Origin of the sequence: Rathayibacter sp. SW19 (genome assembly GCF_030866825.1) — a bacterium.
Lineage (GTDB): Bacteria > Actinomycetota > Actinomycetes > Actinomycetales > Microbacteriaceae > Rathayibacter_A > Rathayibacter_A soli.
In genome coordinates this window covers 1,378,269-1,435,939 of the sequence record NZ_CP133020.1, presented here as the reverse complement: position 1 = coordinate 1,435,939, position 57,671 = coordinate 1,378,269, and the positions used below count along the sequence as shown (strand labels likewise).

Here is a 57,671-nt window from a genome sequence, read left to right as displayed (position 1 = left end):
CCAGCTCAACTACGTCAACCGCAAGCCGATCGGTGTTGCGGGCCTGATCACACCGTGGAACACGCCGTTCATGCTGGAGAGCTGGAAGCTCGCCCCTGCGCTGGCCTCCGGCTGCACGGTTGTGCTGAAGCCGGCCGAGTTCACGCCGCTGTCGGCCAGCCTGTGGGCGGAGATCTTCCGCGACGCGGGGTTGCCCGACGGTGTGTTCAATCTGGTCAACGGGCTCGGCGAGGAGGCGGGCGATGCGCTGGTCAAGCATCCGGATGTGCCGCTGATCTCGTTCACCGGAGAAAGCACGACCGGCCAGCTGATCTTCGGCAACGCTGCACCGTTCTTGAAGGGGCTGTCGATGGAGCTGGGCGGCAAGTCGCCTGCCGTCGTCTTCGCGGATGCCGACCTGGATGCCGCCATCGACTCGACCCTGTTCGGCGTGTTCTCGCTGAACGGCGAGCGCTGCACTGCGGGCAGCCGCATCCTGGTCGAGCACTCGATCTACGACGAGTTCTGCTCACGATATGCCGCGAGGGCTGCCAACATCGTGGTCGGCGACCCGCACGATCCGGCGACCGAGGTCGGCACGCTTGTGCATCCGGAGCACTACGCAAAGGTGATGAGCTACGTCGAAATCGGCAAGGGCGAGGGGCGGCTGCTCGCCGGCGGTGGGCGACCAGCCTCGCTGCCGGCCGGACACGAGAACGGCAGCTACGTCGCACCCACCGTGTTCGCGGATGTCGCACCGGATGCCCGCATATTTCAGGAGGAGATCTTCGGCCCCGTCGTCACCATCTCCCCGTTTGACACGGATGCCGAAGCGCTCTCGCTTGCAAACGGGGTGCGCTACGGCCTCGCCGCCTACATCTGGACCAGCGACCTCAAGCGCGCCCACACCTTTGCCCAGTCGGTCGAAGCGGGCATGGTATGGCTCAATTCGCACAATGTGCGGGACTTGCGCACCCCGTTCGGCGGGGTGAAGGCATCCGGTCTCGGCCACGAGGGAGGCTACCGCTCGATCGACTTCTACACCGACCAGCAATCCGTGCACATCACCCTCGGCGACGTGCACACGGCGCGCTTCGGCGCAACGCCTCTTGTCGAGTAGCGAGTCCCGCCGCTGGTCGAGTAGCGAGTCCCACCGCTGGTCGAGTAGCGAGCGAGGTACGAGGCCGCGTATCGAGACCGAGTGAGCAGATCTCGATACGCTCGTTCCTCGCTACTCGATCACCGGACCGGTAGTTACTCGATCATCACAACATTAAGGACACCTCAATGACGAACCCACTTGCCACACCCAGCCTTCCCTCCCCGTCCGCTCCGCCACCGGATGTCATCCGTTGCGCCTATGCGGAATTCATCGTGAGCGACCTGGCCGCGTCGCGCGCGTTTTACGTCGATGTGCTCGGACTGGTCGTCACCTACGAGGACGAGAACGCCATCTACCTGCGCGCGTTCGAGGAGTACTTGCACCACTCGCTGATCCTGCGTGTCGGACCGGTTCCGGCGCTGTCTGTGCTTGCTTACCGGGTGCACTCGGCAGCGGAAGTCGATGCCGCGGAGGCCTACTACCGCAAGCTCGGCGTGCGGGTCGAGCGCCGGCCGGCCGGCGCGACCCGCGGCATCGGTGAGGCGGTTCGCATCGAGGACCCGCTCGGCTTTCCGATCGAGTTCTTCTACGACGCCGAGCACGTTGAACGCTTCACCCAGCGCTACGACCTGCAGGGCGCCGGTGCCATCGCCCGGCTCGACCACTTCAACGTGACCACACCCGACGTGCCATTCGCCCAGCGCTACTACGAGGGCGTCGGCTTCAAGGTCTCTGAGGATATCGAAGACTCCGCCGGCACCGTCTACGCCGCCTGGATGTACCGCAAGGCGACCGTGCACGACGTCGCGTTGACCGGCGGCGACGGCCCGCGCCTGCACCACGTCGCCTTCGCGACGCACGAGCGCACCCAGATCTTGCATATCTGCGATCATCTCGGCGCCATCCGCCGCTCGGACATGATCGAGCGCGGCCCTGGCCGCCACGGAGTCTCGAACGCGTTCTACCTTTACCTGCGCGATCCAGACGGTCACCGCATCGAGATCTACACGCATGACTACTACACCGGCGACCCGGACAACCCGGTCATCCGCTGGGATGTGCACGACAACCAGCGCCGCGACTTCTGGGGCAACCCCGTTGTGCCCAGCTGGTACGCGGAAGCGTCGACGGTGCTCAACTTGGACGGGCAACCGCAGCCGGTCGTCGAGCGCACGCACGCCCGTGAGTCAGAGGTCACAGTCGGCGCCGACGGCTTCTCCTACACCCGCTCCGGCGACACTGCACAGGGGTTCAAGCTCGGCGACCAGGTGTAGCCACACCGCGCACGGTCACTGTCGCGTGGTCACGAGAGCAGTCGAACGCCGAGGGATTTCGCCGCGTTCTTGTCGAAGGTCACGACATCGGCGCAGCCGGCGTGCCTGCAGGAGGCGACGATCACGGCATCCGCAAAGTCAGCTCCAGTTGATCCTGCCAAAATGAGGGCATTGCGCACGATGGTCTCGTTTTCGACGACGAACTCGTCGGTGGCGACAACCGCGCCGAGCGCGCTGACGACGTCTTCCCGAGAGAATCCGTACGTCGTCCGAAGCACCCAGTATGACTCCACGAGCACAACGCCAGTCAAATACCCTGGCTCTTCAACTGTCAGAGCTTCGATCACGCGCGTTGCTGCCGCGGCCTGCAACGGGTCATCCTGAGTGATGTAGCGTACGAGAACGTTCGTATCGAGCCCGATCATTGGCCGTCCGGCTGTGCTGCGCCCCTGGCGATTCCGGCTTCCATATCCTCGAGCGATTTGGGTGCGCCGTCATACTTCAGGATGCCCTTCAGCTCGGTCACGCTTCGACGCTTGCGCGTAACGACGAATCCGCCGGCACCGTCCGAGATGAACTGCAGACGAGACCCCGGCACCAACTTCAACTCAGAGCGCACGTTGCGCGGCACCGTGATCTGACCCTTGCTCGTCATCTTCGCGATTGACATCGTATCCTCCTTACGCAATCGTAAGGAATCTATCGAAAGTTCGCAAGGGCTGCGTGCCGCATCCGTAACGCGCGGGCGTCGCGGTGGACGGAATGGATACCATACGAGGGGCTGCCGGCGACGACGACCTCGCTCGATTTCCCACCGCAGACAGAATCGGATGCCGCATATGGCACGTCAGCTCATCACATCGGCCCTCCCGTACATCAACGGCATCAAGCACCTCGGCAACCTGGTGGGGTCGATGCTGCCAGCAGATGTCTACGCTCGCTATCTGCGTCAGCGCGGTCACGAGGTGCTCTACATCTGCGCAACCGATGAACACGGCACGCCGGCAGAGCTCGCCGCGGCCGAAGCCGGGCTGCCGGTCGATGTCTTCTGCGCCCAGATGCATGAGGCGCAGAAGGCCGTCTACACCGGGTTCGGGCTCTCGTTCGACTACTTCGGGCGCAGCTCATCCGCGCAGAACGCCGAGATCACGCAGCACTTCGCCCGCCGACTGTTCGAGAACGGATTCATTCAGGAGCGGGTGATCCGCCAGGTCTACTCGCCCGTCGACGGGCGCTTCCTCCCCGACCGCTACATCATCGGTACCTGCCCGTACTGCGGTTACGACCGGGCACGCGGCGACCAGTGCGAGAACTGCACCCGCGTGCTCGACCCGGTCGATCTGATCGAGCCGCGCTCGGCGATCAGCAGCAGCCGCGAACTGGAGGTTCGGGAAACCTCGCACCTCTTCCTTCTCCAGTCGAAACTGGCCGGCGAGGTCGAAGCGTGGATTGATTCTGCCAGCCGCGACTGGCCGATCTTGTCATCGTCGATCGCACGCAAATGGCTGGCAGAAGGGCTGCACGACCGCGCCATCACCCGCGACCTGGACTGGGGCGTGGCTGTGCCGGCGGGCACCTGGCCCGAACTCGCGGCTGCCGGCAAGGTGTTCTACGTCTGGTTCGACGCGCCGATCGAGTACATCGGAGCCACCAAGGAATGGGCGGATGCCGCGCCCGGCGACGCGCGTGACTGGCGCTCGTGGTGGTACGACGTTGACGACTCCGTGCACTACACGGAATTCATGGCAAAGGACAACGTTCCCTTCCACACGGTGATGTTTCCGGCGACCCAGCTCGGCACCCGGGAGCCGTGGAAGAAGGTCGACTTCGTCAAGTCGTTCAACTGGCTCACCTTTTATGGCGGCAAGTTCTCCACGTCCCAACAGCGCGGCATCTTCGCCGACACCGCACTGGAGTTGCTGCCTGCCGACTACTGGCGCTATTTTCTGATGGCAAACGCGCCGGAATCCGCAGACGCGTCGTTCACCTGGGAGCTGTTCGCGGCATCCGTCAACAAGGATTTAGCCGACACGCTCGGCAACTTCGTCAACCGGGTGCTGACGTTTTCGGCCAAACGATTTGGTGACACCGTGCCCGCCGGCGCCGCTGCCGGCGACGCCGAGAACGCACTCGGCGAGCAGGTCGCTGGCCTTCTCGCGGAGTATGAAGCGCACCTGGATGCGCTCGAGTTTCGCAAAGCGGCAGGCGCGCTGCGCAACCTGTGGAGCGCCGGCAACGTCTACCTCGATCAGAAGGCACCATGGCTTCAGATCAAGACGGATGCCGCCGAAGCCGCCCAGACGATGCGGATCGCGATGAATCTGATCGACCTCTACTCCGTCGTTTCGGAGCCGTTCATTCCGGCGTCCGCCGCCGCAATGCGCGCCGTCTTCACTCGTGATTCGGATGCCCTCGGCCGCGAAAGTTCCGCCGGTGCGGGTCTTCCCGCGCGCGCCGGCATCCGCACCTGGGTCACGCCGACGCAAGCGCGCCAACTCAACACGGTGCCGGCGGGCACCCCGTTCACGGTTCCACCGGTTCTGTTCGCGAAAATCACCGACGCCGAACTCGCGTCGTACATTGCGCGGTTCGGCGGTCCACTGTAATGCGGCCCGAACGCCGAAGGGCGCGCCCGAGTATAGAGACCCGGGAGCTCTCGACCGCACGCGCTCTTCGAGCAGAATGAACCGCACCCACGAGACATGGATGCCGCTTCTCGTTGTTTCAAATGCGCCTTACATAAGGCGGATTTGAAACAACGAAAATGAGCACATCGAATCCGCGGACGATGCCGCCGGGCCCCGACCGGCACCCGGAGGCTGCACCGAAGACCGACGGAGCAATCACGAGCAACACTGCGAGGACACCGAGCACCAGGCCGACGACGTCCATCCGAGCGACCCCGGCCCTTTGGTTTGCAGGCAGGAGCCGACGCGCGCAGCTTTTCGTCGATACCAGGGGCCGCCGCGTTGACAACGAACACATCGATTAGGTCCATGAATTGCCCAAGCAAGAGCAGCATGAGCATCGACGCGGCGTGCACCGCAAGGTCGACAGCGGGCCCCAGTTCTCTCGCGCGCCAGCTGTCACCATGGCCCGGGCACCGACCGCGTTCCTACCCGAGGAACTCCAGAACGGCGGTCTTGAACGCCCGCGCGCTCAGCGTTGTTACGTGGTTGCGCTTGGGCACGGAGACGTAGGCAGCGCCGAGGGCGCGAGCCAACGCATCCGCCCCGGCTGACAGTGGATCGGTCTCGCCGACCGCGATCAATGTCGGCATCGGTAGCGGGCCGGTCGCAGGCACTTCTGATGCCATGCCCAGTGCGCACGCGGCAAGCGCCTCGCGGTCGGCCCCGACACCGGATGCCGCCGCCCGCAGAATCGCGGTCGCCGTCGCGTCCTCGGCGTCCAACCCTTCGATCAGCACGCGGTGAATCGTCTCGACGCCCCAGGACCGCAATTGCTCCTCCGCGCCGATGCCGCCGAGCACGAGCCTGCGCACCCGCTCGGGCGCGCCCGCGGCCAGCGCACGCGCGACCTGGCTGCCCATCGAATAGCCCATCACGTCGACGCGCTCGAGGCCTTCCGCGTCGAGCACCGCGATCAGGTCGTCCGCCAGCACGCTCGGGCGATACGCCGCGACATCGTGCGGTTTGCTGCTTGCACCGTGTCCGCGCAGGTCGACCGTGACGGCTCCGCGACCTGCCTCGGCGAGCGCCCGCAGCCAGCCGGTGGCTTCCCAGGTGTCTGCGGAATCCGATCCGAAGCCGTGCACGAGCAGCACCGGATCCTCGCCCGGGTCACGACGAAACGCGATCGTCTCGCCGGACGGTCGAACGACGTAGAGCATCAGTCGTCCGGCAGGCTGAGCCGCACCCGACGTTTCGGGGCCGCCTCTTCGGGGATGGTTCCGACGATCCCCGCCTCTTCGTCCGGAATCTCGAAGGTGACCAGCGGTTCCCCGACCAGCAGGTCGTCGTCTTCGCCTGCGTGCAATTCGATGACGGTACCCGTCTGCGGCGACGGCAGCTCGATCGACGATTTGCTCGTCTCGACCTCGACCAGGGGCTCGCCGCGCTCCACGAAATCACCGATCGACACCAGCCACTCGAGCACCTTCGCACCGATCAGCCCCTCGCCGAGATCCGGCAGGTCGAATGTCACACTAGCCACGGCGATACTCCAACGTTTCTTGCACAGCGCCGAGGATGCGATCGATGCTTGGCAGGTAACGCTCCTCGAGCGACTGGCTCGGATATGGCACATCGTACCCGGCCACCCGCCCGACCGGGGCTTTCAGTGCGCCAAAACTGTCGCGCATCAGCAGTGCGACCACTTCGGCGCCGAGCCCAGCGGTGAGTGGCGCCTCGTGAACGACGACCGCACGCCCGGTCCTCGAAACGGATGCCGCCAGCCCCGCCGCGTCGATCGGTTTCAGCCAGCGCAGATCGAGCACCTCGATCTCGACACCGTCTTCCGCGCCGAGCTCGGCAGCCTGCAGGCAGCGAGCAACCATCGCACCCCAAGCGATCAGGGTCACATGTTTGCCGGGTCGAACGATGCGCGAGGTTCCGACGGGAAGGTCGGGCGCAGCATCCGCCGTGTCGACGACACCCTTGTGCCAGTAACGCGCCTTCGGCTCCATGAAGATCACCGGGTCTGGGTCGGCGATGGCCTGCCTCAGCAGCCGATACGCCTCGGCGGGCGTTGACGGCGCAACGACCTTCAGACCGGGAACGTGAGCGTAGAGCGCTTCCATGCTCTCGCCGTGATGCTCGGGCGCGTTGATGCCGCCGAAGCTCGGGAGACGCAGCGTGATCGGCATGTCGAACGCCCCGCGGCTGCGGTTGCGCATGCGGGCGACCTGGTTGACGATCTGATCGAGCGCCGGGTAAGAAAATCCGTCGAATTGGATCTCCGCGACCGGGCGCCACCCGTTCATCGCCAGGCCGACCGCCATGCCCATGATCGCCGACTCCGCCAGCGGCGTGTCGAAAACCCGGTTCGAGCCGAATTGTGCCTGCAAGCCGTCCGTCGCGCGGAAGACGCCGCCGAGTTTGCCGACATCCTCACCGAACACAAGCGTCGTCGGATCCTCATCCAGTGCCCGGGCGAGCGCCATCACGATCGCGCGCTGCATCGTCACGGTGTGCTTCGTGGGCGAGGCGGGGGTGACATCTGCGACAGCGACGTCCTTCAGATCAGCGCTTGTGACATCAGTAGTCATCGTCGGCCTCCGCGATCGCTGCGTTTCGTTGGGCCTTGAACACGGCGGGCGGGTCTGCGAAGACGAAATCGAACATTTCGGCTGTCGGCCGACTCTTCAACGCGATCGTGCCCTGTCGCACGCGTTCGACTTCTGCGCGTACGCACGCTGCGACCTCGTCGAACACGACGTCAGCCACACCGGATGCCCGCAACCGCGCCTCCGCCGCCACCAGCGGATCACGACTCTGCCAGTCGTGTTCTTCCGCAAGGGAGCGGTAGCGGCCGGGGTCGTCTGAAGTGGAATGCGGGCCGATCCGGTAGGTCATCGCCTCGACGACTGTGGCGCCGCCGCCGGAGCGGGCGCGAGCCAGCGCGTCCGTCACCTCGTCGTAGACCGCAAGCACATCGTTGCCATTGACGCGAACGCCAGGCATGCCGTAGCCGGCGGCGCGCGCCGCGACGGAACCGCCCGCGACCTGCCCGCTGGTCGGCAGGGAGATGGCCCAGCCGTTGTTCTGGCAGAAGAAGACGACCGGCAGGTTCCAGACGCCGGCGAAGTTCATCGCCTCGTGAATGTCGCCCTGCGAGCTCGCGCCATCGCCGAAGTACGCGATCGACGCACCGCTGCGGCCGGCGAGCTTCTCCCCCAACGCCCAGCCCATGGCGTGCGGCGCGGGCGCGCCCACAACGGCGTTGATCGGTGCAAGCCGGGCGGCGGCAAAGTCATACATGCCTCCGTGCCAACTGCCCTGGTGCGAGGCCAGATAGCCGACGAGGTCGGCACCGAGAGCAACGGCGACGCCGAGTTCGCGGTAGGTCGGAAAGGCGAAGTCCCGCGCACGATCCAGGGCGCTGGCACTGCCGACCTGCGCAGCTTCCTGACCGCGCGCCGGCGCGTAGCCGGGAATAATGCCCTGCCGCTGCATCGCGACGGACTCGAGGTCGAGTTCGCGGGCAAGAAGCATCCGCTCATACAGGGTCTCGAGCAGCGCGAGGCGGTCGCCGGAGACGGCTGGGGCCACGGCCGCTTCAGGGGTCCGGGATAGTGTCGCGTGCATCCGCGCCTCCTTGCTCGGTCAGCGAGTATCATCGCCAGATTGGCATGCTTCCGTCGACCGAGCAATTCGTCTACTCAGGCTTGATCAGAGTGAGCAGAACCAGCAGTCATCAACCTCCCCCGGTTAGCAATCTGACCAATTAGTACGCCGAGGAATCTCAGCACAACATCCACGAGAACGGATGAAATCGGGCTGGTTCAGCCGAGCCAGGCGCAGTTCATCCGACCTTCGAGCTCGTGGTAAGTTCGGCACCGGCCCGCGCCAGTTCGTCCAACGCGGCCGCGCTCGTGTCATTCGCGACGCCGGCGATCAGATCCGTCAAGACCCGCACGCGAGTGCCGTGGGCGATCGCATCCAGTGCCGACGCGCGCACACAATAGTCGGTGGCGATGCCGACAACATCCAGGTCGGTGATGCCGCGCCGAGCGATCACCGCATGCAATTCCTCGCCGTCATCCGTCGTGCCTTCGTAGGCGGAGTAAGCTGCGATGCCCTGCCCCTTGCGCACGTGCACGTCGATTCGCTTGTCGTCGAGCGCTGGGTGGTAGCGCGCTCCCGCAGTTCCTGCGACGCAGTGCGGCGGCCAGGTCGTCGCGAAGTCGGGGGCGGCATCCGTCGCAAAATGTCCGTCATTGTCGTCGTTCGGATTGTGCCAGTCGCGCGAGGCGACGACTGTGGCGTACAACTCCGGATGCCCCGTCAACAGCGCCGTCACACCGCTCGCGACCGCCGCGCCGCCGGTTACGGCGAGGGCTCCGCCCTCCGTGAAGTCATTCTGCACGTCGACGATCAGAAGCGCTCGAGACATACCTTCAATGCTACGCGCGGGCCGCTCGGGCCTTATGGTTGTGTCCGCCCCGCGAAGCTGCGCGGCGAAGTTGCGCGGAATTCAGGTTAGAACGCCCGACACGCCGATACCGGCCTCGCCGACCCCCAGTCCAACCTGAATTCCGCGCAGAGACAGGCCACAGCCACGGAACTGCGACCGACGGATGCCGCGACCGCACGACACCGCGCCCGACCGACACCACAGGCTGCCGGACACCACAGGCTGCCGGACACCGCAACCGCCGCTACCGCCGACGGCCCCTCCCCCCGATCAGTTGTTCGACAGGTTGTTGCCGCAGCGGAAGAACCCCGTCACCAGGGCATCGATCGCGGTCTTCGCGTTGTCCTGCACGTTGCCGAGCGCATACACGGCGAAGGTCAGGGCGGTGCCATCCTGCGCGTGCACAACGCCGGCGAGCGTGTACCCGTTGTTGATCCAGCCGGTCTTGGCGTTGACGGCGCCGCGGGCAACGGAACTGTCGCCGGTGAAACGGCCATACCCGGGGCCGAGCGTGCCGGATTGGCCTGACACCGGCAACGAGTCGTAGACGACGCCGAGGCCGTCTTGGCGGTTCAGCACCTTGACCATGAGGCGGGTCAGGTATGAGGGCGGCACCCGGTTGTCGCCGCTGAGACCCGACCCGTCCACGACCGTGATACCGGTCGTGTCGATTCCATACGATGCAAGGCCCTTCAGAACGCCCGCGTTCTCCGCCGCGAACGTGTTGCCGGAGCCGGTCTTGATGGCCACCAGCCGCGCCAGCATCTCCATGATCGTGTTGTCCGACACCGACAGGGCCTGGCTGAGCAGTGCCGTCACCGGTTGCGAGAGCACCTGGCCGAGTTGAGCTGCACCCGCCGGCGCCGTGCCGGTGCTGACATTGACATTGCCGCCGAGATCGCTGGCGAAGGCGGCCCCGGCGCGGCCGACTGGGTCAGTGCTGCGTGGTGATTCGATCGCGTACGGGTCGTCGCGGTCGCCGTCGACCTGCAGCGCCGTGATGTACGACGTGCTGCCTTCAACGACGCGTTCCTCGTGCTCATCCCAACTCGGTTGCCAGACCGGTCCGCCGAACAGCGACGCATCCAGAACAACGGATGTGATCGGCTGGCCATTGTTCGACGGATCCGCCGCCCACGCCGCCTTCACCTGCGCGGCGAGTGCATCCAGATGCGGTGCGCCGGTGTAGAACGCGCTATCGCCGGTCGCGGTACGCGAGAGCGTGACGTCGCCGCCGCCGACCAGCACGACTTGCCCGGGCACGGACCCCTTGACCACCGTGGTCGGCACTTGATAGTTCGGGCCGAGCACGCTGAGCGCGGCCGCAGCAGTGAGGATCTTCATGACGCTCGCCGTAGCGGCCGGGGTCGACCCGTTACGGTCGAAGAGCACCTCGCCTGTCGTCGGGTTGAGTACTTGGGCTTCCAGCGTGCCGAGTCGGGCATCCTGCGCGAGCGACGCGACCGAGCAGGTGCGCACCTTGCTCGCAGCCAACACCGGCGTGGGCACGGGGCGGGTCGGCGTGGGTGTTGCGGTCGGTGTCGCCGACGAGCTCGGGCCTGCCGCGGCCACCGGCGTTGCCGCTGCGCCGGTCAGCGCCCCGAGTGCCACCGTTCCGCCGCCGATCAGCACGCATCCGGCGGTCACGCCTGCAATGATCCACGCTCGCGGATGCTTGCGAATCGCCGCCAGCAGACCGCCGAACGTCGCGCGCCGGGCCGGGTCCAACCGCCTTCGACGTGTTGCGGATGCGACAGGCGCTGCAATCAACTCGGTGGGAGCGTCGGCCGCGAGAGCTTCCACGGCCGGGTTGACTGCATCCGCACTCACTGCATCCGGACTCACGGCATCCGCACTGACTGCATCCGGACTGACGGCATCCGATCCCGTTTCGCCGTCGCCAGGGCGCGGTGGGACCGGGTCGGTTTCGTGCATCCGAGCAGTGTAACCGCTGATTCTGGGAGAAATGAACCCCATACGGGGCTATTCGCCGGGGTAGACCAGCCCGATCTGGCTGCGGATCTCATCGAGCGTGCGCATGATCGACACCGACTCATCCGGCCGCATCAGTGGGCTGGCGGTCAAGCCTTGAGCGATCAGTCGCTCGGCCTCCACCGCCTGGAATTGCTTGCCGCCGACGACATCCGATTCATAGGTTTCGAGCACATCACCCGAGTTGGCGATCACACGGAAATCGGTCGGCGCGTACCACACCGCGTCGATCTCGATCCGAGCATCAGCACCCTCGATTACGGCTCGATTGGCGCCGCGCGTGTCGCTGGCGGAGAACGTGGTGGCGAGTCCTCCGCCCGCATACCGGAACACGGTTGCGACCGCACTGTCCGCGCCGGTGTCGCGGAAGCGCGCATCCGCTCGAACCGATTCCGGCTCGCCGAACAGGTGCGCTGCGAACGAGATCGGGTAGACGCCGAGGTCGAGCAGGGCGCCGCCGCCGAGCTCGAGTGCGTTGATGCGGTGGGCGGGGTCGTCCGGCAACTTCTGCGCGTGCTCTGCAGAGAAGGAGAGCAGACGGCCGAGCGTGCCTGCTGCGATGATCTCGTCAATGCGCGCGATGTGCGGCAGAAACCGGGTCCACATCGCTTCGAGCAGCAACAGGTGCTTCTCGGCGGCCAGGTCGGCGAGTTGTTGCGCCTGAAGCGCATTGATCGTGAGCGGCTTCTCCACGAGCACGTGCTTGCCCGCATTCAGAGCCAAACTCGCGTTCGCAACGTGAAGCGGATGCGGTGTGGCCACGTAAACGATGTCGACATCCGGATCCGCGACGAGCGCCTCGTAGCTCGCGTGCGCGGTCGGGATGCCGAATTCGGCGGCGAATGCATTGGCAGATTGCGGGGAACGCGATCCGACGGCCTGCAGACGGAATCCGTTGGCCGTGAGATCGCGCGCGAATGTGTGTGCGATCCCGCCCGTGGCGAGGATTCCCCACCGCAGACTGTTGGTCATGTGATCTCCTGTTGAGCCGCCTATCAGAATCGAACTGATGACCTATTCATTACGAGTGAATCGCTCTACCGACTGAGCTAAGGCGGCCTGGCTTACAGCCGCGGACGAGTCTACATGAGGCCCGGCCCCGCGCGGAAATTGGTTGGGGCCTTGCGGGCCGACCGAAAGCGCTACGGCCATCCCCGCGCTGGCCGAGTACCCCGCGAGCTTTCGGTCCCTGAACGCAGCCGAAGGGCGAGCAGGCGTATCGAGCGTGGGGGTCGCTTCGCGCCTTGGTGGTAGGCGGAAATGCGGACACTTCTCTAGGAGGCCCGTTAGCCGCACTGGGAGGGTCTCGATACGCTCGCTGGCGCTCGCTACTCGACCAACGAGGGTGAAGGCGCTCGCTACGCGACCGGCGAGGAATGCCGAGCATCTCGGTCTCGATACGCTCGCTGGCGCTCGCTACTCGACCGACGAGGGTGAAGGCGCTCGCTACTCGACCGGCGGTGGCGAAACCTCGTCAGTGCGATTTGTTCCGAAGGCTCAGCGCCTGCAGCTCGCTGAACGAGTCGCGCAGCCGCGAGACGAGCGCATCCGTGCCGCCGGCATCCGCCCAGCACCACCACGCGTGACGGATGCCCGCGAATGCGACCAGCGTGATCAGCCGCGCTTGAGATTCCAGCTTCTCCTCGTCAAGCCGTTCGCCTGCGCTCAGCGCAGCGTCGTCGTGTTCCAGTCGGCGGCGCACGATCGCCGTCAGATCGGCCTCGAGCTGCTTCATTCCGGCCATGCGCAGGGTGAACAGCTGCGGGTTGTCCTTCAGCAGTGCGCGGCGCAGCTTGTGGATGTCGCGCTCCTCCGCCCCGAGACTGTTCTCGACACCGTCAATGAGCAGGTCCCGGATGCCGTCGAGGATCGTCTGATCAGTACCGTCCGTCACGAACACGTCGACAGCCGCAGTGTCAGGCAGCATCGGCATGTCGCCGATCACAGCGGCTTCCTTCGATGGGAAGTAATTGAAGAACGTGCGCGGTGACACGAGTGCCTGCTCGCTGATGTCGTCGACGGTCACCCGGTCGAAGCCGTGCTCTTTCGACAGCGTGAGCGCAGCGCGCTGAATCGCACGCCGTGTCGCAATCCGTTTGCGTTCGCGCAGCCCGGGCCCTGTCTGGGCGTTGGTGCCCGCAACGTCCGCCGTCATCGTCATGAGTCGATTATTGCAGTGTCGCAACTTTCATGGGCGGGAATCTGCGCAATCATCCGCGCATTCCGCGAACGGCGTATCAAGGCGGGCATCCGCGCACATATGAACGCGCGCTTCGAAACGGGAGTTCAGCACATCGGGTCGGTCTTCGGCACCGTCCCCTTCACGAAGAAGTCGTCGACCGCGTTGTTCACGCACGAATTCGACTTGTTGTACGCCGTGTGGCCCTGACCGCGGTAGGTGATCAGGTGCCCGTTCCGCAGTTCCTTGGAGAGGTTCTGCGCCCAGACATACGGCGTCGCCGGGTCGTTGGTGGTTCCGACGACAAGGATCGGCGCCGATCCGTCGGCATGGATCGGGCCGCGTTTCACGGTGGTGGTGTACGGCCAGTTGGCGCATCCGATGTCCCCGTATGCCATGTACGGTCCGATCACCGGTGCCGCGGCGGCCAGCTGGGCTGCCTGCGCCTGCATCACGGCCGGGTCGTCGTTGTAGGTGTAGTCCAGGCAGTTGATGGCCATGAACGCCTCGGTGGAGTTGTCCTGATACTGACCGGTGGTGGTGTTGCGGCCGTTGTAGCCGTCGGCCAGCTGGAACGCATACGACGCGTCACCCTGCATCACGCTGGTGAACATGTCGCTCAGGTAGCTCCACGCCGTCGCGTCGTAGAGGGGGTAGATGATTGCGGTGACCAGCGTGTTCGCACCGAGCTCACGGCCATCCGAATTGCGGATCGGGCTGGCCTGCACCGACGCGATCAGATTGGCGATCGTCGTCATGCCGGATGCGACCGTGCCGGTGAACGGGCACTTCTTGTTGTTGGCCAGACAGTCTTTGAGGTAGGCGCGCAGGGCACTCTCGAAGCCTTCGGACTGCACTTTGGTGACCTCGAAATTGCTCGCGGCCGGGTCGAGGGCGCCGTCGAGCACGAGTCGCCCGGTCTTGCCGGGGAACAAGTCTGCATAGGTCGCGCCGAGGTAGGTGCCGTACGAGTAGCCGAGGTAGTTGAGCTTCTTGTCACCGAGAACGGCGCGCAGCAGGTCGAGGTCTTTGGCCGCGCTGATGGTGTCTACCTTCGACAGCAGTGCGCCCGTGTTCGCCTTGCACGCCTCACCAAATGCGACCGACGATTGCGTCTGCGCAGCAATCCACGGTGCGGAGCCGGGGGTGCCCGGCGTGATGTCGTACAGGTAGGCATCCATCTGCTTCGCGTCGTAGCATTTCACGGCGGTCGAATGCCCAACGCCGCGAGGGTCGAAGCCGACGACGTCGAAGTTGGCTTGCAGCGTGGCATCCGTCGCGTAGTTGATCGAATCTTTGACGAAGTCGTAACCGGAACCACCAGGGCCTCCGGGATTCACCAGGAGCGAGCCGAGCTTCTTGCCCTTTGCGGGCTGGCGGATGAGCGCCAACTTGATGGTTCCTTCGGTGGGGTGCGCCCAGTCCAGCGGCGCGGTCGCGCTCGTGCACTGCATGGTCTTGTTGCATGGCGTCCAGGTGATGGTCTGGCCGTAGTACTGCTTGAGATCGGCCGGAACCTGCTCGGCAGCCGGTGTCGAGGTCATGCTCGAACCGGAATTGTTGTGCGGCAGGAACGACAGCGGCGAGCACGCGCCGAGCACGGCGACCAGTGACACGGCGAGCGCCGCAGCCGCGAGGCGCGCAATGGGGCGGTGCGTGTGCTGGGGGCGGTGCGTGTGCTGGGGGCAGTGCGTGTGCTGGCGGCCGTGCGTGTGCTGAGGGCGCGCGGTCCAGCGACGTCGCAGGCTGCGGTGTGGGCGGATCGGCACCTATGTCCCCTTTCGGACAACGGAAATCAGCATGGCCTCCAGCGCAAGCAGCGGGGCGACGTTTCCGTCGATGCGTGTACGCGCCTGTGCGATCGCATCCATGACGGAAAGAGTATCCGCGGGTGCAGTGATTTCGCTCAACGCGCTCAGCTCGGCGAAACGCTCACTGTTGACCAGCGCGCTACGGCTGCCGAGCTGCAGCATCATGACATCGCGATACACGGACAGCAGATCGACCAGGATGCGGTCGATCCCGTCGCGCAGACTGCGCGTCGCTCGCCGCTTCTGGTCCTCTTCGAGCTGCCGCAATTGCGCGCGCAAGGCAAGAGGCAGTGTGCCACCCGGGGCGACGCCGAGCGAGCGGAGCGTGCTTTCGCGCTCGGCGGCATCCGTTTCTTCGGTGAGGGCTTTGGCGTCGGCCCCGGCGATCTGCAGCATGCGGGCGGCGGCCTGCACCGCATCCGAAACGCTGCGGATGCCAAGGGCCAGCGTCAGCGTCTCGTCGCGGCGTTCGCGCGCGTCTGGGCTGGTCGCGAGGCGGCGGGCCATGCCGATGTGGCTTTGCGCGTGCCGCGCAGCGCGTTCTGCAAGTGCGGGGTCGACGCCGTCGCGGGAGACGAGCAGGGCCGCGACATCCGCAATGTCGGGCACCCGCAGCCGCACGGTGCGCACCCGGGAACGGATGGTCGGCAGCAGGTCGGCCTCACTCGGCGCGCAGAGGATCCACACGGTACGTTCGGGCGGTTCCTCCAGCTCTTTGAGCAGCACGTTCGAGGTCTGCTCGGTCATGCGGTCAGCGTCTTCGACGACGATTACGCGATAGCGACTCACGGACGGCGAATAGTGCGACAACTTCACCATCTCGCGCACGTCGTCACGCTTGATGATGACGCCGGTCGTGCCGAGCACATTCAGATCCGGATGCGTGCGCGCCCCCACCTGCGCATGCGCCACTGAGTCGCCCCGCGGCGTTCCATCACTGAGCAGGGCCGTCGCGAAGGCGAACGCGAGATTCGACCGGCCCGACCCCGGCGGACCGGTGATCAGCCACGAGTGCGTCATGGCGGTGGGGGCGGGGGTGCTGGGGGCGCTGGGCGCGGGGGTGGCGCCGGGCGCGCGGGTGGCAGTGGGTGTTGCAGGGGTGGCGACCGTGGGAACAGCGGCGGCGGCCTTGAACACCGCGATGGCGTCGGCTTGCCCCGTCAGCTCGTCCCAAACCGCCATGGTTCAAGGCTACCGGCTGCCGCAGACACTGCCGCGCGGCGGCGGCCCGTCAGCAACGGTCGGACCCGGCGGCCCGTCAGCCCGCGGCGGCGGCCCGTCAGCCGCGCAGAATTCAGGCTGGACCGGGGGTCAAACACGCGACACACCCCAAATCCGGCCATCCAACCTGAATCTTGCGCAGCATCAGGCACCAGCTCGGCGCACCGCCGCGCAGCTGCGCAGCAACACCGCCGCGACGTCGCGGCCGCATCACTGTGCTCAACAGCAGCCGCGTCACCGCGCCAGCCTGTTCGGCCGGATCAGAATTCAGGCTGGACCGGGGGTCAAACACGCGACACACCCCAAATCCGGCCATCCAACCTGAATCCTGCGCAGAATCAGGCACCGGCAGCACAGCCCAACGCAGCTGCGCGCTCACGCGGCTGCCCGGCTGCGCCCTGCTGCCGCGCAGAATTCAGGCTGGACCGGGGGTCAAACACGCGACACACCCCAAATCCGGCCATCCAACCTGAATCCTGCGCAGGATCAGGCACCGGCAGCACGGCGCAGCAGCAGCACGACGCTGCAGCGACAGCCGCACAGCACGCGGCAGCAGCGGAGCGCGGCGTCCGACGGCTGCAGCGGAGCGCAGCGCCCTACGGCAGCAGCGGTTCGACGCGAGCGCGGATGGTGGCGGCGAGCGCGTTGACAGGTTGGCCGGCATCCAGAACCAGGAAGCGCTCAGGTTCTGCGGCTGCGAGGTCGAGGTAGGCGGCACGCACTCGCGCGTGGAAATCGGCCTTTTCGGCCTCGAGCCGGTCGTAGCGGGTCCGCGACGAGTCCAGCCGGCTTCGGGCGACGGTCTCGTCCAGATCGAGCAGGATCGTCAGTTGCGGTAGGAGACCGCCGGCCGCCCAGAGCGACAGATTGCGAATCTCGACGGGGTCCAGCGCCCGCCCGACCCCTTGATATGCGATCGAGGAGTCCAAATACCGATCTTGAATCACGATCTGGCCGCGTGCGAGCGCCGGCCGCACCAGAGTCTCAACATGATGGGCCCGATCCGCCGCGTACAGCAATGCCTCGGCGCGCGGCGCAATGTCGCCGCGATGGTGCAGCACCAATTCGCGCACCTCGAGGCCGACCTCCGTGCCGCCGGGTTCGCGCGTGCGCAGCACGCCATACCCCTGCGGCACGAGCCAACTCTCCAGCAGCGTCGCCTGCGTCGACTTACCGGAACCGTCGCCACCCTCGAGCGTGATAAACAATCCGGATGCCGCGTCCGCGCCGCTCCGATCACGCACCGACGGTTGCCCGATGGGATCGCTCACTGCGCCGCGGGCGCCTTCGTCGACACCCCGGTCTTGGCTGCAGGCTTTTTCGCGGCAGCAGCCCGGGCTGCACTCGAGCGCGCGGTGATTGTGCGCGTCGTCGCCCCGTTGGCGGCGGCCGGCGCCTTCGCCGCGGGCTTCTTCGCGGCCGGTTTCTTCGCGGCCGGTTTCTTCGCAGCGGGTTTCTTACCGGCGGCAGGCTTCTTCGCCGCCGGTTTCTTCGCCGGGCCCTTTGCGCGTTTGTCCGCAAGCAGTTGCACCGCCCGGTCGAAGTCGACCTCTTCAACCGTCTCGCCGCGCGGAATCGTCGCGTTGGTCACACCGTCCGTGACATACGGCCCGAAACGGCCGTCTTTCACTCGGATCGGTTTGCCGCTCTCCGGGTCGGCCTCGAATTCCTTGAGCGCACTGGATGCGCGCCGGGCACCATACTTCGGCTGGGCGAACAGGTCGAGCGCACCCTGCAGGTCGATGTCGAAGATCTGATCCTCACTGGTGAGCGACCGGGTGTCTGCACCCTTCTTCAGATACGGGCCGTAGCGACCGTTCTGCGCTTGGATCTCTTCGCCGGACTCGGGATCCGCCCCGACGGTGCGCGGCAGGTCGAGCAGTTTGAGGGCCGTGTCCAAGTCGATGGCATCCAGCTCCATGCTTTTGAACAGGGATGCCGTACGCGGCTTGACCGCCGGCGCCTTCTTCGCAGCAGTCTTCTTTTTCTTCGCATTCTCCGGAACCTCGACGATCTCGCCGGTCTCGGCATCGACCATCTCGCTCGCGACGGCGGCACCAGACACACCAGCGCCCGCAACCGCAGAACCAGCACCAACAGCGGCAGCCCCGGCACCAACTGCAGCAGCGCCGCCGGCAGCGCCCACCTCGTCCGGCGCTTCCGGATCGAGCTCGGTCACATACGGCCCGAACCGACCGTCCTTCGCGACGATATTCTTGCCGTTCGCCGGGTTCACGCCGATGATGCGATCAGTGGCGACCGGCGCGTTGATGAGCTCGTGGGCCTTGGCCGGTGTGAGCTCATCCGGCGCGAGTTCGAGCGGTACATTCACGCGGCGAGGTTGGGCATCCGGTGCTGCGTCGGGATCGACAACCTCGAGATATGGCCCGTACTTGCCGATCCGCAGGGTAATTTCATCGTCGATGCGCACCGAGTTGATCTCGCGCGCGTCGATCTCGCCGAGGTTGTCGACGACTCCGCGCAAGCCCTGGTGGGCGTCACTGCCGAAGTAGAAGCCTTGTAGCCAGTCGGCGCCGCGTGCGGAACCGTCCGCAATGCGGTCGAGGTCGTCCTCGAGCTCCGCCGTGAAGTCGTAGTCGATCAGGTCGCCGAAATACTCCTCGAGCAAGCGCACAACGGCGAATGCCACCCAGTTCGGCACGAGCGCCTGGCCGCGCGGCGTCACATAGCCGCGGTCGACGATCGTGGAGAGGATCGCCGCATACGTCGACGGCCGGCCGACGCCCAACTCTTCAAGGGCCTTGACCAGGCTGGCTTCGGTGTAGCGCGGCGGCGGGGTGGTCTCATGCCCCTTGGCTTCGACACTGGTGACGGCCAGCGCCTGGCCGACGGCCAACGGGGGCAGCTTTGCGTCGCCGGCGGCGGCATCCGCATTGCGTTCTTCGTCCTTGCCCTCTTCATATGCCTGCAGGAAACCGCGGAATGTGATCACGGTTCCGCTCGCCGCGAATTCGGCGACGCTGCCATCGAGCACGCCGCCGACCACGGTCGCCTCGATGGCGACGGATGCCGTCTGGCCCTTTGCGTCGGCCATCTGCGAGGCGACGGTGCGCTTCCAGATCAGGTCGTACAGTTTGAAGTCGTTGCCACGCAACGCGCCCGAAACCTCGCTCGGCGTGCGGAACACCTCGCCGGAGGGCCGAATCGCCTCGTGTGCCTCCTGCGCATTCTTGCTCTTGCCGCTGTAAACGCGCGGCTTCTCCGGCACGGTGTCGGGCCCGTACAGTTTCGCGGCCTGCGAGCGGGCGGCATTCGTCGCCTGCTTCGACAGCGACGGCGAGTCGGTGCGCATGTAGGTGATGTAGCCGTTTTCATACAGCGACTGCGCGACACTCATCGTCTGCCGCGCGGAGAACCGCAGTTTGCGAGCGGCTTCCTGCTGCAGAGTCGATGTCGTGAACGGTGCCGCCGGACGCCGCGAATAGGGCTTGGAATCGACTTTGCTCACGGCGACGTGAGTGCTGTCTTCGCGCAATGCATCGGCGAGCGCCTGCGCCGCGGCCTCGTCCAGCACTGTCGCGGAGCTCTTGAGCTGCCCGCGGTCATCGAAGTCACGACCGGATGCGACACGCTCGCCATTCAGTCTCGCCAGCCGGGATTCGAACGGCGCGGCATTCTCGTCGGGCGAAAACCCGGCAAGCAGGTCCCAGTATCCGGCGGCGACGAACGCCAGGCGCTCACGCTCCCGGTCGACGACCAGTCGGGTGGCCGGCGATTGCACGCGGCCGGCCGAGAGTCCGGGCCCGACCTTGCGCCAGAGAACGGGTGAAACTTCGTAGCCGTAGAGACGGTCGAGCACGCGGCGCGTCTCCTGAGCATCGACCAGGTCGTCGTCGATGTCGCGCGTGTTTTCCCGCGCCGCTTGAATAGCTTCGCGGGTGATCTCGTGGAAGACCATGCGCTTGACGGGAACCTTCGGGTTGAGCACCTCGAGCAGGTGCCAGGCGATGGCTTCGCCTTCGCGGTCCTCATCAGTTGCGAGTAGGAGTTCGTCCGCGTTCTTGAGTGCGCGCCGCAGGTCTGCGACGGTCTTCTTCTTCTGCTCCGAAATGACGTAGTACGGTTTGAAGCCGTTCTCGATGTCGACGCCGAACTTGCCGAGCCCGCCCTTCTTCTGTTCGGGCGAAAGTGCCTTGGGCTCGATCAGGTCACGGATGTGCCCGACCGAAGCCATCACGGTGTACCCGTCTCCGAGGTATTGAGTGATCGATTTCACCTTCGTCGGTGACTCCACGATCACCAACTTCTGCGTGCCTGGCACCGGACTCCTCTTTATTACTGTCGATCCATATTTTCGGGTGGCCAGTCGAGGAGACTATGCCCCGCCCGCATCCGGGCCCCCAGGCGTCGTCCCCCATGACTGAGTCGATTGGGCGACGCCGCCCGTCAGGCACACGATACACACTCACACCGGTTGTCTGCCTAATTCACGCCCGCTCGATGCCCTTGAAGTATTGCCTCCGACGAGGACAATGAGGTACATGGGTACTTCATCTTTCGGCACTTACACGGCCAAGTTGACCGACGGCCCGCTCGAGGGCAAGACGGTGACCACCGAGTTTCTCGACAGCGGTGACCCGCGCCCTCGCATCGAGATTCCGGCGGACTCTAGCGGCAAACGATACCTCTATTCTCGCGCAGCCGGCGTCGAATTCGCGTCGGACGACGCTGGCGACCGTCGCCCCAGCGCCGTCGACTACCGCTATCTCGAGGCTGTCTTCGACTGACGGATGCTGTCGGGCACGTCGGGCACGCTCGTCGCGTGAGTCCGTCGGGCGCGCCTGCTGCGGGAGTCGGTCGGGCGCGCCTGCTGCGTGAGTCCGTCCAGCACGCCGGGAACGCGGAGCTTGCGTGATTCGCGGGCGTCAACTGCCCGGTGGTCCCGCTCGTGCCTCGACGGCGATCTCAAATCCGAGGTACCCAGTTCTTGCGGCTACGGTCGCGATCAATCCATCGAGTTCACAACGGGCTAACTGCGTGCCGTTCAACGCTGCAGCCCGAGTAGCGTTCTCGCAAGGGAAGCCAGCCACGAGACCGGATGCCGTGTCTGCAGCTGCGAGGGCTGCGGCATCCGCGGCACCTGAAACCTGTTGCTTGATCGCAAGCGCGACGCCGACCGGCACCAGCATGCCGATGAGCGCAATCACGGCTGCGATGACGGATATCGCGAGGATCGTGCCGGAACCGCGCTCGCAATCGAGCGCGACTGACCGGCCGGCGCTGCGCCCGCAATCGAGCGCGAGTGACCGGCCGGCGCTGCGCTCGCGTGGGGGCCCGGGCGCAGCGCCGGGTATGTGGGGCCGGCCCAGGGCATCCGCTGGTTGCATGATTAGAGGCCTCCCGCAAGTGCGCAGCTCCGAGCACTGACTGTGATGCCGATCAGCCCGGCAGGCCCGAACGATGCCGGAGCGCTGAGTTGCACGCAGACGAAGTCGCCGTCGCGGTCAGTGCCGAAGACGACGTCGCCAACGGACTGTCGCACGCGAGCTGCGGCCTGATCCGCGCCGTCCCCGCGAGCGAGTGTACGGGCGCCGTCTGCAGCGGCATCCGTCATGCGCACCTGCTGTCCGATCACGGTCACCGCGGCGAGGCAGCAGGCAAGGATCAGCAGAACGGCCGGCATGAGGGCGGCGAATTCGGCGGTCACGCTCCCCCGTTCACAGCGATACCGACAGTGCACGGCGCACCAGATCCGTAAGGATGCCGCGCACTTCATCCCCGCGCAGAATCACGACGAGCAGTCCTGCGAAGCCGACCGCAGCCATTGTTGCGACGGCGTATTCGGCGGTTGCGGCACCGTCCTCACGCCGGAGAGCGGTGGCCGCCCGCTGCAATGCCCCCGCCGGCGAGATTCGTTTCTTCATGAGATTTCCCTTTCGTGTTGCGGCTCCGCGGACTGCGGATTCGCTGTCGGGCGACGCGAGCAAATCCAGCTTGCCCACCGGACGCGCGTCGCGGATGCCAGGTCCGGCGATCCGTGCACAACATTTAGATCGAGGCCACTGTGGAGGAGATGATCGCCAGCAGCAGCGGGGCAACACCGAGCAGCATGAATGCGGGCAGAACGCACACACCAAGCGGCAACATCAGGCGCACCGCGAGGGTCGCGGCGGCCTCTTGCCCTGTCGTGCGCGCCTCACGCCTGGCACGATCCGCTTCGCCGTGCAGTAGCTCTGCGGCCGGAACTCCCGCCCGACTGGAAAGGTCAACGACCCCATCGATCAAGCTCGCATGCGCATCGACAATGCCATATCTGTTGACCGCTTCGCCGACGAGTCTGCGCGCACGATCGACCGATCCGCCGCCCGCCATTGCCATCGCGGTGAGATCGATGCAGAGACCGGGCGTGACATCCGTCGGTGTCGCTCGCCGGATCATCCGCCGATTCCACAACACACCGACAACCATCAGCAGCACGCCAACGGTCAGGCAAACCAGCCCGGGGGCGCTGCCGAACAGTGTCTGCCAGGTATTGAAGCCGAGCCCCAGGCCGAACAGAACCCCGACGACCGGCAGCGCCATTACCAGCCGCGCCGTTGCCGCCGGCCCGGCCAGCGCAACCTGCAAGTCGCGTTGCGTCTGCCCGAGCGCCTGAAACGCGCATGCGAGTTGCCGCAGACACTGCGCGAGCGGTGCCCCCGACTCGGTCGCCACGAACCACGCCGCCGCCAACCCGCACCAAGCTGATCGCAGCCCTGGCTCTTCGCCACCCGCACTGCGAGCGACGGCTGCCGAGATGCTGTCGCCTTCGCCTGCGGCGCGAATCGCGGCCGCAATAACGGGTGCGCCGGGTGGCCGCGGGCGCGAGATGGCATCCGCCCGCTCGTCATCCGTGATCTCCGGCAGGAGGTACCGCCATGCGGCGGCGGGTGGAACGCCGGCCGCGAGCAGCACAGCCAGCCGAGCGGTTACATCGCCGACATCCTCAATCGGCGGCGCGTGCTTGCGGCGACTCATACGATGCCCCCTCAGCCTCTTCGTTGATAATGAGCTGACCACGTTGATCGAGACGGAACCGTCCGATCTGGGTCACGCGGCGAATCCCATCAGTGCGCTCAAGGTGCACGACCAGACCGATTGCGCTGACGGTTTGGCGAGCGATCGCATCCTGGGTCATGCCGGCGAGGGCACCCAACGCCTCGATGCGGGCGGGAACATCCGCCAGGGAATTAGCGTGCAGCGTGCCCGCACCGCCGTCGTGGCCGGTGTTCAGCGCGGCAAGCAGTTCGCGCACTTCTGCACCGCGGCACTCGCCGAGCACAAGCCGGTCAGGACGCATCCGCAGCGCTTCGCGAACGAGCCGGTCCAGGCCGATCGCGCCGGCGCCCTCGAGATTCGGCTGTCGGGACTCAAGGGCAACAACGTGCGGATGATTGATCCGCAACTCCGCGACATCTTCGATCGTCACGATCCTCTCCACGGCGGATGCTTCGCCCAGCAGCGCAGACAACAGCGTCGTCTTTCCACTGCCCGCTGCACCCGTGATCAGGATGTTCTCGCGCCCGCGAATAGCGCGAAGCAGCCTTGCGCGCGTCCGTGGCGCTACGGTGCCGGCGTCGGCAAGCTCAGAAAGCGTGAATCGGGTCTGCCTCGGAATGCGCACGGACAGCAGCGTTCCCGTGGTCGAAATCGGCGGAAGCACGGCGTGCACGCGGATGCCGTCGTGTAGACGCACGTCGACGCACGGGGTCGCTTCGTCGATATGTCTGCCTCCGAGCGAAATCAGCCGCACGGCGAGTTCTCGCAGCGATCGTTCGTCTGCCCACCACGATCGTTGGCGGGACAGTGTTCTGCCGTCGTCCGTCCAAAGTCCGGCTACTCCGTTGACGAACAGATCGGTGACCTGTTCATTCGCCAGATACGGCGCAAGCGGGCCGAACTCCAGCCAGCGCGCGAGCTGATCGTCGGCCGGCACGTCATCAGGCGCGTTCGCTGCATTGGCTGGATCGGCCGGATCGGCTGGATCGACCCCGTTGGTGGCATCGACAGTTACTTCTGCGGGCACGGGCGTGGCTGTGGGTGTATTCACGGACGCGTCCCCGGCTGAGGCTGTGTCTGTGAACGTGTCCCCGGCTGCAGCCATGTCTGTTTCGGCGACCGCGGCAGTAGCTGTAGCTGCGGCCGTGCCCGCGGCGACCTTGGCTTCTGTCAGACCGGTTCTTCCGTGGCTGAACGAGGTGACCCCAATCGAGCCGGTTGCCGCGGAGACGCCTGCGGCCGGCCCAGCGTTAACCCGTTGCGAAGCGGTCGAGCCTACCAGCAGCAGCTCTCCGCGGTCTGCCGACGCCGGCGCCGTCACCCGTGACCGCAGCGGCACCGCGACCGACGTTGAGGGCTGATCACGGTCGATCCGACGCTCACGCGCAACACCAGAGCTTTGCCTCGGCTCCAAGTCGCTCTGCCACGCTCGTTCAGGCACGAACGGCGGCGGGTCGCGTGGCGACCCGTTGACCGGCGCTCGAGCGTCGAGTTGAGCGTTGGATTTGGTCATATTGTGAGGTTAGATCGCTGGCGATGTCCGGCGAAGGCGAGCTGCCGCATCCGTGGACAATGCGCCGCCGCGACCAGACGTTGGGGCCAAGACGACGCCCACCGGGTGCCGCATGCGGCTCCAGCGGCCCGACATCTGCCCCTCTCGTTGCCGAGTGCGCCCAAGTGGTCGTCAAGTACTCATCCACAGCGCCCGAAACGGCCACATGAGCGCACTCGCCGCCAACACAAGGCGCACGCGAGGCCAACGCAAGGCGCACCCGACGCCAACGTGAGGCGCACGGCGCGGCAACGCGGGGGCGCTCGCCGCCAATGCGGGGGCACGCGACGCCAGCGCGGGGCACGGTCAGCGCCAGCCCGCGACGCACGCGGCGCCCGCCCGGGAGGCGCTCGGCGCGACCCAGGGCGGCGCCGCGGCATATAGCCTTTTAACGAAAGGGGGGCGGCACCTATTGGGGGGAACAGGTGCCGCCTCAGCGACGTTGGATTGGGGGGAATCACTTACGCCGCACGCCAGAATATTCATTCGGCCACAGGTCAGTGTACGCCATTTGGGGGGTTTGGCAAGCACTCTTTCCAAAACATTCACGGCAACTTTGAGCCAGCCGTGTGTGCGATTCGCGGCTTCCTTCACTCACGCTATTGTCGATAAATGTCGTGCCCAATCCGGCCCGATTCGACCGAATCCGAGCACTGACTCAACGCGAGCGCTGACCCCAATCCAAGCCCGAGCCACACGACTACCACCCACGCGAACACTGACCCACACGAACACTGACCCACACGAACACTGACCCACGCGAACACTGACCCACGCGAACACTGACCTAATCCGAGCACTGACCCAATCCGGGCATGTGCGCGCCGCAAAGGAGCGAACACGAATGGCCGACACGATCGACAACGCCACGATCGACAACCTGCTGCACGAGGCGCGGCGCTTCCCGCCCACGCCGGAGTTCGCAGCACAGGCCGTCGCCGGCGCTGACCTCTACGAAAGAGCAAAAAGCGACCGCCTCGGCTTCTGGGCAGATCAAGCCCGAGACCTGCTGCACTGGCACAAGCCGTTTACCCGCACCCTCGACTGGACCAACCCGCCGTTCGCCAAGTGGTTCGACGACGGCGAGTTGAACGTCGCATACAACTGCCTCGACCGACATGTTCTCGCCGGCAACGGCGACCGCGTCGCGATCTACTGGGAGGGCGAGCCCGGCGACAGTCGCGCCATCACCTACGCCGAACTCACGGCGGACGTCAAACGCGCGGCTAATTTGTTGACGAGTCTCGGCATCCGCGAAGGAGATCGGGTGGCGATCTATCTGCCGATGATCCCGGAGGCGGTCGTCGCGATGCTGGCCGTCGCGCGGCTCGGCGCGGTGCACTCGGTTGTGTTCGGCGGTTTCAGCTCCGAAAGCCTGCGCTCGCGTATCGACGACGCAAGCGCCAAGGTTGTCATCACGGCGGATGGCGGCTACCGCAAGGGCAAGGCATCCGCTCTGAAACCCGCGGTGGATGCCGCGCTCGCGGCTGGCGAGACCAGCGTCACGAACGTGCTGGTCGTCAAGCGCACCGGACAGGAGATCGGCTGGGTGCAAGGCCGCGACCTGTGGTGGAGCGACGAACTCGCGCAGGTCGACGCGGACCACGTTGCCAAGCCGTTCCCGGCGGAGCACCCGTTGTACATCTTGTACACCAGCGGCACGACCGGCAAGCCGAAGGGCATTCTGCATACCTCCGGCGGTTATTTGACGCAGTGCGCGTTCACGCACAAGGCGGTCTTCGACCTGCACCCCGAGACGGATGTCTACTGGTGCACTGCCGACGTCGGCTGGGTCACCGGACACAGCTACGTCGTCTATGGCCCGCTAGCGAACGGCGCAACCCAGGTGATTTACGAGGGCACCCCCGAGACGCCGCACGCCGGGCGCTGGTGGGAGCTGATTCAGAAGTACAAGGTGTCGATTTTCTACACCGCGCCGACCGCCATCCGTTCGTTCATGAAGCAGGGTCGGCAGATTCCGCAGCAGTTCGACCTGAGTTCGCTGCGGGTGCTCGGTTCGGTCGGCGAGCCGATCAACCCGGAGGCCTGGGTCTGGTACCGCGAGGTCATCGGCGGTGACATCACGCCGGTCGTCGACACCTGGTGGCAGACCGAGACCGGCGCGATCATGGTCTCGCCGCTGCCTGGCGTCACGACGGCGAAACCCGGCAGCGCGCAGACGCCGATCCCGGGCGTCTCGATCGATGTAGTCGATGAGACCGGCGCGTCCGTCGGGCCCGACGAGGGCGGCCTCCTCGTCGCCACCGAGCCGTGGCCCTCGATGCTGCGCGGAATCTGGGGCGACCCCGAGCGCTTCAAAGAGACCTACTGGTCGCGCTTTGACGGCGTCTACTTCGCCGGCGACGGCGCCCGCCGCGACAAGGACGGCGACATCTGGCTGATGGGCCGCGTGGACGACGTGATGAACGTCTCCGGTCACCGCCTGTCGACGGCGGAGATCGAGTCCGCGCTGGTCGCACATCCGCTCACCGCTGAGGCCGCCGTCGTCGGCGCGGCAGACGAGACCACCGGCCAAGCCGTCGTCGCGTTCGTCATCATCAAGGAAAGCCAGCGGGATGCCGCCAGCTCATCGGATGTCTCCGCCATCCTCCGCGCACACGTCGCCGAGCAAATCGGCGCGATTGCTCGCCCACGCCAGATCTTCGTGGTGGACGAGTTGCCCAAGACCCGCAGCGGTAAGATCATGCGCCGCCTGCTCAAAGACGTGGCCGAGGGCCGCGAGGTCGGCGACACGACGACTCTCGCCGACACCACGGTGATGCAGGTGATCACCGACACGGTCCAGTAGGGCGCGCCGCGCGCACTGCCGCCGCCTGTGTGACGCGGCCTCCGCACGTCAGACGTAGCCGCCGCATGCCCTGTGCGCCACCTCACGTGCCGTGCGCCACTTCAACTGGCGCACCGCACTGCAACCGGCGCAGGTCGCGCAGGTCGCGCAGGTAGCGCGGCCGGCGCGGCACGCGGCTTCCGCCCTACTCGAAGGCGAGAACGAGCTCGACCTCGACGGGCGAGTCCAGCGGGAGAACGGCGACGCCGACGGCCGCGCGGGCGTGGCGCCCAGCCTCGCCGAAGATCTCGCCGAGCACCTCGGATGCCCCGTTGATCACCGTCGACTGGCCCGTGAACCCGGCATCGGATGCCACGAAACCGTTCACCTTCACCACTTGCGTCACGCGGTCCAGCGATCCGAGCACGCTGCGAGCGGCCGCCAGTGCGTTGAGGGCGCAGGTGCGGGCGTAGTCGCGTGCATCGTCCGGCGGCACCAAGCCGTGGCCGTCTCCGACCTTGCCGGTCTCGGGCAGCGCGCCGGAGGTGAATGGCAGCTGACCCGACGTGTACACGAGTGAGCCGTTGATCACGGCGGGGACATACGCGGCGACGGGGGCGGCGACATCCGGAAGGACGATGCCCAACTCGACGAGGCGGGCCTCGAAACCACCGCTCGCGGAACCATTGCTGTCAGCCATCACGCTGCTCCATTCTCTTCAGTGGCCTCCGAACCGGCGACCGGACGTTTCAAATACGCGACGAGGCCGCCCTCCGGCCCGGTGACCACTTGCACGAGTTCCCAGCCCTCCGACCCCCAATTGTTGAGGATGGCGGCCGTGTTGTGCACGATCAGCGGTGTGGTGAGATATTCCCAGCGGCGCATGATGCTCCCTTTTCAAACAACGTTGTGAGGGCGTCATTCCAGAGCAAACGCGGTGTTCGGCACGGGCCAAATCAGCGCCCTACCCGGGCCTGACGGCGCGCGGACGCCCGTTGCCATGCGGATTAACAGCCTTCGTCCTTTACCCTAGTTCCTATGTCTGCCCAAAAACCCACGGCTACCCGTGCGCTCGGCGCGTTTGCCGCCTTTGTCGGCATCAGTGTCGTCGCCGGTCTTCTGGTGACGGCGGCGGTGACCCCGGCAATCGCCGTCACAGGGATGGCCGCGAACGACAGCATCGGTGTTTTCGAGGGGCTCCCCGAGTACCTCAAGATCGACAGTCTGGCCCAGAACTCTACGATCTATGCGAACCAGGGCGGTAAGCCAGTTCCGATTGCAACGTTCTACGCACAGAACCGTGTCGAAGTCGGCTGGAAAGACATCTCGCAGACGATGAAGGATGCCTCTGTTTCAACGGAGGACCCGCGCTACTACGAGCACGGCGGCATCGATCTGATGGGCACGCTTCGCGGTGCGCTCAGCACGTATGTTCTGCACAAGGATGTGCAGGGCGGCTCGTCCATTACCCAGCAGTACGTGAAGAACGTGCTCGTGCAGAAGTGCGAAGTCCTGAACATCGTCGTTGAAGACTCCAATGCAGACGTGCAGAAGAAGAAGCAGGCCGCGCAAGACAAGCAGTACCAGACGTGCTACAAGGATGCCACCGAGACCACGCCTGACCGCAAGCTCAAAGAGATGAAGATGGCGATCGGCTTGGAGAAGAAGTACTCCAAGAATGCGATCCTGCAGAGCTATCTGAACATTGCTGGCTTCGGCGGCAAGGTCTACGGCGTTGAGGCTGCGGCGCACTACTACTTCAACACTTCGGCGAAGGATCTCAACCTGCAGCAGGCCGCGACCCTGGTCGCCATCCTGAACAACCCGGCGAACCTGCGCATCGACCAGGACAAAGCAACGAACCCCGGCAACAACGCCGAGAACGGGTTCAAGGCGACCCTCGACCGCCGCAACTATGTGCTCGACCGCATGTACGTCAACCACAAGATCACTCAGAAGCAGCGTGATGAGGCAAAGGCGACGAAGATCGAGCCGACGATCACACCGGTCGAAACCGGATGCATGACCGCCAACTCTGTGAATGCCGGCGCATTCTGCGATCTGGTGCAGCGCACGATTCTCAATGACCCGGCGTTCGGCAAAACCGTTGATGAGCGGGTGAGCCTGTTCAACCGTGGCGGGTTGAAAATCTACTCGACGTTGAACCTTGATCTGCAGGGCGTCGCCCAGCAGTCGCTGAACAACGTCGTCCCGGCCACGCTGGACGGCACCGATATCGGCGGAACGAACGTGTCGGTCGAAGTCGGCACCGGCCGCATCGTCACGATGGTGCAGAACCGGCCATACAACAACACGGATTCGCCGACGCCCGGCACGACGGCGGTCAACTACAACGAAGACGAAACCTACGGCAGCTCGCAAGGCTTCCAGACCGGTTCGACCTGGAAGGCCTTCGACCTGGTCGAATGGTTGAAAGAGGGGCACTCGCTCAACGAGATCATCGACGGCACCCGCCACTCGTATCCGCAGTCCGCGTTCCACAGCGGGCCGGCCTGCAACGACATCGGCGGGCCCAACTGGAACGTCACGAACGACGACGGTGCCGCAGGTCGCATGTCGGTGATGGCCGGAACGGCCGAATCGGTGAACACGGTCTTCGCGATGATGTCCACCAAGCTCGATCTCTGCGGCATCAAGCAGTCGGCGCAACAGCTTCTGGTGACGGGTGCTGACGAGAAGGCCAACCCGTTCCTCGCGAACCCGTCGTCGGTTCTGGGCACCAACTACATCGCGCCGATTGCGATGGCCACCGCTTATGCTGGTTTGGCCAATAGCGGTAAAGCGTGCAGCGCGATTGCGATCGACAAGATCACCGACCCGACCGGCAAGGAGATCGCTGTTCCGAAGAGCGTGTGCTCAACGAACCCGGTCGACCCGAAGGTCGCCGCCGGCGTCGTCTACGCGCTGCAGGGCGTGATATCGGGCGGTACCGCGTCGAGTGCGAACCCGCGCGATGGCGTGCCGATCTTCGCCAAGACCGGCACGACCGACAACTCGTATGACAACTGGCTGGTCACCTCGACCTCCAAGGTCGCCACCGCCACGTGGGTCGGCAATGTCGCGGCGACACTGCGCTCGAACGGCACGTGGACCAAGACCCCGATCCGAAGCATCCGGCTAGGCGGGCAATACGGCGGAAATGCGAAACTCATCGTCGCTAAGCCGATCCTGCAGGCGCTGAACGCCGCATACGGTGGCGACGCGTTCCCGAAACCGGATTCCTCCGTCCTGAACGCGAAGCAGATCACCGTTCCCGATCTGACCGGCAAGTCGCCGGCTCAGGCGCAAAGCACACTCGAGGGTCTGGGCTTCACCTATCAAGACGGCGGACCCGTCGATTCGGCACTGCCCGCCGGAACAGTCGCGAGCACTGACCCAGCGGCCGGTTCGGCAAGCGGCCTCGGCAGCACGGTGACCGTTTACACGAGCAACGGCAGCCTCGTCGCGCTCCCCGACGTCACCGGCAAGAAGGCGGCGGATGCGATCGCCACCCTCACCGGCGCCGGCTTCGGCTACTCCTACACCGGCGGTGATCCGAACGCGATCATCGCAAGCACAGATCCTGCGCCCGGCACACCGACCAAACCGGGCACGAAGGTGACGCTGACCGCAAAGGCCGGCAACACCGGCGGCAACGGTGGCGGAGGCAACGGTGGTGGAGGCGGCGGCAACGGCGGGTAACCGGTCGGCCACAAACGAGGGCGATCGAAGTCACCCGTCGCCGCTAAACTTCAACTCGTTGAGTGGCCAAGGGCTCGAGCATCCGAGCTGACGAAGACCGCCTGCAACGACCGACTGGAGAATCCCTCGATGCGCAGTAGCTCACGAAGCGACACGCGCCGCTCCGGCCTGCGCAGATCCGGCACGCGCCGCAGCGGCCTGCGCAGAGCCGGCACCGGCGCAGCGGGCGGGGCGCTGGCGACGCTGGGGGCGGCATCCGTTCTCGCTTTCGCCTGGGGGTCGCTCATCGAACGCAACTGGTACGCGCTGCGCGAGGTGAGCGTGCCGGTGCTCGAGCCGGGCGCCGCGCCGATTCGGGTGCTGCACATCAGCGACCTGCACATGGCACCGTGGCAGCGAGGCAAGCAGGAGTGGATCCGCGCGTTGGCTGGCCTGAAACCAGACCTGATCATCGATACCGGCGACAATCTCGGGCACGAACGCGGGCTCGAGGGCGTGCAGTATGCGCTGGAGCCGTTCCGCGGCATCCCCGGCGCGTTCGTCAACGGGTCGAATGACTATTACGGGCCGACGCCGAAGAATCCGATGAAGTATTTCTCCGGGCCGTCGCTGAACCATCGCAAGCCTGCGTCTCTGGATCTGGCGAGCCTCACCGATTTCTTCACCAGCCTCGGCTGGCTCGACCTGAACAATGCCGCCGGCGAGCTGACCGTCAATGGCACCCGGCTGGAGCTCTTCGGCGTCGACGACCCGCACCGCCGGTTCGACCGCCTCGACCTGCTGCCGGCCATCCTCGACGATCTGCGCGAAGAAGACGAAACGGATGCCGCGTGGCCAGACAACGAGGCCGCCCCCGCCGCCCCGGCGCTGTCGATCGGGGTCACGCACGCGCCATACCAGCGCGTGCTGAACACGTTTGTCACCTACGGCGCCCAGGTGATCTTCGCGGGGCACACGCACGGCGGCCAAGTGTGCATCCCCGGCTACGGCGCGCTCGTGACGAACTGTGACATTCCGCGGGCACAGGTGAAGGGATTGAGCAGGTGGCCGCACGCGCTGCGCTCCGCCTACCTGAACGTGTCTGCCGGGCTTGGAACGTCGATCTACGCGCCGGTGCGCTTCGCGTGCCGGCCCGAAGCCACGTTGATGACGCTCACGCCGCCGGTAACGGTGGTCGAGTAGCGCATGAGCGACCGCCCTTGGTCTCGATACGCCGGCTCGCTGCGCTCGCAGGCTACTCGACCAGCGGGAGTGCCAGCACCGGTGGTCGAGTAGCGCATGAGCGCAGCGAATACGCGTATCGAGACCCCACCCTGGTGGTCGAGTAGCGCATGAGCGCAGCGAACACGCGTATCGAGACCCCCGTCCTGCACCGGGGCCGCCCTTGGTCTCGATACGCCCGCTCGCTGGCGCTCGCAGGCTACTCGACCAGCGAGAGTGCCGGTACCGGTGGTCGAGTAGCGCATGAGCGTAGCGAATACGCGTATCGAGACCCCCCACCGGTGGTCGAGTAGCGCATGAGCGCAGCGAATACGCGTATCGAGACCCTCGTCCTGCACCGGGGCCGCCCTTGGTCTCGATACGCCCGCTCGCTGGCGCTCGCAGGCTACTCGACCAGCGACGCGCGAGGCGCGGGGGGCGGGGAGCGGAGCAGGCAAATCTGAACGCATTCCGAGTGTGAGCGGAGCAGTTGGATAGGTTGCAGGCGTAGCCTGGGGCGATGTCCGATTCGCGCAAACGTCCCAGACTGGGTGCCGCCCTCGGAGGATTGATCGGGTTTGTGGCCGTCAGTGCCGTGGCCGCAGTTCTCGTTGTCGCCGGAGTGACCCCCGCAATTGCCGTCGCCAGCATGGCCGCGGGAGGAACCGTCTCTGCTTTCGACGGCATCCCCGAATATCTGAAGATCGGTCCCCTGCCGCAGACCACGACCTTCTATGCGACGCAGGGCGGCAAAGAGGTGCCGATCGCGACGTTCTATGCGCAGAACCGCGTCGGTGTGGCGTGGAACGCCGTCTCGCAGTATGTGAAAGACTCCACGGTCGCGACCGAGGATCCACGGTTCTACAGCGAGGGCGGCATCGACCTCGTCGGCACGATCCGCGCCGCACTGTCCAACGCGAGCGGCGGCAGCGTGCAGGGCGGATCATCCATCACGCAGCAGTACGTGAAGAATGTGCTCGTGCAGGTATGCGATGCGATGCCTCTCAATGCGGATGCGTCCGCCGCGGTTCTCAAGAAACAGCAGGCCGCGCAGGACGCCTGCTACACCGAGGCCGCAGGCACGACGATCAAGCGCAAGGTTCAAGAAATGCGTTACGCGATCGGCCTCGACAAGCAGTACAGCAAAGACCAGATTCTGCTCAGCTACTTGAACATCGCCGGGTTCGGCGGCACCGTATACGGCGTGCAGGCAGCGGCCGAGTACTACTTCGGCGTGTCCGCAGCGGACCTCAACCTGCCGCAAGCGGCAACCCTCACGGCGATTCTGAACAACCCGAACTATTTGCGCATCGACGGCGGCTCGATCAAGCCGTCCAAGAGCAGCCTGGATAACACCGCCGCGAACGGTTTCGCAGCAGCGAAAGACCGCCGTGATTACGTGCTGCAGCGGATGCTCGTGAACCACAAGATCACTCAAGCGGACTATGACGCGGCGGTGAAAACGAAAATCACCCCGAGCATCCACCCGGTTGATTCCGGATGTATGAGCGCACAGGCATATGACGCCGGCTTCTTCTGCAATTACGTCGAGGGCATCATGCAGTCCGATCCAGCGTTCGGGGCGACGCCGCAGGACCGCACCAACTTCTTCAACCTGGGTGGGCTCAAGGTCTACACCACGCTGAACCTCGACCTGCAGAATGCGGCGCAAAACGCGATCAACGCCTACATACCGTCGACCGATCCAAACCTCGATCTCGGCTCGGCGAACGTGGCGATGGAGGTCGGCACAGGCCGTGTGGTCAACATGGTCGAGAACAAGTCGTACAACGACACGGCCAGCGCTCCGCCGGGTTCGACCTCGATCAACTACACCACCGACTACGACCAGGGCGGGTCGAACGGCTTCCAGACCGGATCGTCGTTCAAGGCATTCGACCTGGCCGCCTGGCTGGAAGATGGGCACACGATCTATGAGACGGTGAACGCGCCGTCGTCTGGACACGTGTTCCAGGGCAGCCAGTTCCCCGGCACCTGCACGGGCGGGTTCTACGGACCGTGGCCGGTCGACAACGACGAGGGCGAAGCCGGCGGCAACATGAGCGTGCTGTCGGCGACCGAGAACTCCGTCAACACGGCGTTCGCGCAGATGGGCACGAAGACCAATGTCTGCGATATCTCGAGTGCGGCCCAGGGTCTGCTGGTGCACTCAGCCTCGCCCGCGACGAACCCGTGGTTCATCGGCCCGTCGATGATCCTCGGCACCAACTACATCTCGCCGATGACGATGGCGACGGCCTATGCCGGCATTGCGAACGGTGGAGTCGTCTGCACGCCGATCGCGATCGACAAGGTGATCAACGCCGACGGCACGCCGCACGCCGTGCCGAAGACCAAGTGCACGCAGGGTCTGCCTGCCAACATCGCCGCCGGCGTCGAGTGGACACTGCAACACGTGATGACGGCCGGCACCGCAACGTCAGCGAACCCGCGCGACGGCATCCCGATCATGGGCAAAACCGGCACCACCGACAACTCGCAGGAGAACTGGCTGGTCACCTCCACGACGAAGGTCGCCACGGCCACCTGGGTTGGCAACGTGTCCGGCAACGTGGCGCTGCGCAGCCAGTACTTCAACGGTGTCGGCGGCGGCGACGTGAAGTTCCACATCGCCCGGCCGATCCTGGCCGCACTCAATGCCGCATACGGCGGCGGCCCACTGGCCGTTCCTCCTTCGAACCTGCTCGCAGCGCCGTACGTGCCGCCCAAGCAGACGACGGCGCCGGTGGCGCCGGCGCCCGCGCAGGGGAACAACGGTAACGGCGGCAACCCGGGTAACCCCGGCAAGGGCGGCAAGGGCGGCGGTTGACGCCTGGCCGGAAGCGTCTCGGGCCATATCAACGAGGCTGCCCGTTGGTTACTGAGCCGCCCGCGTACCGTGTATTCTTATTGAGGCCTCGCAGGAGGCCATCGGGGTGTGGCGCAGCTTGGTAGCGCGCTTCGTTCGGGACGAAGAGGTCGTGGGTTCGAATCCCGCCACCCCGACAGATCAGGCCACGGCACGTGTTGGAATGCGACAGTGCTCGTGGCCTTTCTGCTCCCGTAGCAGAGCCGGCAGGTGTGGGTGAGGGGGCAGGATCGTGCGGCACCCTCGGAATGGCGCAAAGCATCCGCTCGATGGTGGTTCGGGTTCGAGTTTGGGTTCGGGTTCGAGTTCGAGTTCGAGTTCGAGTTCGGGCGACAGCGGTCGACCCGATCGCGGATGGCGCGGCCGGGCGCTCCGCGTCGTGGTCCCGGCGGCTGCAGTCGTGCTCGTTGGCGCCGTGGTCGCTGCCTGGGCGTTGCTGCAGCCGCATGTCGAGCACAATGAGCCGGCCGGGCGCCCGGTTGTCGCATTTGTGGGAAACTCGTTCACCGGCGGATCGGAAATGGATTCAGGGGCGAGCTCACGCTGGCCGGCGATCGTGTCGAAAAAGCTGCACGTTTCTGACACGGTCATCACAGCGGGCTCGTCCGGCTACGTGCACCCCGGTGTTGGTCTCGCGACGTTCGGTGACCTCGCCAAGAAGGTGCCGCACGATGCCGCCGCGGTCGTGATCCTCGGCAGCGACGACGACGCGAGCGAACCGTACGACCAGATCAAGGATGCCGCCCTTGCCACCTTCGCGACCATCCGTCGCGATGCTCCGCACGCTCGCATCCTGGTGATCGCCACGTTCTGGGTGGACAGCACGCCGCCAGAAGGCATCCTGACCAGCAGGGATGCGGTGCGCGACGCTGCCGCCGAAGCACACTTGACTTTTGCGGACCCGATCGCGGGCGGCTGGCTCGTCGCAGACCCGTCGGTGACGATCGGTGCTGACGGCCTCCACCCGACGGATGCCGGCCACGCCGAGCTTGCTCAGCACATCGAGCCGGTGCTGGCAGCCCTGCTGAAGACGCCGGCGCCGTCGCCGTCACCGTCCGCGACTGCCCCCTGAGCCGGCGCCGCGGTCGACCGCCTGAGCCGTGCTCGCACTACTCGCCGAAGGCGCGCTTTGTCAGTGCCTGCACATCACGTTCCAGGTAATCGAACCGACGGTCGACCGTTTCGAACCGTGCGTTCATCTCGGCACGCAGACCAACGATGTCGCCTCGCAGCCCGCCGATCTCACCACGCACCTCGCCGCTCAATCCGCCGATTTCATTACGCATTTCGCTGCGCAGCCCGCCGATCTCATTACGCATTTCGCTGCGCAGCCCGCCGAGCTCACCAAGCATCTCGCTGCGCAGCCCGCCGACCTCGGTTCGAATCACCCGAACGAACATCGTCGACATCAACGTGAGCATGCCGAACAACGCCGCACCGAAGACACCGATCAGCGTCCACACCTGCGGTTCCGTCATCTGCAACACACCCCCATTCTCCCAGGCCGATACAGCAGAAGCTAGCAGCGTCGCAATCCAGTCAGGCCCGCACGCCGCCCAGCTGTGGACAACGCCGCCCCGCGCCTGCCTGTCGGGTCGAAGTGACGCGCAGCCGATCTCGGCAATCAGCGTCGCCGCACCTGCGGGTCGTCCACTGCCTCTCGGAAATCCACTGCGCTCCGGGAAAAAGCAGCTGCGTTCTCGCTATTTAGAATGCGCCTTATGTAAGGCGGATTTGAAACAAGGAAAAAGCAGATATCGAATGCTGGGCGGATGACCCAGCTCGGGCGGATGACCCAGCTCTGCCGGATGACGCAGCTCTGGGCGGATGACGCAGCTCACGCAGGCGTAGCCGGCACGGCAGCCAGCAGGCGTTCGACCAACGCGACAGTGTCCGGCCAACCCGTCACCGCCTCGCACGGCACGCCCAGCGCCTTCACCGGATAGTCGTTGCCATCGGGGTCGAGGCGGTCGCCGACGAAGAGCATGTCCGTCAGCGCAATACCCGTCAGGTCAGACAGCGCACGCATGCCGTAGGCCTTGTCTATGCCCTTGCGGGTGATATCCACGGAGGTCGACCCGCCGGACCGTACCTCCAGGTCGGGAAGCAAGGCTGCAACTTCCGCGCGCAGAGCGTTCTTCTTCGACCCGGACGGATCCCACGCGGTCTTCGCCGACACGGGTGCACTCTGACCCAGAGCCGAAAACGTGATCTGCGAGCCACGGTCCTCGAGAATCGGCCCCCACGTTTCCGACTCCCAATACCCCAGCGACCGCGCCGAACCCTCGACGGCAGCGAGGGCGCGCGACTTCTCGTCGTCCGTGAGGTTCTGCGCGTACTGCTGCGCCCACTCCCCATCGACGTAACGGTAATACTGCGTTCCACAGGTCGGCATCAGGTGCAGCCGGGCGAGCTGGGCGGGCGTCGCATCCGTCAGTCGCTCGATCACCTGCGCACGGAACTGCCCGAACTGTCCCCCCGAAATCACACAGACGGATGTCGCCCCCAACAGCGCGACCAGGCTCGCCACCATCGGCGGCGGCAAAGGCGACTTGGACGGCGCCAGGGTGTCGTCGAGGTCGAACGCCACGAGGGGCGGAACGGCGGGATCGTGGGTGGTCACTGGACCATTCAACCAGAGCGCACCTGGGACGCAGCGGCGAGGCCATGGTTTGAGTGCGCGAACGGGCAACAGCAAACTGGCGACAACATAAGTTGCTACGGCCGGCCGAGCCCTCGATAGGTCCAGCCGGCGGCTCGCCACGCGGCCGCATCAAGGCAGTTGCGGGCGTCGATGATCACGGGCTGGCGCACGATCGAGCGCAGCGCCACAGGGTCGAGCTGGCGGAACTGGGCCCACTCGGTGACCAGCACGACAACGTCGGCATCCGTCAACGCGTCGGTGGCGTCTTCGACGAATGTCAGTTGCGGGTTCAAGCGGCGCGCGTTCGGAATCGCTTCCGGATCCGTCGCGACGACGGTGGCGCCGCGGCCGTGCAGCTGCACGGCCACATCCAGCGCCGGCGAGTCGCGCACGTCGTCGGAGTTCGGTTTGAACGCGAGCCCGAGCACGGCTACTTTTTTCAGGTGCGGTTCGTCATCGAGAGATTCGAGCACCAGGTCGACCACTCGCTGCCGCCGGCGCAGGTTGATCGCGTCGACCTCCTTCAAGAACGCGACCGACTCACCACGGCCCAACTCGTCAGCCCTGGCTGAGAACGCGCGGATGTCCTTCGGCAAGCAACCGCCACCGAAGCCGACGCCGGCGTTCAAAAAGCGACGGCCGATGCGGGCGTCGAAACCGATCGCATCCGCTAGCTGGGTGACGTCGGCACCGGTCACCTCCGCGATCTCGGCCATCGCATTGATGAAGCTGATCTTGGTGGCCAGGAACGCGTTCGCCGACACTTTCACCAGCTCGGCCGTCGCGTAGTCGGTGACGACGACGGGCGTGCCAGCGGCGACGGCCTTCGCGTACACCTCGTTGAGGATGTCGACTGCCCCCTGGTCGAGCTCGCCGCCCGCCTCCTGGTGGTCGAGTAGGCCGCCCGCCCCCCGCTGGTCGAGTAGGCCGCCCGCCCCCCGCTGGTCGAGTAGGCCGCCCGCCTCCCGCTGGTCGAGTAGGCCGCCTGCGGCCGTATCGAGACCTTCGGGCCGGGTCTCGATACGCTCGCTAGCGCTCGCTACTCGACCAACGGGGGCGGGGCGGCGCGCCACCCCATAGACCAAGCGGTCGGGCGCCAGCGTGTCTTTGACGGCGAAGCCCTCGCGCAGAAACTCCGGATTCCAGGCGAGTGATGCCCCGCTTCCGGATGCCTCAACCAACCCGGCCAGGCGCGCTGCGGTGCCCACCGGCACCGTGCTCTTGCCGACGACGAGGTCCCCCGCACTCAGCTGCGGTAGCAGCGCGTCGATCGCCGCGTTCACGTAGGTGAGGTCGGCGGCGTAGCTGCCGGGAAGTTGGGGCGTGCCCACGGCGACGAAGTGCACCTGCGAGCCGTGCGCATCCGCAATGTCGGTGGAGAAGCGCAGGCGGCCGGTTGCCATCGCCGAGGTGAGGACTTCGGGCAATCCCGGCTCGAAGAACGGCGGATGCGCCGCCGACAACAGCTTGATCTTCTGCTCATCGACGTCGATGCCGACAACGTCGTGGCCGAGTTCGGTCATCGCGGCCGCGTGAACGACGCCCAGATATCCGCAGCCGATGACCGATATTCTCATTGAAGTTTCCCCAAGACGTGTAATGCGTTTCGACGGCATCGAGCCGCCCCATCATTCATAGCAGACAGCGCTCGCGCGCTTGCCCGGCGTGCAAGATGGGTGCAACGTAGAAGACGGAAGAGGAGACACGATGGCCGAACTTACCGACGAGGTGCGCACCTGGCTGACGCGCCGGCACCAGGCCGTTCTGATCACCATCCGAGCGAACGGTGCGCCGCAGTCCTCGAACGTTGGCACCGCTTTCGACGGCACCGACTTTCACGTCTCGGTCACGGCGTCGCGGGCGAAAACCCGCAACCTGCTGCGGGACCCGCGCGCAACCATGCACGTGCTCGGTCCCAACTTCTGGGCCTTCGCGTCCGTGTTGTGTACGGCCGAAGTTGGCGCCATCAGCACCGAGCCTGGCGACCAGCCCGGGCAAGACCTGCTCACCCTCTACAACTCGATCAGCGATGTGCCGCACCCGAACCCAGCCGAGTTCTTTCAGGCCATGGTCGACGAACGGCGGCTTCGACTGACGCTGCATCCGCTGAGTGTGTCAGGCAACGGCTGGCAGGCGCGCTGACTGACACGGCCGGCGGAGGAATCGGCCTGGCGCCGATGTGTGGAATCCGCGGAGTCAGTGAGTCCGGTGAGGCCGGTGAATCCGGTCCGTCCGGTGAGGCCGGTGAGGCCCGTGGGGCCCGTGAGCCGACGGGATCAGTGATCTCATAAACGGGCGCAAGACTGCGCATTGACGACACGCACCAGCGCAAATCCGTGCGCCCGAGAGCGTCACAAGCGTCACAGAGCGCAACTCAGCGTCACACGACGTCAGGAACCTTTGGCGCCGCCGCGCGATGGCCGTACGGTTGGCGACACGCAACGCCTGAACCCAGGCGTCACCGACGAAAGGGAAACCCGCTGTGTCCTACATCTGCCTGATACTTTCCGGCGCCGCGCTCCTCGTCAACGGGCTGGGGCTGCTCGGCCGCATCCCCGCGCGGGACAGCGGATACTTCAACCTCCTCATCGGCGGCACGCAACTGCTGTTGTGCGCCTTGCTCGCCGTGGCGGCGAACGGAAACTCGACAGCACTGCTGAGTGTGAGCGGCGTCTTTCTGTTCGGCCTGACCTACACCTACGTCGGGCTGGATTCCCTGCGCGGCCTCGGCTCGGTCGGCCTGGGCTGGTTCTGCGGGCTCGTCGCGGCACTCGGCCTCTTCTACGCTGCGGCCAGCATAGCCACCAACCCGTTGCTGAGCGTTCTGTGGCTCAGCTGGGCCGGCCTGTGGACGCTGTTCTTTCTCCTCCTGGCCCTGGGCAAGACCGGCCTCACCGCATACACCGGTTGGGCTCTCATTCTCACCAGCCAGGTCACGACCACCGTCCCGGCAATCCTCGGCTTGACCGGAACCTGGCCGACGGATGCGCCCGCCGCGATCATCGCGCTCGTCGCCATTGCTGCGCTGTTCGTTCTCGCCATCTTCCTCGCTGCCCCGGCGGCGAATCGCGCGCCACGCACCTCAGCCGCGGTTCCCACTGCTGTTCCTGCTTCAATTCCCGCTCCAGTTCCGGTCGAGGATTCGGCCGATTCGCTGCCCGCCTGACTCCGCGCAGCCAGCGCTCCCCTATCCAGCTCCCCCACCCTCTACCGCCGTACCGAACTCCCACACGAAAGGCCAGCACCATGTCAATTGCACCCACATTCATCCCGACCACCGAGGTCGAATATGAGACGATCGCAGAAGTTTTCCGGCCGATTTTTGCGCGGATCGCGCAGGGCGCATCCGCTCGAGAACGAGACCACAGTCTTCCGTACGACGAGATCACTGAACTCACGAACGCCAAGTTCGGCGCGCTGCGGGTGCCGGTCGAGTACGGCGGCTTCGGTGCCAGCCTGCCGCAACTGTTTCGGCTGCTGACCGAACTGGCGGCAGCCGACTCGAACATTCCCCAGGCGCTACGCGGGCACTTCGCGTTCGTCGAAGACCGGCTGGTCGCCCGCGACGGCCAGCGCGACGTCTGGCTGAGGCGGTTCGCCGACGGGCAGATCGCCGGCAACTCGTGGACAGAGGTGGGCACAGTGGCCATCGGCGATGTGATCACCAAGGTGAGCCCGATCCCCGGTGGCGATGGCAGCGAGTTCTACGTGAACGGCACGAAGTACTACTCGACGGGCAGTATCTTCGCGGACTGGATCGACACGTTCGCGCAGCGCACGGACAACGGTGCCAAGGTTATCGCCGTGGTCAACGCCCACCAGAGCGGCGTCAGCCACGCGGATGACTGGGACGGCTTCGGCCAGCAGACGACCGGTTCGGGAACCAGCACGTTCGTGAATGCGGTAGTCAAGGCCGAGGATGTGATCGATTTCGACACGCGATTCAAGTATCAGACGGCGTTCTATCAGGTCGTGCTCCTGGCGGTACTGGCGGGCAGCATTACAGCAGCCGAGCGTGAGATCGCCACCGAGGTGCGCAATCGCACCCGGATCTTCTCCCACGGCAACGCCGATTCGTTCGCGGCCGACCCGCAGATTCTGCAAGTGGTCGGCGAGGTCTCCGCCCAGGCCTATGCGGCGGAAGCCACTGTCGAGCGCGCCGCCCGCGCCCTTCAGGGCGCATACGAGGGTGCATTCCTCGGCGACGAGCTCGAGGACGAGCGCCGCAACGATGTCGCGGAACTCGAATCGGCAAAGGCACAGGTCGTGCTGACCGATCTCGCGACGAGAGCAACGTCCAACATCTTCAATGCGCTGGCGGCATCCGGGGTGAGCACGCATAAGAACTTCGATCGGCACTGGCGCAATGCGCGCACGGCGGCCAACCACAACCCCTGGGTGTTCAAGGCTCGCATTGTCGGCGATCACTCGGTCAACGGCACGACGCCACCACGCGTGTGGTCGATCGGAGCCGGGCCTAAGAAGGCGTAGCGCACTCCTACATTGGCGATGAGCTCTTGCCTGGACGGTTGGTCGTCTTCGGTTCGGCGGATATGACGAGATCTCCCTGAGTTCACAACTCAGGGAGATCTCGTCTTCTTGTGCTCGTCATTGAGCACTGCTCTTCGGGCGAGCAGTCAGTACCAGCAGTCAGTGTCTGCTGTTTCCCGTCATGGGCGGTTCACCGTAATGGTCGTTCCATTGCTGTCGCCATCCGGATCGGTGTTCGCCGTCGGCGCGTATGTTGACGACGCCTTCACCACGTTGGTGACGGTGAACACCGTCGATGTGGTGCGGGTTGGGAAAGAGATGTTCCCCAGTGTGCAGGTGCCGTCGGCGGCCGTGACGCAGGTCACGGTTCCCTTGTAGTTGGTGAATGTTCCGCTCACGGTTGCGCCTGACACGGCCACTCCGGCCGCATCCAGCACGGTGGCAGTCACTTGCGGCCGCCATTGATTCTTGGACGAGACAGCTGTGGTGGCGTTGTCCAGGTCCCCGATGTGATCGACCGCAGATGCGGGTGGCGGTGTCGAGCCGGTCGGTTGGTTGATCGTGAGGTACAGCAGGCTAGACGGCGCGGGGTACTGCATGAATTGCGTTCCGGCCTTGACAACGCCGGTGGAGATGATCCTGAGGTCTACACTCGTGACGGTATCCGCGAGGGTAGCGCCGCTCAAGGTGCATGTTCCGTCCGCCGACGTGATGCAACTCGTCATCGACACGGCAGCGGAGTATGCCCCAACCGTTGCGCCCGAAACCGGGACGCCCGCCAGATCCTTGATCGCGACGGTAGCCTGTGGTGTCCACGTTCCCGGCGTTGAAGAACCGACCGTGGCATCGCTGAAACTGTCGACGTGGATGAAGGATGCGAGAGTCAGCGTGTACGTTCCTCCTGCGCACGAACCAGTTTGGAAGTAGTCCGGTGCGGTCTCGGCAAGGTTCACCTGGGTGTCTATCGTATTCGGGCCGATCAGGTCGTGTGAGCCGGTCGCATAGAGAAGGCTGCTAGCCGCGTCATACTGGACCTCCGGGCTGATGCCCCATTGGGTGAACGATGTGCCGGTGCCACTCCAATCGGTGCAGACGAAGTTGTTGCCCTTCTTCATCACCAGTGGCGAGTATGTGCGGCTGCCGAACACCGAGGTGATTGTGTCGGGGCTGGAGACCAGACCGGAGACCCGGTACGAGGTCGTGCTGCCATCGGCACCGGTGAAGGTGACCGACGCGGTACTCATGGTGCTGTATTGGAAGGTGCCAGAGGGCGCCGGGCACCAGGCGTCTGCATAGTCGGGGTTGACCTGACAGGTGGAGGTGTAGGTGCCGTCAGCGTTGAGGGACACTTGCCCGGTCCCGCCATGCACGACTGTCCATTGCCCGTCGATGGCGGATGTCGCGTGAGCGGATTGCGGCGCGGCCATCATTGCCACGCCCATCGCGAGCGCTGACGCCAGTGCCAGCACCGCTGCCAACCGCTTCCATGTCGCCCGGTGTCGTAACCCATCGGGTCGCGATCCGTCGGGTGGTTCGTCTGCGCTCAAGCGGCCTGCGGTCAATGCGTGAAGCATGGTCTGTTCCCGTCTCTGTCGATAGCAGCGACACCAAATCACGAAGTCTTACTACTATCACTAATCATTATTATTTTTAGAGCGTATACCCAATGAAGTTCTTGTCAAGATTGTTAGTTATAGAATTTGGCCATGGCCGGTAATGAGTCTCCGCTCGACCCGGGAGTGGTGGCGAGCTTGGGCAGTCTGGACGATCCGGTGCGTCGCCGGCTGTATGAGTACATACGCGATCGCGACAAGCCGGCTGGCCGGGATCAGGTCGCGGGAGACACCGGCATCAGCCGCACGCTGGTCGCCTACCACCTGGACAAGTTGGTGGAGGCCGGCCTGTTGCGCGCCGACTACGCTCGGCCGCCCGGTCGCAGCGGGCCCGGCGCCGGCCGCCCCGCGAAGATTTACAGTCGCTCCGAACAAGACCTCTCCCTGAGCGTGCCGCCACGCGACTACGAACTGCTGGCCCGATTGCTGGTCTCCTCGGTCGACCGTGACCCCAGCGGTGCCGTGCGTGACGCAGTGAATGGGGCAGCATACGCGACGGGTCAGAGCATCGGCGCAGACTCGGCCGGGAGGGACCTCTTGACGGTTTTGGGCAGCTGTGGCTACCAACCCAGAGCCGACGACGACGGAACGATCGAACTGTGCAATTGCCCTTTCCACGCCCTCTCCCAAGAACACCGCGACATTGTGTGCGGTCTGAACTTGCACCTCATCCGGGGAGTCTTGGATTCCGGCGACCAACCGGATGCCCAGGCCGAGCTGACCTTTCGACCCAACCGTTGTTGCGTCACCATCCAGAACACGCAAAACGCCGCAATCCCAAGGCCGGGTTTGAAACCCAGCGCAAGCGCAAGTGAGGTCGCCAGCAAGCGCCCGATCACTGGCCGCCACACCGCAGACGAAACGTGAGCCTTGACAACGAGCGTTGACTGTCGGAGTCTAAGAGGACTCTAAAAAAGAGTTGGATTAGTGCTAGAGGCGTTGTTGCCGACGGCTTAGTCTTTCTCCGACCCATGAAGGGCACACCATGTTCACCCCATCAGCGACAACCACCTATTTTTCTGCGACCGACGCCGGGCACATCGGCGGGCCGGGCCGTCGGCAGCGCACGATCCAGCGCCGAATCGGCGCACTGGCCGCCGGCGCACTGCTGGCCGCAACCCTCTCTGCAGCACTGCCAATTCAGCTTCATGCTGTGACGCAGCCCGGCGGGAATAGCACGGCCGCTCACAGCACCGGGCAGCTCACCCCCACCGCCGACGGGATCACCGACGCCGCCTCTTCTATCGTGACAAAGGGGCAGAAGGGCTGAATCGCGCTGCGGCGACATAGTCAAGTACTGCCGCGCCTCGTGCCGGTTCGCAATTGCGCCGTTCCACATGTCGGGTTGCGGCTGGCGTTTGCCAGGTGCAGATGAGGGATCGACGGTAGCGAGACCTCATGGCAGGGGTCCCCTGTGCTCACCAGCGCTCACCACTCAACGACCAGACGTTGGCCGCTTGCATCCGCCCCCTTGACTTTCTGGATGGCCCACACGTAAGGTCTCTAAAACACATAGAAGTGTTTGTTACAAATTTTGGGCCGCTCCTCGGTGCACGCCCATTCCCGTCCTTACAAGGAAGTAGGCATCATGAATATCACCAGTAGAAACAGAACCAAATCTCGGTCGCCGATGTCGCTGCTAGTCACTTGTGCGGCATTCGTTGGACTGCTCATGACCGTCGGCGTCGGCGCGGCGCAGGCCACCACCGACCCCGGCGTCGGTGTCGGCACCCCGCATCCCGCCACAGACGTCTCGGTCGACGCGGGCTGGCAGGAATTCATCACCGACGGCATCGGCATCGGCAGCACCAAGGGTCCGTGGAACTTCACGAGCACCTCTGTCGTCAAGATCACCGTGACCGACGCGTTCTGCCACGGCGACCAGTTCGGCGTCTACGATAACGGTGCCCTGCTCGGCGACACCAGTAAGGTCGTCCCCGACGTCGTCTGCGTGTTCAAGCTGTACTTCCCTGCCAGCGCTCGGGCCGACGCTGCGATCCTCGACCCGGGGTACAGCCAGGGCACATTCTACGTCGCGCCGGGCGAGCATTCTTTGGACATGGTCAACCGAGTCTTGTGGACGCCCACCGCTGCCGGAACCGGCGCGTACTTCCGCCTCGACAGCGTCCAACTGACCAAGAATGACTGCAAGGACGGCGGTTGGCAGAACTTCGGCACGCTGTTCACAAACCAGGGCAGCTGCGTCAGTCTCACCCAGCCATCGGGCGCTGGGAGCTGACCCAGCCCCTCGTCTCGTGCGCCTCGGGCGATTGCCACGACTGCTCACGGCCGGTCCGGGCACCTCGACGAGACTGAACAACCCATACCGCTTCGGATTGGCCGTGGAGATCCGCATGCCGACGTGCGCAGGCCTCGATGCGCTCGCTCGCTGCGCTCCAACCCTCGCTCGCAGGCTCGCTCGGCGCTGGGGTCGCGCAATCGCTGACGCGATTGCCTGAGCTCCACCGCGCTACTCGACCAAGGGCGGCGCAGCCGCGGCAAAGTGGATGCCGGATTTCGTTATGTTGAATCTGCCTTATGTAAGGCGGATTCAACATAACGAAAACCGGCACCTCGAATTCGCGGGCACATCCCCCAGCGGTTGCGAAGACCAACCGCAGGTCGAGTCGCGAGGAACAGACGCTGGTCGAGTAGCGCGCGAGGAACGAGCACGCGTATCGAGACCACTCGCGAGGATCTCGATTCGGCCGCGGGCGGCCTACTCGATCAGCAGGGCGGGCGGCCTACCGCAGGTACTCGACGTCCAAATCGACCTGCGCTACCCGAACACCAGCGCCCAATGGGCATCCGGAGCGCGCACCTACTACTGCTTCATTTACACGCAATCTCGCCACGAACTCACAGGCAGCGCCGTCGCGTCCCATTGACCCGAGCATCAACCACAGCGCGCTGCCGCCCACCGGCGAACTCTCGCGATCCCGGTGCCACGCCGCCGCCGACCGCAACCACGCCGCCGACGCAACGTGTCAGTGTCGCAGCGCGACCCTGACCCCAGTCTCGTGCGCCTCGGTCGCCGCAGCATACAGATCGTGGGTGCGGGCGGCCTCGGCGGGCGTAGCGGTGCCGAACCGCTCGCCCAACTCGCCGGCGCGTTCCGCGAGGAAGGATGCCCACATCTGCAGGATGGCATCCGAGAAGCCGGATTCGAAGATGCCGCCAGTGACCGTCGGCCAGACCGATTGGCTGCCCGCCTCGATCGTCTGCCACGACTGCTCACGGCCGGTGCCAGGCACCTCGACAAGGCTGAACATCTCATACCGTTTCGGATTCGCGGTGGAGAACCGCACGCCGCCATCCATGCCGATCACCTCGAACAGCCAGGTGTTCTTGCAGCCGGGCGCGATGCGCTTGGTCTCAACGGTCAGCGGGAATCCCCCGTCACCGACCGGCACCCAGCCGTGCACGGTCGCGTTCTCCCAGGTGTCGCACACGACGGGTTCGCCGTCAGGTCCGGGGCGCGTCGGCACCAGATTTTGCAGTATCGCGGTCACCGACTCCGGTTCCCAGCCGAGACGTAGTGGCACGTGCCACGCGTGCAGGCCGAGGTCGTTCATCACGCCCGCCTGGCCACAGTACTTCGCCTGCCGCTTCCAGTTGATGGGCTTGTTCGGGTCGAGATCGCTGGAGTGCAGAAAAGCGCTGCGCACCTCGATGATGCGGCCGGCGGCTCCGGAGCGAACGTAGTCGATCGCCCGCTGCGCGGCCGGATAGAACGGCATCTCACTGGAGCAGCGCACGAAGCTCTTCGGATGCTCGGCGATGATCGAGAGGATGGCGGTCGCGGCATCTCGGTCGATGCCGAACGGCTTCTCGGCAAGCAGGTCTTTGCCCGCGCGGATCACGTCGCCGTAGATCTGCTCGTGCAGGTCGTGACGCACAGCGACGTAAACGACGTCGACGTCGGGGTTTGCCAGCAGCTCTCGGTAGTCAGTGGTCTTCTGTGTGACGGTTTCAATCTGGTCGAACCACGTGAGAGCGACCGGGTTGATGTCGCACACCGCGCGCAGCCGGGGCCGAACCGGGTGATCGACGAGCGCCGGCCACCGTTGAAGCGCCGCCGCAATCTCGCGACCCATGAGTCCGCCGCCGATGATTGCGATGCCCACCTCGCGTGCGGTCACAGCCCATCACCCCTAACCAGCTTCAGCGCCGCGTCGACAGAGAGCCCGGCGTGCAGCACTCCCATGAGAGCGGCGGTGATGCCCGCCGGATTCTCGTGCTGGATCACGTTGCGCCCGTAGACGATGCCGGCGGCTCCGGCATCCAGCACCCGCGCCGTGCGCTCCAGCAGCGTGCGGTCGTCGACTCGGCCACCGCCGCGCACAAGAACGGGGATGCCATCGGCGATCTCGATAACTCGATGGTATGTGGAGAGATCCTCGGATGGATCGGCCTTGATGAGATCGGCACCGAGTTCGGCAGCCTGGCGCACGAGAGCGACGATTCGGTCGATGTCGCCGTCGACCATGTAGCCTCCGCCGGCCTTCGCTCCGGTCTGCATGACCAGGGGCTCGATCATGAGCGGCATCTGGAATCGCGTCGCCGCCCGGCGCAATTCCATGATTGAAAGGATGTTCGCCTCGCGGATCTCGGACCGCCCCGGCAACTGCATGAGGTTTGCGCAGACGGCCACGGCATCCAATCGCACCGCCTCTTCGATGGCGTGCGGCACGTGGTGGCTGAAGATGTGCTCGTCGAGAGGCTCGCCGTAGACGTTGGCGATGTCCGTGCGCATGACGAGCGCGGGCTTGAGTTTTCCGGGTCGGGACTGCAGCTTTGAGGCCTGCCCCATCGTGAGCTGGATGGCATCGGGGTTCGCTTCGACAAGCGTGTCGATCACGGCGCTCATGCGCTCGATGCCGCCGAGGAAGCTCGATTCGCCGAAGAATCCGTGGTCGACAGCGACGTCGAGCGCGCGGCCTGAGACCGGATTGAAGAGTCGATTCAGGCGGTGAGGTGTCACGGTGCTTCTCCTTCGAATCGCACCCCGGTGCTCGCGGACCAGGATGCTGTCAGTCATGGTAGTCGCCGGTGCGTACGGTGGCTCATCCCTTGTGACACCGGTGTCATACCTCTATTATGGCCCCATGTCCCCACTGAGTCCGCTTCGCATGCCGCCGGCCCCCATCCAGCACTTCTACCGCGGCGGCGATCGCCTCGCGGCGCTGCGCGGCGCCGCGGTGACCAGTGACCACCAGCCTGAGGAATGGCTGGCCTCAACGACGCACAGGTTCGGCGAGTCTGATATCGGCCTGTCGCGTACGGAAGATGGTGCGCTGCTGCGCGATCTCGTGGCAGCCGACCCTGACGGGTGGGTCGGCACTTCGGATGCCGGTGCAGGCGACGTGGGAGTGCTGGTCAAGCTGCTGGATGCTCGGCAGCGACTTCCCGTGCACGTGCACCCGGACCGGCCCTTCGCGACCAGCCACCTGGGCTGCCCCTACGGCAAGACCGAGGCCTGGTTCGTGCTCGACGCTGAGCCGGGGTGCGCGTTCTACGTCGGGTGGCGGCATCCGGTCGATCGAACGGAACTCGACCGCCGGCGCGACGCGCAGGACGGCCAATGGATGCTTGACAACATGAACCGCATCGAGGCGCGTTCCGGAATCGGCGTCGTCGTGCCCGCCGGCACGGTGCACGCCATCGACGGCGGAATCTTCGTCGCGGAGGTGCAGGAACCCACCGACTTCTCGATCCTGCTGGAGTGGTCGGTGACCACCTCCAGGCGAGAAGAGTCGCATCTGGATCTCGGGTTCGACGCTGCGATGCAGGCGGTCTCGACCGACGCGTTCGGCGCGGACCGTCTTGCGAAGATCACCACGCAAGCGGATCCCGCGGGCTCCGTTCTCCAGACCGTGCTGGCATCCGTCGCGGATCCTTTCTTCCGACTGCGCCAGGCCGCGGCGACCCCATCGACCGGCACCGATGTTGTCGAGGCTGGATTCGGCGTCGTCCTGGTCACAGCGGGATCCGGGCAGCTGGTCGGCGCTGGCGAACCCGTCTCGGTTGAGCGTGGTGAGGTGTATGCGGTTCCGGCCGGCTTCGGTGGCTGGCACGTTGAGGGCGATGCCGCGATCCTCGTCGCGAGCGCCGCCGCCAGCTGGCCCGCCGGAGTCGACTGGCCCGCCGGAGTTACTCGGTGACGGACTACGTCGTCGGCATCGACGTCGGCTCGACAAGCGTCAAGGTGCTGGCCGCCGAGCTCGACGGCACGGGCGTCGCCGTCGCCAGCCGGCGCACCCCGTGGGCGAATCTCAACGGCGGCCAAGCTGAGCTCGACGCGTCGGTACTCGTCGATCTCGTCTTCGCTCTCATCCGCGAGCTTGATGCAACCCTCGCTGCCCGCGGGCCTTATCGGGTAGTCGCCGCGGCAACCTCGGGCATGGCTGAGGCTGGGGTCGTGCTCGATCCGATTGGTGCGGCTAAGGCACCGATCATGGCGTGGTTCGACCCCCGCGGCGGCCATGAAATGGCAGCCACTCCGCCGGAATTCCGGGCCGAGTTTCCCGGGCGCACCGGGCTACCGGTCGGGCCGATGGCATCGTTCTCAAAACTCCTGCACCTGCAAGCGCGCGGGATCGACCTGTCGGATGCCACCTTCCTGAACCTGCCGGAGTTCATCGCCCATGCGCTCGGCGCGCCCCGGGTTGCCGAGAGCTCACTGGTTTCGCGCACCGGCTTGATCGACCAAGACACCGGCGAGCTGTGGCACGCCGCCGTCGAAGTGCTCGGGCTCGAGTCGAGGATCCTCGGCGCCCGTGTCGACGCCGGCCGCACGATCGGCAACATCACGACCGACCGAGTGCCGCAGCCGTTCCGCGGTGCGCAGCTCACCATCGCCGGTCACGATCACCTGGTCTCGGCGGCGGCCGCGGGCGCTACCCGTGGGCATCAGCTCTACGACTCGATCGGCACCGCGGAAGCGCTCGTGCAGTTGAGTGACAAGCCGCTGACCTTCGCAGCCCGCGAGCGCCTCGCCACGGCGGGAATCACCACCGGCCGTTATCCGCTACCCGGCCTGCACGCCCTGCTCGCCGGCACCAAAGCCGGCCTGCTGATGCGACGCACGCTGCAACTCGTCGGCATCACCGACGCAGAAGGCCGCGCACAAATTGACGAAGCCGTCATGGCGCTGCCCGCGACCGGAGCCCTGGTCGAAGACGCTCTGCAGGTGCTTGGCGGCGAGAACCGCGACGGCGTGCTGCGCATCACGGCGCGCAGCGACAACCTGTCACCGGCCGAGCTGTTCGGCGCGGTCCTTAGGCACGGCAACGATCTCTGCGGGGAACTTCTCGCCGTGATGCATCGCGAGATCCCGACTCCGACGTCCACCGTGCTCACCGGCGGCTGGGCGTCGATGCGTAGCGTCGTGCGGGCACGCGCCGAGATCCTCCCCGACATCCGCGTCGACACGGTCGAAGAGGGCACCGCGTTCGGCGCCGCCGCGTTCGCGCTCTGGGCCTGCCGGGAGCATGCCACCTTCCACGACGCCACCGAAGACTTCCTCGAACACACCCACGTCGGCGCGAATGATCAGGGCGCGAATGATCAGGGCGCGAATGATGAGGGCGCATGAGCGTCGTCACGGTCACTCCCGCCGGCGCAATCGACCTCACCTATCGTGTCGACACGCTGCGTCGCGGTGACTTTATTCGGTCACAATCGTCGGTGCGCGAAATCAGCGGCAAGGGCGTGAACGTTGCCGTCGCGCTTGCAACGGGCGGGATGGATGCTGCGGCGGTCGTCGTGCTCGGCTCCGAAGATGCGTCGCTGGCCGCGGCATCGCCACATGCCGATGTGCTGCGGCCGGTCTTCCTGCCGGGTCAGACCCGCATCAACACGCAGATCGTCGACGCCGGCGGAGTGACCACCAAGGTCAACGGGCCGGTTCGCTCGATGACAGCGCGGCAGTGGCAGCACGTCGTCAATGCGACGGATGCCGAGATCGCCGCGACGAGCGCAAGCTGGCTCGTCGTGGGCGGTTCACTGCCCGCCGTCGACGGTCAGCTCACCGACATCCGCAGCCTCACGACCACGGCATCCGCCCGCGGGCTGCGAGTGGCGGTGGACACGAGCGGGGAGCCGTTGCGGCACCTGATCGCAGACCCAGCGGGCATCGACCTGATCAAGCCCAACGTTCATGAGCTGTCGGATGCGCTCGGCGGCCTGGCGCTGCGCACGCTTGGCGATGTGGTCGAGGCCGCGCGCGTGGTGATCGCTCGGGGTATCGACCTGCTGTACGTGAGCATCGGCGCAGATGGAGCACTCGTCGTCTCGCACGACACGGTGGTGCACGCGGTCGCCCACGCACAACGGCTGGCGAGCACGGCCGGAGCAGGCGATGCTTCACTCGCCGGCTTCATCCTCGGTGCCGGATCGGCGGTAAATCTCGACCTGGTCGCGGGCTGCACGATGGCGGCGCGTTTCGGCACGCTTGCGGTCAGTCAGCAGGCGACGCTCGTCACGTCCCTTCGCGACCTTCCGGATGCCGTCACCACGGTCGATCCCGAGCCAACGTGGCCGCTTGCCGAGCCCGCTGGCTGAGGCTGGGCATCCGTCGTCGGCTCAGGCCGATTCGCGCTCGACGAGCGTCACGTCGAGCACGGTGTGCAGCGGGAAGCTGGCGGTCGGAGACTCCAGCCGATCGTAGATGCGCTGGGCGGCGAGCTGGCCCATGCGCGACGGATTCTGGTCCATGATCGTCAGCGCCGGCGTCAGCAGGTCCGCCATCGGAAAGTCGCCGAAGCCGATGACCGCGAGCGGGCTGCCGCGCAGTGCCGCGGTGAGGGGCATCGACGTGCGGGCGTTAGCCGAGAAGATCGCGGTCGGCGGGTTGGCCAACGCGGTGAGCTTCGCGACGGCGGCGGCAGCCGCGTGCCGCTCGGTGATGTGCTCCATCACAAGTTTCGGGTCATACGGGATGCCATGTTCGGCGAGGGCCCGCCGGTAGCCTTCACGCCGATCGGACTCCGTAACCAACAGCGGGTCACGACCGAGGTAGGCAATGCGGCGGTGGCCCTTCGCAATCAGATACGACGTTGCGGCGAAGCCGCCGCCCCGATCGTCGTCGGTGAAGGAATCCGTCACGAGGTTTTGCGGCGCGCGGTCGACGAACACGATCGGCGTGTGCTCCTGCCAGCGCCGGAGCCAGCCGTGGTCGGTGCTCACCGGCGCGAGAATCAGGCCGGTCAGCTGTCGGCCGAGAAGCCGCTCGACGATTCCCTGCTCGGTGGCGGGATCTTCACCGAGGCTGGTCACGAGAGTCGACATGCCGTATGTGGATGCCACGTCATCGATCGCGCGGGCGATCGCGGCGAAGAACGGGTCGACAACGTCCGGCACCGCAACGCCGAGGGCCGCAGTGCGCCCGGAGCGGAACGTGGTCGCCAGCGCATTGGGAACGTAGTTGAGCTCGCGCATGGCCTGTTCGACGAGCCCACGCTTCTCCGGCAGCACGTGCGGGTCGTTATTGAAGACGCGCGACACGGTCTTGACGCTCACACCGGCGCGCGCTGCGACATCACGCATTGTGGCCATAGTCTCCCCCTCCCCGAACTGCAGCGCTCAGGCACCCCCGACGTCAATCGTGCCTTCGCCAGAGTACCGGCTGCGCATCTGCGCGCGCGCCGCGTGTCGAGCCCATCGTCAGTGCCCATCGTCAGTGCCCATCGTCAGAGCCCATCGACGGCCGCCTGCAATTCGTACAGACGCGGCAGCGCGCGGCCCGTGAGCAGTTCCTCGCGACGGATCGGATCGAACGACAGGGCGTCCTTCCAAACGGCGCGGCCGGCCATCGCGCCTGATGCCCCGCCCGCCATCGCGACCTGCACCTGGCCGAGGAAGGTCTCGTGATCGACGCCCGCAGACAGCACCGCCCAGGGGACGCCCCCCGCGGCATCCGTCACGGAGCGGCATCCGTCTGCCGATCCCGGATACTGCAGCTTCAACACCTTCGAGCCATGCTCGATAGCAAGGCGCGCCCCGTCGGCGACGAGGTCGGTGAACTTGGCCTGGTATTCGTGCTCCGTCTCCTCCTCCAGGCGATAGGTGAGCAGCTCCACAACCAAAAGCACGCCCTCACGGTCGCAGTCGGCGATGGCGGTGTCCAAGTCGCGCAGCAGGCGGGCATCGTGCGGTTGCCGGTCGGGGCGCGTGTAGTAGAGCATCTTGGCGGCATCGCCGCCGAAGTCACGCACCTGCCGGGCGGTGATGCCGGGTACGAAGTTCGTGTATTTCAGGCCGTCGACAACGTCGGCACCCGAGGAATCCATTCCCACGACGAGCGCGGTGTCGCGGGTGAGCACGCGATCATCGACGATGCCGGGCAGCGCCACCTCGGGGTCGAGCAGAATTGCCGGGGCGTGATTGGCCAGGTGCTGAACCAGATCGGCCTTGATGACGGCGAGCTCGGCAGCGGTGATGCCCGCTTCCGGCGCATCCTGCACGACAGCCTTCATGCTGTTGCGCTGGTCGGCGGCGATGACGAGCATGTTGCCGCGGTCAGTGGAGATCCGCTGCAGGGCACGGCGTTCGATGGTGGTGAGGTCGTTCATGGGCTGCTCCTTAGCAGGGTACGGGCGAGCAGCGCGGCACCATGGGCGGTGTCCTGCTCGCGTGATGAGACCGTGAGGTCAGGAAGCACGCGGCTGCGTGCACGCCGAACGCTGGACATGCTCGCCCAGCCGCCGGTGAGAATGGTCGTGGTGGCGGGCGGCAGCTCACGTTCGATGGCGTTCAGAAGCATGCGGATCTCGTCGTTGCTGTGCCTCAGCACCGCGCCGAACAGCTCCGCCGGGCTCACGCCGTCGCTTCGGATTTCCAGCTGCAGCACGCCGTCGTCGTTGCGGGCGCCGGATGCCACCAGGGCGCCGTCGGGCAGTGCGCCCTCGTAGGGCAGTTCGCACACGTCGTCGTCGAGCCGATCACGCCCCGCCCGGTCGCTGACACCGGCGAGTTGCAGTGCCCGCCGCAGCAACAAGCCGCTCTTGACGCCGGCGACGATGACGTGCCGTCCCGGCACGATATGGCGCACCTCGTTGATCAGACTGCCCGCAAGGCGGCCGCGGGCTTCGGGCGACAGCGGCCGGTCCGTGACACGCAGGATCACCTCGGCGGTGCCCATCGACACGTGATAACGGCCCGGTTGCAGCGAACCCATCGCCTCAGCCGCCACGAGATGATCGTGGCCGGCGACGGTGAGCGCCGCGCCCGCGAACGGCCCCGAACGAACAGCGGATGCCGCCCCCCACGACGTTCCTGCTCCTCGCAGAGGCGGGATGAATTCTCGCCCGACGCCGAGCTCGGCTAGTGCGAGCGACCACGGCTCCCCCGTGTTCTGGTCGAGTAAACCGGTGCGGGACGCCAGCGAGTATTCGGCGGCGACGTCGCCGCCGAGGTGCGCGGCCGCGAATTCGGGGATGTTCAGCCAGCGGAAGCTCTCAAGGGCAATACCGCGACTCCGCTCGTAGGCCAATTTGGCCAGCGACACCTGCGCGCCGAGCGGCAGGCCGGTGCGCCCGGCGAACTCGGCCCGCAGTTCGGGCGAAAAGGATGCGGCTTCAGCGGCGCCGCGCGGATCGAACCACGCGAACGCGGGTGCGGCCACGTTCAGCTCGTCATCGACGAGGAATCCGGTCTCGCCCATGCCTGCGATGCCGATCGCCTCAACGACGGTGTCGGCGGGCAGCGCAGCACCGGTGGCGGCGACCAAGTCGTCAATGGCGGTGCGCAGGGCCACGGCATCCAATTCGGTGGTCCCGCCCCGACCGGTGCGCCACGGGGTCGGCACCTGTTCGCACGCGATCTGGCTGCCGTCCGCGTCGGACACCAGCATTTTCAATGACGTGCTGCCGAGGTCGATGCCCGCGGTGAGAGGTGACGGTGCGGGCATGGAACGCTTCCTCTCATCGCAGGTGCCTGAAACCATGACACCGGTGTCATGAATGCCTCTATAGTGGGTCCTGTGCACGATTCCTGTCAAGTGGCGCCCCGTTCGATTGCCATCAGCGGTGAGGCCGGCAGCGGCAAGAGCACTCTCGGCCGGGCACTCGCCTTCGAACTGCGACTGCCGCTGATCGACCTCGACAGCGTGACCAATCCGCTGCTCGACGCCCTGCCCGCCAGCGAACATTGGCTGACCGGGCCGGATGCCGGTGCAATCCGTAACGGGCGTTATGCGGCCTTGCGCACGGTGGCGCGGGATGTGATCGCCACCACCGGCGGAGCGGTGCTCGTTGCCCCGTTCACGGCTGAACTCGGCGGAGGCGTGGCGTGGGATGACCTGCAGAATGCCTGCGGTCCCCTCCAGGTGGTGCGCATCGTCGGCGACCCCGCGTTGTTCGCGGCACGCCGATCAGATCGCGATGCCGCTCGCGACGAGTTTCGCCCGGATCAGCCGGCGCCCGACGTGCGCGTGCCGGTCATCGAGCTCGACGCCGACCTCAGCACAGTGCAGCAGCTGGCGCGGCTCTTTCCCGCGCTCGGCGATCGGATGCCTGTTGCCGCAGACGCGATAATCTTCAGCTCGACGTACGACGCAGTGCTGTGCGATCTCGACGGTTCGCTCATCGATTCGACGGCATCCGTCGCCCGCTCGTGGCGACGCTGGGCAGACCATTACGGCGTGTCGGCCGACGCGCTTCATGCCAACCACGGTCGCCCGGCACGAACGCTCGTGTCCGCGCTGATCGAGCCGGAGTGCCAGATCGAAGCGCTCGAGCGGATCGAGCGCATGGAGGTCGCCGATGCGCTGAGTGTGCGCGCGGTGCGCGGCGCGCCGGCGTTCTGGGCGTCGCTGCCCGAGCAGCGCCGGGCGATCGTCACGTCGGGCACCGTGCCCATCGCGTCGGCGCGGATGGAAGCCACCGGCCTGTCACGGCCCGCCGTGTGGGTCACGGCCGAGGAAGTCACGCACGGCAAGCCCGACCCGGAGCCCTACCTGATCGCAGCCGAGCGCCTCGGCGTCGACCCCGGCCGTTGCCTCGTCATCGAAGACGCGCCGGCCGGCATTGCGTCGGCGCGGGCGGCCGGATGCCACGTGCTCGCCGTCACCGGCACCGGATCGCTTGACGAGCTGGCTGCCGCATCCGCTGTCGTCGACGGTCTCGACCGCGTGCGCGTCGAGCAGGTCGCGGGCGGAT

General features: G+C 65.8%; 49 protein-coding genes and 2 tRNA genes (2 of these 51 cut by a window edge). 20 read left to right on the top strand and 31 right to left on the bottom strand.

The features are described from left to right. On the top strand, positions 1-1,099 hold the 3' portion of the coding sequence (gene hpaE / locus QU604_RS06515; RefSeq protein ID WP_308467995.1) for a 5-carboxymethyl-2-hydroxymuconate semialdehyde dehydrogenase. Its footprint begins 419 nt before the window's first position; only the last 1,099 of its 1,518 coding nucleotides appear in the window; its start codon lies beyond the left edge, outside the window; the stop codon is at positions 1,097-1,099. Positions 1,100-1,266: 167 nt separating this feature from the next. Further along, the gene (hpaD, locus tag QU604_RS06510; protein WP_308467994.1) at positions 1,267-2,355 is read left to right on the top strand and encodes a 3,4-dihydroxyphenylacetate 2,3-dioxygenase; all 1,089 of its coding nucleotides are present in this window, start codon (positions 1,267-1,269) and stop codon (positions 2,353-2,355) included. 29 nt (positions 2,356-2,384) lie between these two features. Here hpaD and QU604_RS06505 read toward each other — a convergent pair whose 3' ends face one another. Both QU604_RS06505 and QU604_RS06500 read right to left on the bottom strand, forming a co-directional pair. Beyond that, a complete protein-coding gene (locus tag QU604_RS06505) occupies positions 2,385-2,780 on the bottom strand; it encodes a type II toxin-antitoxin system VapC family toxin (protein ID WP_308467993.1) in 396 nt (131 codons plus the stop codon). Next, a complete protein-coding gene (locus QU604_RS06500) occupies positions 2,777-3,025 on the bottom strand; it encodes an AbrB/MazE/SpoVT family DNA-binding domain-containing protein (RefSeq protein WP_308467992.1) in 249 nt (82 codons plus the stop codon). The genes QU604_RS06505 and QU604_RS06500 overlap by 4 nt, the downstream gene beginning before the upstream one ends. A gap of 169 nt (positions 3,026-3,194) precedes the next feature. Here QU604_RS06500 and metG point away from each other — a divergent pair, with 169 nt between their 5' ends. Continuing rightward, complete coding sequence (metG, locus tag QU604_RS06495; RefSeq protein ID WP_308467991.1) at positions 3,195-4,961, top strand: methionine--tRNA ligase; 1,767 nt, start codon at positions 3,195-3,197, stop codon at positions 4,959-4,961. 509 nt (positions 4,962-5,470) lie between these two features. Here the strand turns inward: metG and QU604_RS06490 are convergent. The 13 genes from QU604_RS06490 to topA form a co-directional block, all read right to left on the bottom strand. After that, entirely contained in the window at positions 5,471-6,205 is a 735-nt protein-coding gene (locus QU604_RS06490; RefSeq protein WP_308467990.1) for an alpha/beta fold hydrolase, read from the bottom strand. Next, positions 6,205-6,528 carry a biotin/lipoyl-containing protein gene (locus QU604_RS06485; protein ID WP_308467989.1) on the bottom strand — a complete coding sequence of 108 codons (324 nt, stop codon included), beginning with the start codon at positions 6,526-6,528 and terminating at the stop codon, positions 6,205-6,207. Before QU604_RS06485 ends, QU604_RS06490 begins: the two co-directional genes overlap by 1 nt. Next, positions 6,521-7,582, bottom strand: coding sequence for an alpha-ketoacid dehydrogenase subunit beta (locus QU604_RS06480; RefSeq protein ID WP_409350001.1), 1,062 nt, complete (start codon positions 7,580-7,582; stop codon positions 6,521-6,523). Before QU604_RS06480 ends, QU604_RS06485 begins: the two co-directional genes overlap by 8 nt. Then, positions 7,572-8,621 carry a thiamine pyrophosphate-dependent enzyme gene (locus tag QU604_RS06475; RefSeq protein ID WP_308467988.1) on the bottom strand — a complete coding sequence of 350 codons (1,050 nt, stop codon included), beginning with the start codon at positions 8,619-8,621 and terminating at the stop codon, positions 7,572-7,574. Before QU604_RS06475 ends, QU604_RS06480 begins: the two co-directional genes overlap by 11 nt. A 217-nt stretch (positions 8,622-8,838) precedes the next feature. Further along, complete coding sequence (locus tag QU604_RS06470) at positions 8,839-9,429, bottom strand: isochorismatase family protein (RefSeq protein WP_308467987.1); 591 nt, start codon at positions 9,427-9,429, stop codon at positions 8,839-8,841. Positions 9,430-9,720: 291 nt separating this feature from the next. Continuing rightward, complete coding sequence (locus QU604_RS06465) at positions 9,721-11,385, bottom strand: D-alanyl-D-alanine carboxypeptidase/D-alanyl-D-alanine-endopeptidase (RefSeq protein WP_308467986.1); 1,665 nt, start codon at positions 11,383-11,385, stop codon at positions 9,721-9,723. A 48-nt stretch (positions 11,386-11,433) separates the two neighbouring features. Then, a complete protein-coding gene (locus QU604_RS06460; RefSeq protein WP_308467985.1) occupies positions 11,434-12,414 on the bottom strand; it encodes a Gfo/Idh/MocA family protein in 981 nt (326 codons plus the stop codon). Between the two features lie 14 nt (positions 12,415-12,428). Then, positions 12,429-12,501, bottom strand: a tRNA-Thr gene (locus QU604_RS06455). Positions 12,502-12,916: 415 nt separating this feature from the next. Then, entirely contained in the window at positions 12,917-13,603 is a 687-nt protein-coding gene (locus QU604_RS06450) for a TetR family transcriptional regulator (RefSeq protein WP_308467984.1), read from the bottom strand. 125 nt (positions 13,604-13,728) lie between these two features. After that, positions 13,729-15,390 (bottom strand): alpha/beta hydrolase, encoded by a 1,662-nt coding sequence (locus QU604_RS06445; protein ID WP_308467983.1) that lies wholly within the window; start codon positions 15,388-15,390, stop codon positions 13,729-13,731. Then, positions 15,391-16,614, bottom strand: a complete 1,224-nt coding sequence (locus QU604_RS06440; protein WP_308467982.1) for a DNA polymerase III subunit delta' — start codon at positions 16,612-16,614, stop codon at positions 15,391-15,393. Positions 16,615-17,249: 635 nt separating this feature from the next. Further along, on the bottom strand, positions 17,250-17,924 hold the full coding sequence (gene tmk / locus QU604_RS06435; RefSeq protein ID WP_308467981.1) for a dTMP kinase: 675 nt from the start codon (positions 17,922-17,924) through the stop codon (positions 17,250-17,252). Beyond that, the gene (topA, locus tag QU604_RS06430) at positions 17,921-20,935 is read right to left on the bottom strand and encodes a type I DNA topoisomerase (protein WP_308467980.1); all 3,015 of its coding nucleotides are present in this window, start codon (positions 20,933-20,935) and stop codon (positions 17,921-17,923) included. Before topA ends, tmk begins: the two co-directional genes overlap by 4 nt. Before the next feature lie 220 nt (positions 20,936-21,155). On the opposite strand from topA, the gene QU604_RS06425 reads away from it, so the two are divergent. Next, positions 21,156-21,401, top strand: a complete 246-nt coding sequence (locus QU604_RS06425; RefSeq protein WP_308467979.1) for a hypothetical protein — start codon at positions 21,156-21,158, stop codon at positions 21,399-21,401. A 138-nt stretch (positions 21,402-21,539) separates the two neighbouring features. Here the strand turns inward: QU604_RS06425 and QU604_RS06420 are convergent, their stop codons facing one another. The 5 genes from QU604_RS06420 to QU604_RS22180 form a co-directional block, all read right to left on the bottom strand. After that, the gene (locus QU604_RS06420) at positions 21,540-22,001 is read right to left on the bottom strand and encodes an Rv3654c family TadE-like protein (protein WP_308467978.1); all 462 of its coding nucleotides are present in this window, start codon (positions 21,999-22,001) and stop codon (positions 21,540-21,542) included. Positions 22,002-22,003: 2 nt separating this feature from the next. Beyond that, positions 22,004-22,321 carry a TadE family type IV pilus minor pilin gene (locus QU604_RS06415; protein WP_308467977.1) on the bottom strand — a complete coding sequence of 106 codons (318 nt, stop codon included), beginning with the start codon at positions 22,319-22,321 and terminating at the stop codon, positions 22,004-22,006. 10 nt (positions 22,322-22,331) lie between these two features. After that, positions 22,332-22,538, bottom strand: coding sequence for a DUF4244 domain-containing protein (locus tag QU604_RS06410; protein WP_308467976.1), 207 nt, complete (start codon positions 22,536-22,538; stop codon positions 22,332-22,334). Between the two features lie 124 nt (positions 22,539-22,662). After that, positions 22,663-23,631 (bottom strand): type II secretion system F family protein, encoded by a 969-nt coding sequence (locus QU604_RS06405; protein WP_308467975.1) that lies wholly within the window; start codon positions 23,629-23,631, stop codon positions 22,663-22,665. Next, entirely contained in the window at positions 23,600-25,165 is a 1,566-nt protein-coding gene (locus QU604_RS22180; RefSeq protein ID WP_409350000.1) for a TadA family conjugal transfer-associated ATPase, read from the bottom strand. Before QU604_RS22180 ends, QU604_RS06405 begins: the two co-directional genes overlap by 32 nt. 883 nt (positions 25,166-26,048) lie before the next feature. Here QU604_RS22180 and acs point away from each other — a divergent pair. Then, positions 26,049-28,013, top strand: a complete 1,965-nt coding sequence (acs, locus tag QU604_RS06395) for an acetate--CoA ligase (protein ID WP_308467974.1) — start codon at positions 26,049-26,051, stop codon at positions 28,011-28,013. Between the two features lie 184 nt (positions 28,014-28,197). Here the strand turns inward: acs and QU604_RS06390 are convergent, their stop codons facing one another. Both QU604_RS06390 and QU604_RS06385 read right to left on the bottom strand, forming a co-directional pair. After that, the gene (locus QU604_RS06390) at positions 28,198-28,692 is read right to left on the bottom strand and encodes a RidA family protein (protein ID WP_308467973.1); all 495 of its coding nucleotides are present in this window, start codon (positions 28,690-28,692) and stop codon (positions 28,198-28,200) included. Further along, positions 28,692-28,877, bottom strand: coding sequence for a Sp36 family protein (locus tag QU604_RS06385; RefSeq protein ID WP_308467972.1), 186 nt, complete (start codon positions 28,875-28,877; stop codon positions 28,692-28,694). The genes QU604_RS06390 and QU604_RS06385 overlap by 1 nt, the downstream gene beginning before the upstream one ends. Before the next feature lie 153 nt (positions 28,878-29,030). Here QU604_RS06385 and QU604_RS06380 point away from each other — a divergent pair, with 153 nt between their 5' ends. From QU604_RS06380 to QU604_RS06360, 5 genes are all read left to right on the top strand, one after another. After that, entirely contained in the window at positions 29,031-31,694 is a 2,664-nt protein-coding gene (locus tag QU604_RS06380; RefSeq protein ID WP_308467971.1) for a transglycosylase domain-containing protein, read from the top strand. A 129-nt stretch (positions 31,695-31,823) separates the two neighbouring features. Further along, positions 31,824-32,876 carry a metallophosphoesterase gene (locus QU604_RS06375; RefSeq protein ID WP_308467970.1) on the top strand — a complete coding sequence of 351 codons (1,053 nt, stop codon included), beginning with the start codon at positions 31,824-31,826 and terminating at the stop codon, positions 32,874-32,876. Positions 32,877-33,414: 538 nt separating this feature from the next. Continuing rightward, on the top strand, positions 33,415-35,724 hold the full coding sequence (locus QU604_RS06370) for a transglycosylase domain-containing protein (RefSeq protein WP_308467969.1): 2,310 nt from the start codon (positions 33,415-33,417) through the stop codon (positions 35,722-35,724). A gap of 102 nt (positions 35,725-35,826) precedes the next feature. After that, positions 35,827-35,900: transfer RNA gene (locus QU604_RS06365), tRNA-Pro, on the top strand. 95 nt (positions 35,901-35,995) lie between these two features. Continuing rightward, a complete protein-coding gene (locus QU604_RS06360; RefSeq protein ID WP_308467968.1) occupies positions 35,996-36,835 on the top strand; it encodes an SGNH/GDSL hydrolase family protein in 840 nt (279 codons plus the stop codon). Positions 36,836-36,872: 37 nt separating this feature from the next. On the opposite strand, the gene QU604_RS06355 is transcribed toward QU604_RS06360, so the two are convergent. The 3 genes from QU604_RS06355 to QU604_RS06345 form a co-directional block, all read right to left on the bottom strand. Next, complete coding sequence (locus QU604_RS06355; protein WP_308467967.1) at positions 36,873-37,241, bottom strand: hypothetical protein; 369 nt, start codon at positions 37,239-37,241, stop codon at positions 36,873-36,875. Between the two features lie 359 nt (positions 37,242-37,600). Then, complete coding sequence (locus QU604_RS06350) at positions 37,601-38,386, bottom strand: HAD-IIB family hydrolase (RefSeq protein WP_308467966.1); 786 nt, start codon at positions 38,384-38,386, stop codon at positions 37,601-37,603. A 95-nt stretch (positions 38,387-38,481) separates the two neighbouring features. Further along, positions 38,482-39,984 (bottom strand): UDP-glucose dehydrogenase family protein, encoded by a 1,503-nt coding sequence (locus tag QU604_RS06345; RefSeq protein ID WP_308467965.1) that lies wholly within the window; start codon positions 39,982-39,984, stop codon positions 38,482-38,484. A 130-nt stretch (positions 39,985-40,114) separates the two neighbouring features. On the opposite strand from QU604_RS06345, the gene QU604_RS06340 reads away from it, so the two are divergent. The 3 genes from QU604_RS06340 to QU604_RS06330 all read left to right on the top strand — a co-directional run bounded on the left by QU604_RS06340 (position 40,115) and on the right by QU604_RS06330 (position 42,898). Beyond that, positions 40,115-40,549, top strand: a complete 435-nt coding sequence (locus tag QU604_RS06340; protein ID WP_308467964.1) for a PPOX class F420-dependent oxidoreductase — start codon at positions 40,115-40,117, stop codon at positions 40,547-40,549. Positions 40,550-40,889: 340 nt separating this feature from the next. Continuing rightward, complete coding sequence (locus tag QU604_RS06335) at positions 40,890-41,573, top strand: AmiS/UreI family transporter (RefSeq protein WP_308467963.1); 684 nt, start codon at positions 40,890-40,892, stop codon at positions 41,571-41,573. 80 nt (positions 41,574-41,653) lie between these two features. Beyond that, positions 41,654-42,898, top strand: a complete 1,245-nt coding sequence (locus QU604_RS06330; protein WP_308467962.1) for an acyl-CoA dehydrogenase family protein — start codon at positions 41,654-41,656, stop codon at positions 42,896-42,898. A gap of 179 nt (positions 42,899-43,077) precedes the next feature. On the opposite strand, the gene QU604_RS06325 is transcribed toward QU604_RS06330, so the two are convergent. Beyond that, positions 43,078-44,376 (bottom strand): hypothetical protein, encoded by a 1,299-nt coding sequence (locus tag QU604_RS06325; protein ID WP_308467961.1) that lies wholly within the window; start codon positions 44,374-44,376, stop codon positions 43,078-43,080. A 228-nt stretch (positions 44,377-44,604) separates the two neighbouring features. Here QU604_RS06325 and QU604_RS06320 point away from each other — a divergent pair, with 228 nt between their 5' ends. From QU604_RS06320 to QU604_RS06310, 3 genes are all read left to right on the top strand, one after another. Continuing rightward, on the top strand, positions 44,605-45,378 hold the full coding sequence (locus tag QU604_RS06320; protein ID WP_308467960.1) for a helix-turn-helix transcriptional regulator: 774 nt from the start codon (positions 44,605-44,607) through the stop codon (positions 45,376-45,378). Positions 45,379-45,496: 118 nt separating this feature from the next. Then, positions 45,497-45,781 (top strand): hypothetical protein, encoded by a 285-nt coding sequence (locus QU604_RS06315; RefSeq protein ID WP_308467959.1) that lies wholly within the window; start codon positions 45,497-45,499, stop codon positions 45,779-45,781. A gap of 402 nt (positions 45,782-46,183) precedes the next feature. After that, complete coding sequence (locus QU604_RS06310; RefSeq protein WP_308467958.1) at positions 46,184-46,750, top strand: hypothetical protein; 567 nt, start codon at positions 46,184-46,186, stop codon at positions 46,748-46,750. A 748-nt stretch (positions 46,751-47,498) separates the two neighbouring features. Here the strand turns inward: QU604_RS06310 and QU604_RS06305 are convergent. Continuing rightward, the gene (locus QU604_RS06305) at positions 47,499-48,653 is read right to left on the bottom strand and encodes a Gfo/Idh/MocA family protein (protein WP_308467957.1); all 1,155 of its coding nucleotides are present in this window, start codon (positions 48,651-48,653) and stop codon (positions 47,499-47,501) included. Then, positions 48,650-49,495 (bottom strand): class I fructose-bisphosphate aldolase, encoded by an 846-nt coding sequence (locus tag QU604_RS06300; protein WP_308467956.1) that lies wholly within the window; start codon positions 49,493-49,495, stop codon positions 48,650-48,652. Before QU604_RS06300 ends, QU604_RS06305 begins: the two co-directional genes overlap by 4 nt. A gap of 124 nt (positions 49,496-49,619) precedes the next feature. Here QU604_RS06300 and QU604_RS06295 point away from each other — a divergent pair, with 124 nt between their 5' ends. From QU604_RS06295 to QU604_RS06285, 3 genes are read left to right on the top strand one after another with little or no spacing between them, the layout of a single operon-like run. Continuing rightward, the gene (locus QU604_RS06295; RefSeq protein ID WP_308467955.1) at positions 49,620-50,675 is read left to right on the top strand and encodes a class I mannose-6-phosphate isomerase; all 1,056 of its coding nucleotides are present in this window, start codon (positions 49,620-49,622) and stop codon (positions 50,673-50,675) included. Next, positions 50,672-52,108, top strand: coding sequence for an FGGY family carbohydrate kinase (locus QU604_RS06290; RefSeq protein ID WP_308467954.1), 1,437 nt, complete (start codon positions 50,672-50,674; stop codon positions 52,106-52,108). The genes QU604_RS06295 and QU604_RS06290 overlap by 4 nt, the downstream gene beginning before the upstream one ends. Beyond that, the gene (locus QU604_RS06285) at positions 52,105-53,076 is read left to right on the top strand and encodes a 1-phosphofructokinase family hexose kinase (RefSeq protein WP_308467953.1); all 972 of its coding nucleotides are present in this window, start codon (positions 52,105-52,107) and stop codon (positions 53,074-53,076) included. The genes QU604_RS06290 and QU604_RS06285 overlap by 4 nt, the downstream gene beginning before the upstream one ends. Positions 53,077-53,097: 21 nt before the next feature. Here QU604_RS06285 and QU604_RS06280 read toward each other — a convergent pair whose 3' ends face one another. The 3 genes from QU604_RS06280 to QU604_RS06270 all read right to left on the bottom strand — a co-directional run bounded on the left by QU604_RS06280 (position 53,098) and on the right by QU604_RS06270 (position 56,422). Continuing rightward, entirely contained in the window at positions 53,098-54,069 is a 972-nt protein-coding gene (locus QU604_RS06280; RefSeq protein WP_308467952.1) for a LacI family DNA-binding transcriptional regulator, read from the bottom strand. A 134-nt stretch (positions 54,070-54,203) separates the two neighbouring features. After that, positions 54,204-55,085, bottom strand: coding sequence for a hypothetical protein (locus QU604_RS06275; RefSeq protein WP_308467951.1), 882 nt, complete (start codon positions 55,083-55,085; stop codon positions 54,204-54,206). Continuing rightward, complete coding sequence (locus QU604_RS06270) at positions 55,082-56,422, bottom strand: FGGY-family carbohydrate kinase (RefSeq protein WP_308467950.1); 1,341 nt, start codon at positions 56,420-56,422, stop codon at positions 55,082-55,084. The genes QU604_RS06275 and QU604_RS06270 overlap by 4 nt, the downstream gene beginning before the upstream one ends. A gap of 72 nt (positions 56,423-56,494) precedes the next feature. Between QU604_RS06270 and QU604_RS06265 the strand changes: the two genes are divergently transcribed. Continuing rightward, positions 56,495-57,671, top strand: partial view of an HAD-IA family hydrolase gene (locus QU604_RS06265; RefSeq protein WP_308467949.1) — the 5' portion only. It continues 23 nt past the right edge of the window; only the first 1,177 of its 1,200 coding nucleotides appear in the window; its start codon is at positions 56,495-56,497; its stop codon lies off the right edge, out of view.

Coding starts and splice junctions, on each gene's coding strand:
- QU604_RS06480 (WP_409350001.1), bottom strand. CDS start 7,582: ATGACTACTGATGTCACAAGCGCTGATCTGAAGGACGTCGCTGTCGCA.
- QU604_RS06280 (WP_308467952.1), bottom strand. CDS start 54,069: ATGGCCACAATGCGTGATGTCGCAGCGCGCGCCGGTGTGAGCGTCAAG.
- QU604_RS06390 (WP_308467973.1), bottom strand. CDS start 28,692: ATGGCTGACAGCAATGGTTCCGCGAGCGGTGGTTTCGAGGCCCGCCTC.
- QU604_RS06460 (WP_308467985.1), bottom strand. CDS start 12,414: ATGACCAACAGTCTGCGGTGGGGAATCCTCGCCACGGGCGGGATCGCA.
- QU604_RS06275 (WP_308467951.1), bottom strand. CDS start 55,085: ATGAACGACCTCACCACCATCGAACGCCGTGCCCTGCAGCGGATCTCC.
- QU604_RS06500 (WP_308467992.1), bottom strand. CDS start 3,025: ATGTCAATCGCGAAGATGACGAGCAAGGGTCAGATCACGGTGCCGCGC.
- QU604_RS06320 (WP_308467960.1), top strand. CDS start 44,605: ATGGCCGGTAATGAGTCTCCGCTCGACCCGGGAGTGGTGGCGAGCTTG.
- QU604_RS06270 (WP_308467950.1), bottom strand. CDS start 56,422: ATGCCCGCACCGTCACCTCTCACCGCGGGCATCGACCTCGGCAGCACG.
- QU604_RS06410 (WP_308467976.1), bottom strand. CDS start 22,538: ATGAAGAAACGAATCTCGCCGGCGGGGGCATTGCAGCGGGCGGCCACC.
- QU604_RS06295 (WP_308467955.1), top strand. CDS start 49,620: ATGTCCCCACTGAGTCCGCTTCGCATGCCGCCGGCCCCCATCCAGCAC.
- QU604_RS06450 (WP_308467984.1), bottom strand. CDS start 13,603: ATGACGATGACGGCGGACGTTGCGGGCACCAACGCCCAGACAGGGCCC.
- QU604_RS06505 (WP_308467993.1), bottom strand. CDS start 2,780: ATGATCGGGCTCGATACGAACGTTCTCGTACGCTACATCACTCAGGAT.
- QU604_RS06330 (WP_308467962.1), top strand. CDS start 41,654: ATGTCAATTGCACCCACATTCATCCCGACCACCGAGGTCGAATATGAG.
- hpaD (WP_308467994.1), top strand. CDS start 1,267: ATGACGAACCCACTTGCCACACCCAGCCTTCCCTCCCCGTCCGCTCCG.
- QU604_RS06420 (WP_308467978.1), bottom strand. CDS start 22,001: ATGCAACCAGCGGATGCCCTGGGCCGGCCCCACATACCCGGCGCTGCG.
- QU604_RS06310 (WP_308467958.1), top strand. CDS start 46,184: ATGACCGTCGGCGTCGGCGCGGCGCAGGCCACCACCGACCCCGGCGTC.
- QU604_RS06345 (WP_308467965.1), bottom strand. CDS start 39,984: ATGAGAATATCGGTCATCGGCTGCGGATATCTGGGCGTCGTTCACGCG.
- QU604_RS06405 (WP_308467975.1), bottom strand. CDS start 23,631: ATGAGTCGCCGCAAGCACGCGCCGCCGATTGAGGATGTCGGCGATGTA.
- QU604_RS06440 (WP_308467982.1), bottom strand. CDS start 16,614: ATGGCGGTTTGGGACGAGCTGACGGGGCAAGCCGACGCCATCGCGGTG.
- QU604_RS06475 (WP_308467988.1), bottom strand. CDS start 8,621: ATGCACGCGACACTATCCCGGACCCCTGAAGCGGCCGTGGCCCCAGCC.
- QU604_RS06465 (WP_308467986.1), bottom strand. CDS start 11,385: ATGCACGAAACCGACCCGGTCCCACCGCGCCCTGGCGACGGCGAAACG.
- QU604_RS06315 (WP_308467959.1), top strand. CDS start 45,497: ATGTTCACCCCATCAGCGACAACCACCTATTTTTCTGCGACCGACGCC.
- QU604_RS06375 (WP_308467970.1), top strand. CDS start 31,824: ATGCGCAGTAGCTCACGAAGCGACACGCGCCGCTCCGGCCTGCGCAGA.
- QU604_RS06385 (WP_308467972.1), bottom strand. CDS start 28,877: ATGCGCCGCTGGGAATATCTCACCACACCGCTGATCGTGCACAACACG.
- QU604_RS06470 (WP_308467987.1), bottom strand. CDS start 9,429: ATGTCTCGAGCGCTTCTGATCGTCGACGTGCAGAATGACTTCACGGAG.
- QU604_RS06380 (WP_308467971.1), top strand. CDS start 29,031: ATGTCTGCCCAAAAACCCACGGCTACCCGTGCGCTCGGCGCGTTTGCC.
- QU604_RS22180 (WP_409350000.1), bottom strand. CDS start 25,165: ATGACCAAATCCAACGCTCAACTCGACGCTCGAGCGCCGGTCAACGGG.
- metG (WP_308467991.1), top strand. CDS start 3,195: ATGGCACGTCAGCTCATCACATCGGCCCTCCCGTACATCAACGGCATC.
- QU604_RS06355 (WP_308467967.1), bottom strand. CDS start 37,241: ATGACGGAACCGCAGGTGTGGACGCTGATCGGTGTCTTCGGTGCGGCG.
- acs (WP_308467974.1), top strand. CDS start 26,049: ATGGCCGACACGATCGACAACGCCACGATCGACAACCTGCTGCACGAG.
- QU604_RS06370 (WP_308467969.1), top strand. CDS start 33,415: ATGTCCGATTCGCGCAAACGTCCCAGACTGGGTGCCGCCCTCGGAGGA.
- QU604_RS06490 (WP_308467990.1), bottom strand. CDS start 6,205: ATGCTCTACGTCGTTCGACCGTCCGGCGAGACGATCGCGTTTCGTCGT.
- QU604_RS06425 (WP_308467979.1), top strand. CDS start 21,156: ATGGGTACTTCATCTTTCGGCACTTACACGGCCAAGTTGACCGACGGC.
- QU604_RS06285 (WP_308467953.1), top strand. CDS start 52,105: ATGAGCGTCGTCACGGTCACTCCCGCCGGCGCAATCGACCTCACCTAT.
- QU604_RS06340 (WP_308467964.1), top strand. CDS start 40,115: ATGGCCGAACTTACCGACGAGGTGCGCACCTGGCTGACGCGCCGGCAC.